We start from the raw sequence: 57,671 nt of genomic DNA, 5'->3' as shown, positions 1-57,671 counted from the left end.
TTTTAATTTTATTTTTTTGTCTCTATTTTTTTCTTCCAGACGAATGGAATCGTTATGTGAGAATGAAAAAAGCTCTCTTTTTAGGAGGGGTAGTATTGTCCGCTGTTGGGCTTATCGTTTTAGTGACGTATAGTCTGGGGGGGGGCAGTTCCGCCTCTGTTGTAGAAATGGAAACGAAAGGAAATCTTTCCTGGCATAGAATTCCTTCTAAGGCTTATGCAGAAGGAACAGAAACCGGAAAAAAAGTGTTCATCGATTTTTATGCTGATTGGTGTACGAACTGTAAAACGTTCGAGGAACTTACTCAAAATGATTCCGCTTTGAACTATGCTTTACAAAGTGCTGTTCTTTTGAAAATTAAAGACCAAGATCCTATTTTTGAAACGTACGCAAAAGATCCACGTTTTGAGGAACTGAAAATAGGTTTGCCGTTTTTTGTAATTTTGGACGCCAATGGAAATCTTTTATATAAGAATACGGATTATCAAGACACTTCTACGATGATCCAAATTTTAAAACAACTTTAAAGAATCCGAATTTATACAGATAGATTGAATTTTTAATTTAATGAAGTTCGTATAACTATGATTTTATACAGTTTTGCTTTTACTCTTACTGAATAGTGCTTATGTAATGGAATATCGCCATTTATCATAAAAGCTTGTTTCAGTAAAAACATTAATAATTTTTTATGTAGTTTTGAAAAATTTCTAAGTAATTAAGTATCTAAAATTTTGCGTCCAAATAAAAGTTCTATTAAAATTCAAATTATCTTATCGTATTACTCATTTCTATAAAATTGAATATCTTAAATTTTTATCGAGAATTCTACTATGTAGTTCTGGGTAAGAATTTGTAGATACATTTAACGTGAGCAGGACGTAAGAAAATCCGGCTTGCTACAAGCAGTATGTATGTTATTTAGATTTTATGAAGTGTTTTGTTTTTAACTTGTTTCGACAAAATGGATCTTGGTTTAAAAAGTTGAATTCTAAAAATCTGTAAGCTTTTTAGAATTCAATGAATCTACTTTACGTTATATGATCCACAGTCGTTTTTTAACAAGAAGTGCTTGCCTTTTGAAATTGTGGGAACTTTAACAAGTTCAAGATCTAACAGACTTACTTTACAAAACCAGAACAAAATAATTTGGTCGGAACTACACCTTAATTTTACGGAATATTTGATTTTCAGAGTGCGACTTAAAAAAAATACTGACAAACGATGGAAAAAGACGTCGTTTCCTTAGAAGACGCCCTGGAACACGGGCTTACCAAAGAAGAATTTCAAAAGATTCAGGAAATTTTAGGAAGAATTCCAAATTCTACCGAATTAGGAATTTTTTCCGCAATGTGGTCGGAACATTGTTCTTATAAAAACTCAATTTTAAAATTAAAAACTCTTCCGACAACTTCGGATAAACTACTTGCAAAAGCGGGAGAAGAAAACGCCGGGGCGATGGATATAGGCGACGGTTTAGCAGTTGTTTTCAAAATAGAAAGTCATAATCATCCTACGGCTGTAGAACCATATCAAGGAGCAGCGACTGGTGTAGGTGGAATTATGAGAGATATTTTTACGATGGGTGCTCGTCCAATTGTATCTCTAAATTCACTTCGTTTTGGAAATCCAGATGAACCTAGAAATAAATATCTACTTTCTCGTGCAGTAAAAGGAATCGGAGATTATGGAAATTCACTTGGAATTGCAGTGTCGGGCGGAGAACTATTTATAGATGAATGTTTTTCTAAAAATCCACTTGTAAACGCAATGACCGTAGGAATCGTTCGTCACGATCAGATGGCAAGTGCGACCACGGGTGGACAAGTTGGTAACTCTGTTTACATTGTAGGAGCTACGACCGGAAGAGACGGAATTCACGGAGCTTCTTTTGCATCTAAGGATCTTTCTAAAGAATCAGAATCTAAACGATCCGCGGTTCAAGTAGGTGATCCGTTTATGGAAAAACTATTGATGGAAGCAAGTTTAGAAGCGATTCAAAAAGGACTTCTTATCGGAATTCAAGACATGGGTGCCGCTGGAATTTCTTGCGCCACTTCCGAAATGAGTGCCAAAGGAAAAACTGGAATGAGGATCAATCTGGATCTTGTTCCTTTTCGAGAAACCGGAATGAACGCATACGAAGCGATGTTATCCGAATCGCAAGAAAGAATGTTGGTTGTACCTAAAAAAGGAAAAGAATCGGAACTCGTATCTATATTCGAAAAATGGAATTTAAACGCTGTTAAAATCGGAGAAGTTACAGCGGACGAAATGATTGAAATTTATATGGACGGGAAACTAAAAGCTAAAATTCCCGCCGAATCACTCGTGTTAGGTGGAGGAGCTCCTCGTTACGAAAGAGAAACCAAACGTCCTTCTTATCTGGATGTGGTTAAAACTTGGAAACCGGATGAAATTCCAGACGTGACCAATTCAAAAGAAATATTACTCAAAATTCTTTCTTCTTGGAATGTATGTTCCAGAAGACCGATCACGGAACAATACGATAGCGAAGTCGGTTTAGTAAAACTGATCGGTCCTGGTTTAGACGGAGGACTTTCCGCTATTCCTGGGACGAACAAGGCGCTTGCGACTGCAACTGATTGTAATTCTAGATATACGTATCTGGATCCTTATAAAGGTGCGGAGTTTGCAGTATGTGAAGCGGCTCGGAATGTATATGTGACCGGTGCAACTCCTTACGGAGTGACTAATAATCTTAATTTTGCAAATCCTTATATTCCGGAAAATTACTATATGTTTTCTGAATGTATCCGAGGAATGGGGGATGCTTGTCGTTTTTTGGGTCTTCCGGTAACTGGAGGTAACGTATCCTTTTACAATGAATCTCCGGAAGGACCGATTTTTCCCACTCCTACAATTGGTATGGTGGGAATTTTACAAGATAAGAAAAAACTTATATTCAATTTTCCGAAAGAGGTCGGAATTGAGCTTGCGGTTCTCGGAAATTTTCGTCCTTCTCTCGGAGGAAGTGAATACTTGAAAGAAATCTACGGTCAGGTCAACGGAAGTATTCCGGAGCTGGACATCAAAGAAGAATTAGAACTTTGTAAACTAATCCTTTTTTTAAATGAAAATGGAATTTTAAAATCCGCGAGAGATCTTTCTTTGGGAGGGATTGCGGTTGCACTTTCTAAAACGGTTCTTTTTTCGGGGTTAGGGATCGATTCAGACCTAACGGCTCTTAGACGGAATCGACAGGATTTAACCCTTTTTGGAGAAAGTTCGACGACGGTTTTGATAGGATTTGCTTCTTCTTCAAAAGAAGAGATTCTTAAACAAACCGAAGTTCGAGGATTAAAGTTTTATCCGATAGGAAAAACAAATTCTTCCGGAATTTTAGAAATCAAAGACACCGATATTAGAGTTTCTTTCCAAGAATTAAACGAATCTTATGAAAGAGGTTTGGAGACGGTTTTTGCATTATAAAAAAGGATCAAACCAATGAATTCCCTATCTTTAAAAAAAATCTTTAGGATCTATTTCTTTTTTTTAATTTCAATTTTTTGGATCGATTGTAAAAAAAGCGCGATAGAAATTTTAGAAGAAGCAAAAAGAAAATCTGAATCAGTTCAAATCTTAGATTTAGGAATGCAAAAATTAACCTCGATTCCAGAAGGAGTCTGTTCTTTTCCAAACTTGACTCAGTTGGATCTACGTTTGAACAGTTTAAATTTTCTTCCCGATTGGATCGGAACCTGTAAAAACTTGGAACAAGTTAATCTTTTTGGGAACGATTTGACTACGGTTCCATCTTCTTTTTCTAAATTAAAGAATTTGAAAGTATTACTTTTAGGAAATAACGATTTTACTTTTCTTCCTTCGGAACTTTTATTTTTACCTTTGATCAAAACTTTATACTTTGATCAGAATAAACTTACGTTGACCGAAACGGACATTGAAATTTTATCTTCCCTTTCCGGTTTGGAAGAATTGGATCTCAATTTGAATCCTGGGATCAAAATACTTCCTTCTAACTATAATAAATTGAAAAACTTGACTCATTTAAAAAGATTGAATATTAAAAAAACATTATTGAAGGGAGAGGACGCTGATAAACTACAAGCAATTCTCCCAAATACAAAAATAGATTATTGATACAACTATGAGCGAAACCCAAAAAGAAAATCCTTATTCTTCCACGATTCTTCTTCCGAAAACCGATTTCCCGATGAAAGCAGATCTGGCTAAAAGAGAACCGGCTCAGATACAATCTTGGAAGTCCGGACAAATCTTTCGTAAAATGAAAGAACAAAGAAAAGGAAAGAAAGAATTTGTACTTCACGATGGCCCTCCGTATGCGAACGGAAATTTTCACCTTGGACATTCACTCAATAAGATCGTGAAAGATATCATCGTTAAATCCAAATCTTTAGCCGGTTTTTATGCAGATATGATTCCTGGCTGGGACTGTCATGGTCTTCCGATCGAGGTTCAGGTTTTAAAAAATTTAGGTAAGAAGGCGCGTGAAACTGGACCGGAAGAACTGAGACGGCTTTGTAGAAACTATGCTGAAGAATTTGTAGGAAAACAAGGAGAGGATTTAAGTCGCTTTTTATGCTTTTGGGAAGAAGATAGAATTTATAAAACCATGTCCCCCGATTTTGAAGCGAAAATCGTGGAAGTATTCGGAGAACTTTTTCAAAAAGGTTATGTTTATCGAGGGAAAAAGCCTGTTTATTGGTCGATCGATTTGGCGACTGCTCACGCGGAGGCGGAAATAGAATATTATCCTCACGTTTCTCCTTCTATTTATGTAAAATTTCCGATTGTAGGAGAACAAAAAAAATTCTGTCTGATCTGGACTACAACTCCTTGGACACTTCCTGCAAATCTTGGAATTTGCTTTAACAAAAAAATTGAATATTCTATTTTTAAAATGGAATCTGGAGAAGAATTTATACTTGCGGATGGTCTTGTGGAAAACGTAACCTCTGCGACCGGAGTTTCGTTTAACAAGGTAAAGTCGATTTCTTCGGACGAACTTTCTGCTCTTAAATTTCAACATCCATTTATCGATCGTATATCTATTCCTTTGTTTGGAGATCACGTAACTCTGGACGCTGGAACGGGTTGTGTTCATACTGCTCCCGGACATGGCCAAGATGACTATAAAGTAGGTTTGGCGGCTGGGTTGGAGCCGTTTTCTCCTGTAGACGATTACGGAAGATATACCGATGAATTTCCTTTGATGCAGGGAAAAAAAGTTTTCGATGCAAATCCGGAAATCATTCAACTTTTAAAAGACAAAAATTTACTTTTGCATCACAGCGAGTTTGAACATTCTTATCCTCATAGTTGGAGAAGTAAAAAACCTCTAATTTTCCGCGCGACTCCTCAGTGGTTTTTTAAAATGGATTTTAACGAGTTACGAGAAAAATCACTTTCCGCAATAGACGATGTTAGGTGGATTCCTTCTTGGGGGATCACTCGAATTCGTTCTATGGTGGAGGCAAGACCGGATTGGTGTTTGTCCCGTCAGAGAAATTGGGGAGTTCCGATTCCTGCGTTTACTTGCGAATCCTGCGGGCAAACTCATATCGATGACGTTTCGATTCAATTTTTTACAAAGATGGTAAGAGAAAAAGGAATCGAAATTTGGTATTCCGAAAAGGCAACGGATCTTCTTCCTCCGGAAACCAAGTGTGGGAAATGTGGAAACGATTCCTTCAAAAAAGGAAATGATATTTTAGACGTTTGGTTCGATTCTGGTGTTTCCAGCTTTGCAGTGTTAGGTGAACGTAAAAACGAATCTCCCGCAGATCTTTATTTCGAAGGTTCGGATCAACATAGAGGTTGGTTCCAATCTTCCCTTTGGCCTTCTATGGCGCTTAGAGGAATTCCACCGTATAAAACAGTTTTAACCCACGGTTACGTTTTGGACGAAAAAGGTCATCCTATGTCCAAGTCTCTCGGAAACGGAATTGATCCTACTGCGGACGTCATTCAAATTTACGGAGCGGATATTCTTCGTTTATGGGTCAGTTCTCTGGATTTTAGAGATGATATTAAAGTAGGTAAAGAATCTTTAAAGATCGTTTCCGAACAGTATCGTAAGATCCGAAATACGTTTCGTTATCTTTTGGGAAATTTGGATGGTCATACTTCGGAGCAAAATCTTCCTTTTGAAGAATTGGAAGAATTGGATCGATTTTATCTTTCTAAACTTTCTCAATTTGTGGAAGACGTGGGTGCTAGTTACGAGACCTATCAGTTTCATCAGATTTATCAGAAATTAATTTTATTTTGTACAGTAACTTTATCCCAAGATTATTTTGATATGATCCGAGATAGAATGTACTGCGACGATAGAAATTCCAAAACTAGAAGATCTTCTGCAACGGCACTTCAGTATATTCTGGAAATATTATGTATTTTGACGGCGCCTATTCTTAGTTTTACCGCAGAAGAAGTATGGGCCTCTAATGGAAAAAAAGATTCCGTATTTTTACAAAATTTTCCAGATTTGAAACTTTGGAAGAATCAAAACTTAGAAGATAAGTTCGAATCTGTGTTACAAGCGAGAGAAGTTGTTCAGAAAGCTCTGGAAATTGCAAGACAAGAAAACAAGTTGGGTAAGTCTCTTGAGGCCGGTTTGGAAATTGTATCTAAAAACGGAATGAACTTAACCAAAATGTTACCGAAAGAAACTTTAGAAATTCTTTTTGTGGTTTCTCAAGTTCACGAAAAAAATCCTGGTTTGGACGTTTTATCCTTTTATGAAAACGAAAAATTTTCCGTAAAAGTTTTAAAACCGACTCAAACAGAATGTCCTCGTTGTTGGAGACACACGGAAGATATTTTTAAAGAAGGAGATCTTTGCAGTCGTTGTAAGTCGGTGGTTGGTTAATCTCTACACATTCAGGAACAGGCGTAAAAAAACAGATATTGCTTTTCTTTGAAATACATTAAAATTGTATTATGTTTTGTTATAGGTTTATAATTTCATTTTCAGTGTTTTAAACTCGGCTTAATTTTATTTGTGAGAGTTCCCACAGATTAAGTTGCATTACAAATTTTTAAACATTTATTTTTTATGGAAAAATTAAGTTTTTATAAAACGAATCTTTTACGTTAATTTATTTCATTTTTGTAAAAGTCATCCGTAAAACGAAGGTTTACTATAAAAATTTGATTGTATGACTATTTTTTAAGATTTTGTAGAAGAAACTTTCTCATTTGAATGAGACGCTATTTGGTTCTAACAGATTTCTATAAAATAGAATATGATGAATTTTGAAATAAATCTCAATAAGAGAACAAAATTTTAAGAAATCTAAAAACTTATTGTAGAGTTTTATAAAAAATGTAAGAATCGATGTCGTTTAACAAAAAGTTAACCGCCTGGGCGATCGTTTTCGTCTGTAAGTTTGCGTGTTTCGTTTCTTTTTCTAGGTTTAAATTTATATTGATCCAGTTGCTCCGAATTAAAAATTACCCATTTTCGGTTCAGAATATTTCGAACCGTTTGAAATTGTACAGTTCCGTTGTCTGCTATCTCAGTGCCATCGGATATGTGAGCGAGGCTGATTGCTTTTATATCAGTCCAGAGCGCAAAGTCCAATCCGACCGACTTATCTACAATTTCTCTTTTGATTTTACCAAAAACCAAATTGATCTTATCCTTTTCTCCCCAAATGAGTGCGGTGGTTCTTTCTTCTAAGGATATGACAGACTGAACGTCATCGTATTTTGAAATTAATACGAGTATTTTATTTTCTGGCAGAGATTTTAAAACATAAGGTAGATCTCTCGCTATGTTTTCTAATTCTCCATCCGAAAATGTGTAATCGGTAAAAAAACCAAGTGAGGATTTTTTAATATACTTTAAATTTCCTAAAAGATCCTTCCATTGCTCAGGAGTGAGTTGGGTAGGATGGGTGAAAGGTCCGGGTGCGATTAGGGTTTCGAATAGTTCCACTTTGGAAGGTGAAATGTGAAAATAGGCTATTTCTTCGGAATTATAAATTAGATTTCGATTGGTTGGCCAAAAGAAAGAATTTCTTTCCTGAACCCAGGAACACTGAACGAACCAAAAGATAAAAATTAAAAAGGAAAATTTGAATGTATGTTTCATCTGTAATTTTGATCCACAAACTCTTGAAAAATAGGATACTTACTTAGAAATTCTTCGCTGGTATAAAGGTTCACAATTTTGTCTAAACCGGATAACCGAAACACCGAATTTAGGGATTTATTCAGGCCGAAAATATTTACGATTCCGTTTTTTTCGCGGATTTGATTTCTTACTTTAATAATGGTGCCAATCCCTGAGGAATCTATGAATTTAACCTTTCCTAAAAAAAAGCTGATGATTTCAGGATTTCCGGCTTTCATAGATTCTTCAAATTCGGAATGAAAATCCCTAGAGTTATCCATGAGAATATCTTCAAGAACCGTAAGAACGATATGATTCTCTCGTATCTCGCTTCGGATTAGCATCAGATCGAAAAAACACCTGGAAGAAAGGTCTGTCAAGAAGTAAAATGAAGTAGTAACTTTCTTGATTTATTTCTTAGAACTGTAAATTTGAACTAAGACGCAAGGATTGAATATGGCAGAGTTTGATAAAACAAAACGTTCTATCGGTGTTAATAATCTGGATGATAAAGCCAGAAAAGAAATGTTTAATAAATTCCAATCTGCCGGTGGAAAAGTTGTCAGTGAAAAGGATCCTAAAAAAGAGGAATCTACGTCTGGTAGACAACCTAACATTCGACAAGGGCAGAGAAGTCAAGCAGGTGGAAAAGGTGGTGGATCTGGACGTTCCGGAGTTTCTTCTACAAAAGGTGGATCGGTTTCTAAAGGTTCAGGCCCTAAAGACAGAAAAGCGATCGAAGACGAAATGGGAAACTTTATCAATCGTCTTTCTGTTCGATTGAAATGTTGGATGGGTAGGGTTACAGGATTTTCTTCTTCTGATTTATTACCTTCCTTTTTATCCGAGTTTAATCTTTCCGGTAAAAAATCTCTCTTAGAATTGAATTTTGTTGGAAACGATATACTTGGAAATCCTGCTTATGCCGGTAAAATCGCTAAAGAACTAGATGCTCAGAACCCGATTTATATCGAACTTTTAGGAAGAATGCATAAGATTTACGACAACGAAGAAGTAAATCAAATAATAGAACCGCATAACGCTGCTCCTGATTTGCCTGTTTCGATTTCTAGAGTCAAAGATCCATTGTATTCCATTTTTAGAAAATTATACTATGTTTATCCGTTTCAGGGGAGTTATGTTAAGGCTATCAATTTAGGATATTCTGCTCTGGAAAAATTAGAAGGAAAACCTACCACCATTTATAACACTAAGAAAAAACGTGCTCTCCAAGAGTTCGATTATCTATTTGGCACTCTATTCGAAAAATTTTATCTTGTGGTTCTTAGAAACGAAAATAAAAATATTCCTCTCTTAAGTAATTCAATGGAAGCAGTTTTGGGAATTCTTCCAGAAGAAAAACCGGGTCATAGACAACAAGGAGAAGAATTAGATGAAATTTCCGGAGGTGCAACTCCAGAAGAAAATGTTCCCACAGAAGAAGAAGAAAAAAAAGAAGAAACTAATTCTGAGGATTCTCTCAGTAAAGAACTCAAATATGGTTTGAAATTGATGAGGATGCTTCCTTTGGACCAACTTCGTAAAAAACACGATCCAAGGGGAGAATATGAAGTAATTCCTTCCGCAGATAAGGCGTTTTTAACCTGGCTTTTCTTTAAAGAATTCGACACAGAATATTCTTTTGTGATGACTACTAAAAAGATAGATATAAAACCTACGATCGTAAACGGGGCCAAGGTGGATTATCGAGAGAAAATGATCGATCACTATGAAACTACCAGAGCTTCGATCGAACAGTTTCGAATTTATGATCAATATTATAAAGAACTAAAGAATCATCTTAAAAATCCAGGAGCCAATTATATCGAGGCTTCTAAAAAAACCACTGCTTTAGAGACAAAAAGAAGTCAGCAGTCTAGAAATGTTCGAGTTACCGTTAAAGAATTTGTGGAAAAGACCGCGGAAATTTTGGAAAAACTCATCGCGGATATGAAATCCAAAAAAGAAATCGTAACCAACATGGAAGATATTATAACCTTGGACATGATGGAATCTAAGAGAAGGTTAAATAAAAAACCGATCAAACAATGTATTATGGAATCGTATTGTTTTGCAATTGCGTTTGCTGGCCGTCTTGAAAACGGAGATTTGTTTGGAGGTGTGACTGAACTTTCTCCGGAAGAAATGGAAAAGGAATTTGGAATCAAAACGGAGCAACCTTCTTCTGGAGAATCGGACTTAGGAGTGGCCGGAACTGGGGGCGAGTCTATGGAAACTGCCGAAAAACTAGATTCGGATTCTTTAGGTATTGACCCTTCTATTTTAGAAGACTAAAAGGCGGATTTTATTTTGGTATCCGCAAAGGTCACACTTTTTCAAAAACATATCAATCGTCCCGTTTCGAACGAACAGAAGTCAAAACTTTCCAAGGAAAAGTCTGACTTTTTACTTTTACCGGAATTTTTTCCGTTTTACGATTTGCATTCTTCTCCCGAAAATCTTTCTGATCAATCCAAAATTCTATCCGACGAGATATTGCAAATTTCTGAATATTATAAAGGTATCATTATCGGCGGTTCCATGTTTAGGAAAGATTCTTCTGGAATTCTGAGAATCGGTGTTCCGATTGTTCAAGACTTGATGATCGTAGACTGGTATGATAAACGGGAACTTTTTTCGGAAGAAAATTTCGTCTCTGCTGGAGATTCGGAAACGATTTTTATTATGGGAGGTTTTCGTTTTGGGATCGTGGTTGGAAAAGAAATCCAGAATATGGATCGTTTGAAAGAATTAAAATCTCAAAACGTAAATTTACTTTTTCACGTTGATTTTACTTTAGAGGCCGATTCTACTCACGCTCAGGATTTGGAACACTATGTTAAACTTTCTTCCGAATACGATATTTTTATTGCTAGAATTGGCGGAGTGGGCTCCGCTCTAAATCGTAGTTGTGTTGGTAGAAGTCTTTTGTCCACTTCGTCTGGTATCAATTGGAAGGTGGCAGAATCCGAAAAAGACAAAGAAGTTATCAAAACCGTAACGATTAACGGTGTGAATGGGTTATTTTAGATTTTTATAATATCTAAATATAAGATTGATAGCTTTTTTGTTGTTGGATAGGTGGTAGAGAAGATTAGATGCAAATTTTTTATCGAATTGATTCTTTTTGGATTTGTTCGGTTTGGGTTTTATTTATGATTTTGAATGTATCTTGTTCTACAATGCATGATTCAATTTCCGTTGAAAACTCTGTATCTTTTTTTAAGTATGAATTGAATTCAAACAAGACTTCGATTAAATTTAAAATAAAAGTTTCGAATCAAAGTAAAAATCCGATTCCCGATTTAGGCGTTATGAACAGATCTAAGTTTGTAAATTTTTATTTCAATGGAAAGGTGGACAATCCTATGAAACTTTACAACGGTTTAGAAGCTATCAACCATGAACAGACGATTCCACCAATTCATCACGGGAATTTCAATGGCATGATTACTTGGAAACTATGAGGAAGAATTTACGGTTCAATGGGAATATATGAAAATAAAATCAAAAATTTTGAAAGTGAACGTTAAGAATCTAAGTGTTGAAACTTTAAAATAATTTGTATTTGTTCTGTTTAAAAAGTTAGAATCAATTTTTTATAAAATGTAATAGTTCCCACAGTTTCAAAGTTTAACTGGTAAATCCACGATTTGTAATAGTTCCCACAGTTTCAAAGTTTAACTGGTAAATCCACGATTTGTAATAGTTCCCACAGTTTCAAAGTTTAACTGGTAAATCCACGATTTGTAATAGTTCCCACAGTTTCAAAGTTTAACTGGTAAATCCACGATTTGTAATAGTTCCTACAGTTTCAAAGTTTAACTGGTAAATCCACGATTTGTAATAGTTCCTACAGTTTAGAATGGATTTTTTATTTTAAAATACCTTTTAGAAAATCTTTATCAAGAGCTGTCTCAAAAAACTCCCAAGTACAAATAGAGAGTGCTTTCATTTCACAAAATTGTGGGAACTATTACAAAAACTATAATGCTAAAGATTTGTTAAATCATAGAATGTGATGATTTCTGTGGAAACTGATTCATCTCTATCAAATTGAGACTTAAATGTTTATCTCAAGGTGTCAGTTTCAGGTAGATGCGGTATAATCCAATGCGAAAGCGATTATTATGCTGCGATCCATAGTGAGCAGCATTGAGTTTGAAAAATTCCGAAGGAATTGGAGCGAAAAGAACTCAGTAAAACGCTCTCTAAGGATCGCGTTTTAGGTCGTGAGCCATTTTAACTATGAAATTTGCGAGCTGCGACGACGACCCGTAGGGAGTCATAACCTTACCCACAAGTATTTGGATCTCAATATTAAATCTGTGGGAATTACGACAAATCCTCTGTAAAACTAAGTTCCCCCCCTTATTTTTGGGTGGGGACGGAGGTGGAGAAGTTCGGAAGACTTTTCTCTATCAGAAAAACATACTTTTTGCAAGTAAAAAGACTCATTCTTGTCGGAACACTTGAAAAATGTGTGTTTTTGAGCCTTCTGATTCTAAAATCCTATTCAACTTGTGGGTAAGGTTATGGTAGGGAGTTTCGTTGCATTGAGTTTATTATTCGCCCTAATTTTCTTACGGCGAACTCACGTTAAATGATATTAGGGTTTTATAAAAATTCTTTTTAAAAACTATTGAGAAGTTTTCTCGTTTATTCCAATTTTTTTCAGAATCAAGGTTTCTAAGTCGGTCAATTTTTGTTTTCTTACTTCTTCCAATGGAGTTCTTCCCTGAATGTCCGCAATACTCGGATCGGCTCCGAGCTCGAGTAATTTTTCGGATAAAGAAACTCTCTTTTTCAGTATGGACTTCAATAGAGGTGTAATCCCTTCCGCATTTCTATGATTTAAGTTCGTTCCACTTTTTATTAGAAGTTCCGGAATTCTTGGATCTATATTGGATTCTTCCGAAAGAAAATGAAGAGCATTGTCAACTCCCACTTGGATTTGTTTGCCGTCTTGGTTTTTATCCTGAAGACGACTTGTGTAATCTGGTTTCGCGTTGTTTTTTAAAAGAAATTCTACGATTGTAAAATTAGCCGCGGAAGAACCGGCTCCACATGCAAGAAAGAGTGGAAATTCTTCCGGACTTCCTTTGTCAAAGTTTACATCCGCGTGATTATCCACTAAAAACTGTACCAACACAAAATTTCCACGACGAATGGCCACGTTTAGAATCGATATTGAAACAGTTTTGGTCTCGCTGATTTTAGAAATGTATTCTAACTTGGCTCCGGATTCGATCAATCGTTTGGGAACAGCGAGATCGTCTATATCTAATACTTTTACGTCTAAAAGTCCGGATAAACTTTCCATCAATACGGAATTCCCGTCTTTATCCTGAGCGTTTACGTTTGCTCCGGCGCGGATAAGAACCTCGGCTACTTCTGGTTTATGATCTGCAAGCATCAAAGCGGTTTTTCCTCTGGAATCGGTTGCGTCTACAGATGCTCCCGCCTGGATTAAAAGTTGTGTTTTTTTAGGGTCTCCTTCTTGAACGGATCTTAGAAACTCGTTGTCCAAAATCGGATCAGCCAATAGAAAAAACGGAACCATTAAAAAAAAGTAGGGAATGTTATGAATTTTGGAAATCATCGTAAGATACTCGTATAACAATTGAATCGAATTTTTTGCGACGTATATATCCACATTTTGGGAACTTGTTTTTTACAGGAATCTTAAAACGCCCTTTTTATCTTGACCCTCTTTTCTTTTTGAGGTTCCTAAATTGTATTTGGAGTCTTCTATGCCTCAACCTATTTCGGAATATACATATTACGACGCTATGGGACTGGCTGCTTTGGTCCGCAAAAAATTAGTTCATCCTATTGAGCTCGTCGAATCTGCCATCCAAAGAATTGAATCCATAAATCCCAGGCTCAACGCTGTAATTACTCGTTTTTACGAAGAAGCAAAAAAAACTTCAAAGTCCAAACTTCCAGACGGTCCTTTTAGAGGAGTTCCTATTCTTGTAAAAAATATAATTCACGCAATTGAAGGCGCCCCTTTGACCTGCGGTTCTAAAGCGTTTCGAAATTATGTTTCGCCCCAAGATTCTGAATTTGTAAAAAGGCTTCGTAAATCAGGAACCATTTTTTTAGGACAAACGAACGTTCCTGAATTTGCTCTTATGGGAATCACAGAACCTAAGTTATACGGTCCGACCCGAAATCCTTGGAATTTAGATAGAACTCCGGGAGGATCTTCTGGAGGTTCTGCGGCCGCGGTTGCTTCTGGTATGGTTCCGGTTGCAACCGCTTCTGACGGTGGGGGATCGATCCGAATTCCTGCTGGTTACTGTGGTTTGTTCGGTTTGAAACCGACCCGAGGGCGAACTCCAGTTGGTCCTAATTTTGGTAGGTTTTGGCAGGGTGCTTCTGTGGATCACGTTCTTTCTAGATCTGTTAGAGATAGCGCAGCTTTTTTAGATACGTTATGCGGAATTGAAAAATCGGGAGCTTTTTCTTTTGAGGAAATGAAGATGAATTATCTTTCCGAGATTAAAAAACCTCCAGGAAAACTCAAGATTGCTTTTTCCACTCAGTCTCCGATCGGGACTTCAGTGCATCCGGATTGTGTGGAGTCTGTAATTCAAACCGCAAAACTATTACATTCTCTCGGTCATAAGGTAGAAGAAAAGGATGCACCTATTGATGGTAAGGCGATCGGAAGAGCTTTTATCACGATGTATTTCGGTGAGGTTGCTGCCCAGTTAAAGAACCTAGAAACGATACTTGGACGTAAGGTTAGGATGAGCGACGTTGAACCTGTTACTTGGATCTTAGGCCTTTTAGGTAGAACTATTTCTGCGGGTGAGTTTGTTCGTAATTTACAGGAATGGGACAAGGCCGCTCTTGCAATGGAAATCTTTCATGAAACCTACGACGTTTATTTAACTCCTACGACGGCAATGCCTCCTTCTAAAATTGGTGAACTAGAACCAAAGTTAGGCGAAAAGATTACGATGCAAATAGTTGGCCATTTAGGTTTAGGGAAAATTCTACTCGCTTCCGGGCTCGTGGATGAACTCGTCGAAAAAAGTCTTTCCAGAACTCCGTTTACTCAACTTGCAAATCTTACCGGACAACCTTCGGTTTCAATTCCTTTGGGTCAGACGAACGATCAACTTCCTTTGGGTATTTTGTTTACTGCGGCTAGAAGAAGAGAAGATATTTTATTTCGTCTCAGTTCTCAATTGGAAAAGGTTTCGCCTTGGTCGAATCATAAATGAATTAGAAAAAATAATTTTAATATAAGTTCAATGTATTTGTAATAGTTCCCACATTTTTAAAGTTGAACCGTGAAATCTTGATTTGTAATAGTTCCCACAGTTTCAAAGTTGAACCGTAAAATCTTGATTTGTAATAGTTCCCACATTTTCGAAGTTGAACCGTAAAATCTTGATTTGTAATAGTTCCCACATTTTTAAAGTTGAACCGTGAAATCTTGATTTGTAATAGTTCCCACAGTTTCGAAGTTGAACCGTGAAATCTTGATTTGTAATAGTTCCCACAGTTTCAAAGTTTAGATCTAAATTTTATATCCGTTTTTTAAAAAGGTTTCATTTGGAAATCGAACTCCAGGATAAGGCCCAAATATTTTAAAAATTTTGACTTTGCTTTGGATGGAGAAGGATCCATAGAAGAATGAAGATAATAAGTCCATTCTCGCAAAAAATATTTCAATAGAGTTGTTGAAAAATGAATCTCCATCTGTTTTGTTACATTGAAATGGATATGAAGCAGTTTTACTATGGAATTTTCAACAATTCTAATACATTGTAATTCTGGAAATACAGCCAGAGTTCCATAGATTGCTTTTTTTCTACAATATCTCTTGTAACGATTTCTATTACTACATTGATCCAATCTTGAACTTGAATTTCTTATAAATATAAAATCCGGTTGCATTCTTCTTCTAAAATTACGTCCATGGGAGATCAGATCTCTTGTTTTCCCGACGGATGTTTTTCCAAATATTTTTGAATGGTAAGAAAGAGTTTCCCTACAAGTCTTTGGGTGCTAGTGGGGCTGGAGTCACCGTGTGATGATTTCCCTCGATGTATCAAACATCATCCAAGGAATCGCTTTAAAATCCGGCCTGTTCAAGTCAAAATAACTCTTGATTCTGGATAGAATCCGGGAAATGGTTTGTTCAACTTATGATTCCAGTTTTACTCATAGGTCTCGGAAGAATCGCTTCTCTCCTCGAAAAAGATCCGCTTCGAAATCATCCCTGCACGCATGCTGGAACGATTTTTTCTCCTTGGGGAAGAAAAAAATTCTTCCTCTTAGGAGCGATTGACCCGTCAGAAGAACGACGAAACACATTCTGCAAAGATTGGAATATTCCAAAAAACAAATGTTTTTCCGACATTCAGGAATGGTCGTTCGGATTTGAATCGGAATTCCAAAGGGATTCTTCCAAAAAAGTCGGAACTTCGTCAAACCTGAGAACGAAAGTTTCACTCCACTCCGAGAAAAATACGTTGAATTCCGACAAGAATCTTTTTCGTTCTTTCGACGCAGCCCTCGATTCAAAAAGTAGGAACTCCCAGAGTTTAAATCGGGAAACATTTAAAATAGAATTCACAGGCAAAAATTCTTCTCTTACAAAAATCGACCTTGCTTCCTGTCTCGTCATTATCGCGACCCCGTCTGAAACACACTACGAACTTGCAAAGACGGCGATCGATTTTGGATTCAGGCGTTTGCTAGTAGAAAAACCGGTTTGTCATTCTCTTCCTCTTGCGCGCAAACTAGCAAAACTTTGTAAAAAAACAAAAACGGGTCTATGGGTAAATCATGAAAGAAGGTACCATCCACTTTATATCCAGGTCCGCAAATGGATCCAAGAAAAAACATTTGGTCCGGTACGAACCATACGGGCCTCCGTTCTTACATCTGCAAGAGATCCAGGCCGTGCGGTTTTAGATAAAACCGGTCCGCTTTTTCATGACGGAACTCACGCAGTAGATTTATTGATCTGGTATTTGGGAATGCCAGACAGAGTCGTTTCTGTTTTAAGATCTTACCGTCATTCTAACGTAGAAGAGCAGGCTTTGGCGTTTATGACTTATCCCCAAGGAGAAACAGTATTTTTAGAAGCAGGAGGAATGAGAAATTATTTTCAATTCGAACTAGATATTCAAACAGAAAACGCACGTTTTTTAGTTGGGAATGACGAGGTTCGTTTTTGGAAATCCAAACCTTCCCGAAAATACAAAGGATTTAAAAGTTTGACTCCGGTTTCAATTTCCGAAAAATCTTCCGCAGGCTCAAATCCGTTTCTTAATTTATATGATTCTATTTTCCGACATTTGTCTGGAAAACCTTCTTCAATTACAGGGGATATAGAAGAGAATCTTCAAATTCTCACCCTATTGGATACGATCCGGAGAAAAGCCGAAAAAAGAATCCTAGAGGTTTAGAAGTTTCACCATGCTCGTAACCGGAACCAGCAGCGAACCTCAGGAAACTCTATCCTACAAGTTACACAGTAGTTCCTGGAGATTTTGGAACGCTAATTCTTTTGTCTGGAAAAAAATTTGGAGTATATTCTGGTTTTTTAAATTAGGAAAAATTTTCTTTCCTTCTTATAGAGATACGGGTGCTCACGAAAAGTTCTTTCGTACGTTAGGCGAAGATTGTCGTCGTTTCTTTTTATCCATGGGTGGAGTTTATATTAAACTCGGTCAATACTTAGGGAACCTTTCTCATATTTTTCCGGACTCGTTTACAGAATCTCTGCAGGATCTTCAAGACAGAGTTCCTCCTCATCCGTTTTCGGAAATAGAAGAAAGGTTTCGCTCAGAATTTGGAAAAGAAATTACAAAAGTTTTTCCAAATATCTCCAACGTTCCAGAAGCAAGTGCTTCTACGGCTCAGGTTCATGTAGCTTCGATAGGTGGTCAAAAAGTTGCGGTAAAGGTTTTGTATCCAGGAATCGAAACGTTGATCGCAAACGATCTCAAAAACATTCGTTCTTTTTTAAAAAGGATCAATCGATATCTATTTCGTTTTGAATATAAGAAAATTCACGATGAGATTACTAGTCTGGTTACAAGGGAAACGGATCTGAAACTGGAAGCGGATTCTTACGATAGGATGAGACAATTTTTTATAGAAGAACCAGACTATATATTTCCAAAAGTCATTCGTCAATTTTCTGGGAAAAGTGTTTTAGTAACTGAATTTATAGAAGGGGTCAAGATTACAAGAGCGGCCCCGGTATTAAAAGGTCAGGCAAAGTCTAGGCCGGTAGAACTTTTGGTCCGCGCTTACGTTTTGATGATCTTTCAGTATCGTTTTTATCACGCGGATCCACATCCAGGAAATCTAATCTACACACCGGAAGAAAAACTTTGTTTCTTAGATTTCGGAGCAGTGGGAGAGATGAATTCTGGAGGAGTGTATGCTCTTAAAAAAATCTTTTTATGTGCGATTGCCAAAGATTACTTTGGGGTAGTAGACGGTCTGGAAGAAATGGGAGCTTTGTCTGCTTCTGCGGATAGAGATAAACTAGAAGAAGTGGTTCGTTATTCTTTGGAGAAATTAGGAAGGTTTGTAGCGGATACGGATTACTTTCGAAATCTTTCACTGGGCCAAATTCACACTCGAGAAGATCAACTTTTTTTAAAAGAGATCAATTCTAGTTTGAAAGAAATTTTTAGAATGATTCAGATTCCTGAAAATTTCATTTTCTTAGAACGCGTCCTGGGTTTATTGGTAGGCATTACCTCGATTTTGGATCCTTATCGAACCGTTTTAGACTACGGAGAAAAACCGTTCCGGAACGTCGCCTCCGGAAAAGAAGGCGGACTGGAGTTTCTTTTGTTAAACGAAGATAAAAATCTTTTAGGCAATACACTTTCCATTCCAGGAGAATTTTATAAAGTACTCCAGAACATCAATCGAGGAAAGCAGGGAATTCAACTCCGGGAAGTCGAAAGGCATACTCGGAAGATGTACATTTTGGGACATCAGATTTTATATTCTGGATTCTTAATTGCAGGAATTCATTTTGGAAATGATTATCTCGAAAAAGGAATGGAAATTCAAAGCTGGGGATTTTTTACATCTTCGGCGGTTTTTGGGCTGATACTTATCTATTCATTTTGGAAAAACAAACTTAAAAAGAAAGGAACCTCTTTGTGAAATATTTTGAAAAAAGATTTTTAGACGTTTATCGCCCTATTTACTTGGGAGTTATTTTTTTAGGAATCGTATTGGATCTTGTGACTAAGTTTTTAGTCATTCTTTACTTTCAACCTCACCGTTATCTGGAAGTGCTCGGAAGTTTTTTTAGAATGACTCTTACGTTTAACACCGGTTTTGTGTTCGGCGCGTTTCAGGATAACGCGATTCCTTCTTTGATTGCTACTGGAATTGCAATCGTGTTTCTGATTGGTTATAGATGGAAAAATCACGATTTAGGAAATCCTTGGGGATGGAATTTGGTGATGGCGGGAGCTTTTGGAAATTTCTTGGATAAATTTTTTGTAAAAATTCCAGGTACTGGATTTCGTTTTGGTTTTCAACCCAATATGGGAGAGTATATCGGAGTCGTAGACTTTTTAGATTTTGATTGGCCTGATTTTCTTTTGTTTTCTAGATGGCCCGCGTTTAACGTAGCCGATTCTTGTGTAACGATCGGTCTTACAATTTTGATCTTTACGATGAAACTAGAAGAGGAGAAATAATTTTTTGAAGGCTCTTGATCTTCCTATCTGGAAAAAATTATTTCTTCGTAAGGAAGCGAATAATCAGGAGATCATTCGATTTCTAAGGGAAACTTCTGTTTTTGGAAGGATGAAAAAGAGAACCTTGATCGAAATCGCCAGGATGATTCACGTTCGAGAATATCAAGAAGGGGACACCGTATTTAGACAAGGAGAAGTGGGAGCCGGTTTTTATCTAGTTTATGAAGGTTCGGTAGTAATTCGTTCCGTTCGGGATGGAATTGAATTGGATCTGGCTCATTTGGATAGACACGCTTTTTTTGGAGAACTTTCTCTTTTTACGGAAGAAAGAAGAACTGCGAGTGCGATCGCTCTTGAAAAGACGACTCTGCTTGGTTTTTTTCAACCGGATCTTAAAGAAATTATAGAAACAAAACCTAGGATCGGAATCGAAATTCTAATGAGCTTATCTACCGTGATCGTGGAAAGATTACATAGAACCAACGGACTTTTGGAAAAGGCGTATTTCCGGGGAAAACAAAAGAATGCGTGAGGGAGAAAGAAGAGAACTTTCCGAATATTTTATCCGGACTAGTTTTTTTCTGATCGTTATTTTTACGATTGTTGTTTCTCTTTGGGGGCTTCATTTACTTGCGGTTCCGATCGTAATGGCTCTTTTGATTTTTTATGCATTTAACGGAACAATCAATAACTTAGAAAGTTTAGGAATTCCTAGGATTCTTTCCATTGCGATTTTAATGTTTGCAATCAGTGTTCCGATTTATTTTTTCATCAACTCGATTGCCCCTCCGATTGTTTCTACTTTAAATCCTCTTTTGAAAAATTGGAAACAGGATCTGGACGACGCAAAGTTCAAGTATTTAACCGTAACCGTCAATTTACAGTTTAACGAATTCCCATCGAGTTGGAACGAAACGATTCGTCCTGACGAACTCATTAAAAAAATCGCAGAGTTGATGCACGAACAAGTGAAGGCATTTGTATCTTATATTCCGACTTTGATTGGTTATTTGATCATCACTCCTTTGTTTGCTTTTTTGTTCTTACTAAATGGAAATGGAATGTATAAAAGTATGATCTCTTTGATTCCGAATCGTTATTTTGAAATGACTTTGATGGTTACGTATAAGATCAATGAACAACTTACAAATTATCTCAAAAGTTTAATGATTCAAGGTGCGATCATTTGTGTAGTGTCCGGTATTGGATTTTATTTTATAGGGCTTCCGTATTTTTATATCTTCGGTTTGTTTTTAGGAGTCGCTAATTCGGTTCCGTATCTTGGTCCGATTATGGGAGCGATTCCTCCTTTGTTTTTTGCTCTTGTGATTGGTGGGGATGGAACTACGGAACTTTTGACCTCAATTTTGATCGTGGTAGCGATAGCTCAAGTAATAGATAATTTTCTGATTCAGCCGATCGTGATTTCTGGTTCCGTTTCTTTACATCCCATTGTGGTCGTAGGTGCGGTTACAGTGGGAGGGACTGCTTTAGGACTTGTAGGAATGTTGATTGCGGTTCCGATCGCAGCGATCTTAAAAGTAACGATTCAAACCTTATACAGTTCTATGAAAGATCACAATTTACTTTGAGCTTGTCCCAAAATTTACAAAATTATCTAGTTCTTAAGTAAACCCTGATTTTTGGTAGTTCCCACATTTTAAGTCACATTACAAATTTTTAAACAGTATGAGTTACTACAATTTAGGAATCGATCTGTAAAGTTCAGATTCCAACTTCAGAAAAAATGAATTATGGAACTCTTACACTTAACTCACGTTAAGCGGTAGTCTTGATTTTTAGATGATCAACAAGTCTAGCTGTTTTTCAAGTCCGTTTTTTTTCTACCGATCCAAAGGACTCCAATTAAGACGAGAATTGTACCAGCAATTCCTGAAGAAGTAATTGATTCTCCTAAAAAAAGCCACGCGAGTAAAATTGTAGAAATTGGTCCTGTTGAACCTATGATCGCCGCTCTTCCAGAACCTATCATTCGAATTCCTTCGGTAGTCAGATAAGCCGGAATTACAGTCGTTAAAATTCCTAATGCCAGACCGTATAAATACACGTTAGGCGGTTGGATCAGAGAACTTGGATTTCGAACAATGAAAAAATGGATCACTACAATCAAACCAGAAATAAGCATGAGATAGGAAGTAAATCGAACGGAACCGAGTTTAGGAATCAAAGATTCGCTTCCTACCAAATATAAGGAATAAGAAATTGCGGATGCAAGTACGAACAAAACTCCCTTGGTTGCGTTCGGTCCTTCGGTTTGGATATCTCCTATAAATGCGACTAAGATTCCGGAATACGTCAAAGAAATTGCGAACACTTCCGCTTTTTTAATTTTTCTTTTGAACAAAAACGAACCGATGATCAAAACGATCGTGGGATATACAAATAACGTAAGCCTTTCTAAACCCGCGGAGATATATTCCAAACCTATAAAGTCAAATAGACTTGCGAGATAAAATCCTAAAAAGAAAATGAATCCCCAATCTTTTTTTGTGAGACTTGTAGAGGTTTTTGTATTTTTAGAACGAAAGGCGATCCAGGCAAAAAACGGGATCGCAAATAACATTCTCAGCGTGAGCGCAGTAATCGAATCAATATCGTATCGATAAATCAATTTTACAAAGATCGCTTTTGCGGAAAAAAAAATCGCTCCCGTCAGTACGATACAGGTTCCTAAAAACGGTTTCCATTTGGATTCGGAGACTTCCATAAATCCATCTCTGATTCTTAAGGGATTTTTAGAAAGATTTTTCTTTTTTGGTCAATTGGTTTCCGATTTCCAGATTTTTTCTTTTACTTTTTGTATTTTTAAGTAACAGTTACTTAAAAAGAAGGAATGTTTACGGTTTAAAAAATGTCACTTGTATATTAAAAGTGTTTTTGGTCTCTTCCGATAACCAGTGTAAAACGGTTCTAATTTGACCTAAACTATACTCTCTGGTTTCGTTTGTGTTTTCACGGTTTCTAAAATCTAAAAAAACTAGAAATTCCGAATACGATTCCTACAAGTTTGGTGTCGCTTAACTTTCCTTTCACAAGAAGCCTATCACATTAATGGACGTAAAAAATCTGATCGTGACCGCAGTTTCGGTCCAATCTGTTTTTCCTAGTTGATAGGATTTGTTAATATAATTATTATTTTATAATATTCTAATTATTTTTTTATTCAAGGATGATCTTTTTGTCACGATCATAAAGTGACTGAAGTTATAAATTTAAAACTTTGGTTTTAACATAGCCCATTCTGATAGGTAGAAAAGACTTTGAGCTTGTCAAACCTGTCGAGCGACCATAGAAGTGAGACGCTGAGTTTTTTGAGCGACCATAGAAGTGAGACGCTGAGTTTTTTGAGCGACCATAGAAGTGAGACGCTGAGTTTTTTCGAATCGATCCCTTTCGTGTTAATTCAAATTAACAAAACTTCTTCAATCGACCGTTTCCATAAAACAGATGGAGATTCATTTTTCAAAAATTCTAATTTATTAAAAACTTCTAAAGAACTATCGCATAAAATTCTTTGAGGTTTTGGAATAAGCTCTTTTTAAAAATTTCAGTTAGAACTTTTATTTGTCCAAGCGGAAAAAATTGCTCCCGTGGCGAACATGATCAAACTGTAAATCGCTGATGGAATTGCCATTGTAGGGTTGTTCAAAATTGCACTTGCGATTGTGATCCCTAAGGTTCCGTTTTGAATTCCTACTTCTATCGTAATTGAAGTTCTTTGTGGATGAGTGACCTTCATCAAGGTTGCTCCCAGATAACCTAAGAACATAGTAATTAGGTTTAACGCCAAAGAAGCCGGACCAACTTGGATAAAATATGGAATTATATTTTGTCTTTCACGAACGATTGCACCTAAGATAATCATTATTAAAAAAATTCCTGAAAGAACTTTTACGACTTTTTCGAATTTGTGGGAGAGTTCCGGTTTTTTAGAGTTTAAAATCATCCCAATGGATACCGGTAATATGGTGATCATAAAAATTTGTAATATGGTTTGAGGAATATTCAGTTCGATCATTTGTCCAGACCCTAAAAAATGGTGCATAGACATATTGAGTAGAAAAGGAATTGAAAGAACCGTGATACAACTAGTAATTGCGGTTAATGTTATGGAAAGCGCCACGTCTCCTTTAGCTAAGTGAGTGATCAGATTGGAAGTAGCTCCTCCGGGACAAATTGCAAGTAACATAAGCCCTACCGATAGTTCGCTCGGAAGTTTAAAAACGTTTGCAATCAACCATCCGGCCAAAGGTAAAAGGAATAGCTGCAAAATAAGTCCGGTGATAACGGCCTTTGGTAGAACGAAAATTCTTTTGAAGTCTTCTATCGTAAGCCCCATTCCCATTCCGAGCATGATGATGCCTAACGCGATAGGAAGAAATACAGTTGTTAGTAAATTGGATTCCATTGTTTATGACCTATTTTTGTTTCGAACTTTGTAATCTAGTTCCAATGTTAAGTCTACAGAATTTTTGAATTCTTTCAATTTTACTTCTTATATTATAAGTGACAGATTTAAAAAACCGCATGTTACGGTTTTAATAATTAATATAGGTTATTTTTAAGATCGATTCTAAAAACTTGGCGGATAAAAAAAACGAATTTATAATGTGTCTCAAAACTGAGTTCTGTTTGGCGACATTTTCGGGACCCAAATAGAATATTTACCCGGAAATTATTTAGAGAATCACAGTTTTCTTTTGCCACCCTCTCTTTTTTTGTTAAAAAGAAAATGATTTAGAACCGAAATATAGATTTGTTTTTTACTTACAGTCTAAAAATTTTTTTAGTGTATAACCTTCGATAGTATTTAACTCTGAAAAAGAGATGATGAATTTTCGAATTTAAAAAATTCTCGTGCTTAACATGGAAGAAAATTCTGATTCTCATAAAGACGAAAAACGATCTTTTAAAAGAAAGTTCTTAATATGGCTGATTCCGTTTCTTGTGGTCAATTTACAAAAATTGATCGGGTTGACTTCTCGCAGAATCAATATCGGAGACGAAAGCCTTCGCAAAATTCGTAAAGAAAAAAAACCTTACATACTTTCTGGCTGGCATACAAACGTTTTATATTCTCCTTATCTCAATCGAAATGAGAAGATGGCAGTTCTCATTTCGGAATCTAAAGACGGAGACTTTATCAATCAAGTTGTTCATAGATTTGGTAACTGTAGTATTCGAGGAAGTTCTTCCAAAGGTGGTTCTAAGGCTTTAAAGGCAATGATTGTTCATCTTAAAAAAAATCTTCCTGCGGCGATTACTCCCGACGGCCCTAGAGGTCCTGCGCTTGTGGTGCAGCCAGGTTTGATTGCTGCTGCTCAGGTTTCCCAGGCTCCTATCGTTTCATTCCATTACGAGTGTACCCGCCAATGGATTGCCGAAAAAACCTGGGACAAACATAGAGTTCCAAAACCATTTACCACCTTTGTAGTGTCTTACGGAGAACCGATTTATATTCCTAGAAATTTGGATGAAAAAGGTTTTGAGGAAGCCAGATTGATGGTGGAAAAGGCCTTGTTGGAAAATCGCCAGAAAAGCATCGACAAAGCAGAAGAATTAAGAAAAAAATAATATTCTAAATAATAAATATTTAATTTTTCCGTTCTACGGATTTTTTTTTATGGATTTGTATTTTAAAATACGTTGTAGTTAACTAACGTGAATTCGACGTAAGGAAGTGTTTTTCAAAAAGTGAGTTTCTACAATTTTAGAATTGGTTCGTAAAATCGTTATTTACAGTAGCTCCTACAAATTAAGTTACATTACAAATTTTTACTTTTTGTATGAGTTCTCACAATTTAAAAATTGATCAATAAGGTTCAGATCTCAACTTTTTTCAAAAAAATGAATTCCTTATATCCTGTTTACGTTGTATTAGAGTTATTGAAAAATTAATTTTATTTTTCCATTAAAACGAATGAGTCAAATTGTTTGTAGATATAAATTTTTTCAACAATTCTATTAAAAATCATTTGGGTTTTAGTTAACGTGAGTTCGGCATAACAAATGCGAAAGCGATTATTATGCTGCGATCCGTCGAGAGCGTTCTGCTGAGTTTTCCCACGTTTTGGGTGGGGGGTAACTCAATGAATTGCTTCCCATGGGTCGCAATTCAGGTGGAGAAGTTCGGAAGATTTTTCTCTATCAGAAAAACATACTTTTTGCAAGTAAAAAGACTCATTCTTGTCGGAACACTTGAAAAATGTGTGTTTTTGAGCCTAAAACGCGATTCATAGAGAGCGTTGTGTTGAGTTTCAAACGCGACCCTTAGGAAAGCGTTTTGCTGAGTTCGATTTTGATTCTAAAATCCTATTCAACTTGTGGGTAAAGGTTATGGCTTTCCTATGGGTCGCGTTAACTCTTCTATTGGCGCTCGACAGGTCGTGAGCCATTTTAACTATGAAATTTGCGAGCTGCGACGACGACCCGGGAAACTCAGTGAACGGGTCGGCGTTCAGGGAGTCGTTGCACCTGAGTTTATTATTCGCCCCAATTTTCTTACGTCGAACTCACGTTAGTTAGAATGATTTGTAAAACTCAGTAGTTCCCACGGATTCGACTTTTTTAATGTAAAACATGTTCCTTTAAAATTCTTTTTACTTCTAAAAAAGTAGGAAGATGGGTTTGGACTGAATGTTCGGATTGAATCAACATTTCCGATTCCGGATTTTCTAAATGGGAACTTTCATACGGTACCACTGTATCGCTGATCCAATCCAAGTCTACTAACTTGGAATTTCCTATGATAGAGTGAAATTTTACTTCTGGTTTATAATGGCCGGTTACTTTCATAAAGAGACTTTTAGGAGCCAGTCCATCCACTCCATACACTTTTGGAACTATATCTTTTTTCTTGTAGTCTGCACTTAAATACTTATAACCTTCCTCGAATTTTTTAGTTACTTCTTTGGGGATGATAAAAAGAAACCTGGCGATTGACCCTAAGATTCCTTCTGCCAAGTTAGAACCCTTGTGTGGGGTCGCTATAAAAATGACTCTTTTTACAAATGGGACTGGTTCAAAATCGAAAAGTCTTCTAATTTCCTTTTTAATTTCTTCGCTCATCGTATCAAATACCGAATTTGGAATTTCGGCTGCATTTAACCATTGTTCTTTATTACTTCGTGTTACTGAGAGTTTTGCGATCAATCCTCCCATACTATGGCCTATCAAAACGGTTTGGTCAAAACTTTTATGTTCGTTTTTAGGATCGTAAATCTTTCTCAAATCATATAACGTATCTCTAAAGTCTGCTGCGTTCAGAGGGATTGGATTTATGGTAGGATACCAATAGACCCAGAATTGGTATTTTGACTTAATTTCGGGATCGGAAAGAAGTTCGTTGATCATGGGAAACCAAATAAAAGGAGAAGAGGCAAGACCGTGAATAAATATAACCGGTATTTTATCCTTGTGATAAGGATATACGAGATAAAGTCCCTTTCTGGACATACTCGTCTCTCCATCAAAAATTGCTAATAAACTGTCCCTTTGCTGCGCTATCTTTAGCATATAAGCAAGAGGGGTAGTAGTATCACTTTCCATCGGAAGACTAATTCCGTCTAACGTAATACGATCTCGAAAAACAGGATCATAGACGTGAATTTTTGCCGGCAAGTTTAGAAGATCCTTATTTTCAAGATACGATTCTTCTAAACTTACAAAGGCGGTGGCGGGATAGGCTTGTCCGACTCCGTTGATAAATTCGTATTTGGTTCTTTCTTGAGGTTCGTTTTCCGGAAATTTACGGTTGAGTATTACGGGGGTTCCGATTCCATACTTGCTGATCTGATTGGAAAATCCTTTGACGCGATAGTCGTAAGCGACTTCTATCTGTAGAAAATTTTGAGGTCTCCAAGCGGTTTCCACTTCAGCACCTAACATCTGTAAGGTTCCTCGAATTAGAGGAAGACTTAGGTCTGTGACGTTAGTTAGTTTGCGATTTTTTTTTGCAAATCGGACAAGTTGAGCAAGAGAACGATTATAGGTAAACAAAGCGAATCTAAATTCTGCGGAAAAAGGATCAGGCGAAGGAGTCGCCTTTTTATCGAACAAATAGGTATATGAATAGACCAAAGCGGAAGCATACATCTTTGCAAACTGTGGGTCCTCCATATCCAATGAATTTCCGGTAAAATAACAAAGTTCGGAAAGATAGTATGTAAGATTTCTGGATTTGTTTGCCATCAATTCATAATCTAAGTCGTAGATAACAACTAACGGAGATTCTTTGAACTTATCATATAGATCATTACTTTTTAAATATCGTGCGGTCAAAAGACTGAGTTTGTTGGAAGACACACCGCTTAGATTTACGAGTTTTTCTTGTTCGAATTGAGAGTAATTGGATGTGGAGTAAGTGGCGCATCTTAGAATGGAAATCAGAATGGGAAGAAGCCAAAAATAGAATTTCATCGTTTGAAAAACAGATTTCGATCGATTTGCGCGAATTGACAAGCAAAAAGAGAAATTAGTTTGAGAATTTAAACAGTCCATTTTCGAATTGGACGGTTGTGTACGTTTTGGTTTACATAGGTTTCTAAAACAAAAAAGATGGATTTATATATTTTATAATATTTAAATTTTATAATATTTAATATATAAAATATTTTTTAAAAACTTAAGCTTAATATTTGAGATCGAACGATTCAAATACGACCTACACTTTGGTTTATTAAAACCCAATAAAATCCGATTTTACCGGCTACTTCTCCAAATTTGTCAAATTCAAACGGTTTAACTACGTAACTATTTACCCCTAACTTATAACTTTCTATAATATCCTTTTCTTCGGCGGAAGAAGTGAGTATAACTACCGGAAGCATCTTTGTATTTTCTTCGTTTCTTACTCTTCTTAATACTTCGATACCGTCCACTTTAGGCATTTTTAAATCCAAAAGAATAAGGGAAGGTACTCGTGTTTTATCTCGATCTGCGTAACGTCCGGTTGCGTATAAATATTCCAAAGCCTCTTCTCCGTCCCGTACGTGTTTGACTTGATCTGTAAGATTATGTTTTTTTAAACTTCTTAGAGTCAGTTCGGAATCCTGAGGGTTGTCTTCCGCATATAAAATTTCTATCAATTCATCCCGAGGATTATACATTTTTATCATTTACTCCTAACGTAAAATAAAAACAAGCGCCTTCGTTCAGATTACTTTTTCCCCAAACCCTACCGTTGTGTCTTTCTATTACCCTTTTGACGATGGCGAGTCCGACTCCGGTTCCTTCAAATTGGTCCGCGTGATGTAATCTTTGAAATATATTGAATAATTTATGCTGATACTTCATATCGAATCCTGCTCCATTGTCTTTTACAAAGAAGACGGTTTCTTCTCCGTTTTGATACGATCCGACTTCGATTTTAGGAATTTCTTTTTTTTGTGAATATTTAAAAGCGTTGGAAATTAGATTGAATAAAAGTTGTTTGAGAAGATTTGTATCTGCATTAGCGTAAGGAAGTTCTGCCACGGAAACTTCTGCTTTCATATCCGGATAATAGTTTGTCACCTCCTCGATCACTTTTTCCACCAAAACTTTCATGTTTACGATGGAGAACATGGGTTCTCTTCTTCCCAGCCTTGAATATTCCAAAAGATCGTCTATGAGTTTCCCCATGTTTTCGGAGTTTCGAATGATGATGTTTACAATTCTACGACTGTCTTCTCCGAGTTCCGCTTCGTGATCTTCAAGTAGTATTTTAGAAAATCCTAATATTCCTCGAATAGGAGAACGAAGGTCGTGAGAAACCGAATAAGAAAAAGCTTCTAAATCTCTATTCGATCTTTCTAATTGTTCCAAATAGAGTTTGAGGTTTTGATTGGATTTTTCCAATGCTTCTTCCATTTTTAGCCTACGCTGACTTTCTTTATAGATGAGCCAGTTCTGTAAAAGAATGAAGGAAAGATTCAGTGCAATTCCGGAAAAAAGAAGAGTGACCGATATGGTCATGTTAATTTTAGAATTGTGTTTTCGTATATTTAGAAGTCTAAGTTCTTCATCTTTGATTTCTTGAAGTAGAAATTTGATTTTTTCGGATAAAGTGTATCCATTAGGAGAACGATACGATTTAATATAATCCTGAAGAGATTTGTATTTTTTGATTAAAAGTATGTTTTCCATAAAAGAAAACTTTTCGCTCAAGTTGGATTCTACAACCAAAATCCTTTGTTGCTCAACGGGGTTATCGGTCGTTTTTTCTTTCAGTTCTTGAATCTTTTCTAAAACTATCCTTTTGTTTTTGAAATAAGAATCTATTAGTTCTTTATCTCGATATAAAATATAAGCCCTTAAAGCGGAATGAGTTTCCCTAAAAGAAGAAAGGGTTTCTTCCAAATTTAAAAGTACTTCTTGAGTATGTGTTTCCCATTTTCTAAGTTCTAAAGATTGTTGTAGGGTATAATATGCAGATCCGGTCATGATGAGGTTTAGAAAAAGAATTACGATTAATCCGTAGACGATATTCTTTTCAATTTTATTTTTCAAAGGAAATACCCCAAATGTCTAATATTGGAAATTTTTTCATTCAAGGAAATCTAAACCCTAAAATGCGAGTTTAAAGAATATGCCGATCTGCATCCATTCTTTTCTGTGCGAAAAATCGGATTCTAATTTCTTGATATACTTGAAACTACTTTCCTTTTTTTGAATCTTTTTTTCTTAAAAATAAGGAATTGTAAGAAAAAATTCTATTTATTTCAAAGCCCAAATTTTTCCAACAAACGAGCCGTTAAAGTTGACTCTGTATACTTATTGATTGATAAGGCTCAAATTTACGGTTTGTTCTAAGATTTAAATTTTACTCTACGAAAAAATTCAAAGTGGCCATTTTTGATTTATTGTATTTTTTGAAGGCTTACACTTTAGGTTTTTCTGAAATAATTGGACGAAACTTTATCTGGAAAAAATTTCTTTTATATTCGCTTGAATTCGTAATTTTTTTACGGCTTTATTAAAATTTATCGATGATTTGTAAAGTAGAGTTATACCGGTTTGATTTTATTTTTTGAAAGATGGACCCGGGAAATTTTGATCTTGTTATGGATATGCCACGAATGATTTCGTTTTGCAGAACGTATTTTAGAAAAACCGATTTTTATGAAATCTAAATTCTATTCGATCAGAAAGATCAAACTGATCATCCTAAGCGCCTAATTTTTTGTGTTAGGGTTTGTTCTACTGAACTCTATAAAATTGAATACTGTTAATTTTTATCGCAAAACACCGCTTCAATGTCAAATTTTATTATATAACCTTGAGTAAATCTTGGAGCACAACCTTTTTTATTTTTAAAAAAACGAAAAACGTTTTTGATTTGTTATCCAGAATTTAAGTTATTTAAAAAAACAAATAGCCATCATATCACCTTGGTCTAAAAATTTTACAGTAGGATCTGCAAAATACTTAAAGATTTTATAAAATAGAGAAGAATTCTTTTTTGAGGTAAGTCCGCTTCCGTAAGTGACGTGTTTTTTCTTTTGGAAACCGAGAGAACGGCAGAGTTTTACAATTCCGGGAAGAGAATAGTAGTATAGATGTTCTGGAACGTTTAGATATCTCCACAACGGTCCTTGTAGTTTTGCTAAAATTCCCCATCTACAAGTGGAAAGAATCACTCTGCCTCCCGGTTTAAGATGTGTATAAATTTTTTCTAATGTTTCTTTTGGTTTGTGAAGATGTTCAATCGAAGCCCAAAGTGTAATTAGGTCAAATTGATCTGCGTTAGTTGGTTTCCATTCTAAAAAGTCTACTTGTTCCACTTTGAGTTTGAGTCGTTCTCGGGCAAATTTTACGGGGGTTTGGGCAATGTCTATTCCGTAGGAATCCCATCCTCTACTTTGCATATAGTCTACAAAATAGCCGGCGGCACAACCTACGTCTAAACAGCGTTTGGCGGAAGGGAGAGATTTTTCCCAAGTTTGGAAATCTAAATCTTTTAAGTTAAGGCCGAATACTCTGGAAATTTCGTTTCTGATTCCTTCCGAAAAATAATTATCATAACCTCTATCACTTCTTTTTAAAAAATATTCTTCCGAATAATAAGAAGCTACTTCTTTTGGAGAAGGTTGAGGGCTCACTTGAACAAGAGAGCAATGTACACATTGAACGATGTGAAATAGTTCGTTCTTATGATTGGATTTGGAAAAGAGAGGTTTGAATTCTGATGAGCCACAAGTGTTACAAGGGATTTTTTCCATTCTATTATTTTATCGGGTAGGGTTGAAATTCTTTTGATAGAAATTCTGCTTTACGGTCGGCATTCGATTGAAACTCATGAAATGGCATGAGACAAATATTCATTTTATCCGTTTTATTTCTTTCTTCATTTGGGCTTTTAGGAGACTCTAAGACGATTAAAATCAAAGCAGTGGGTGATATGGTTCCTGGAACGAATTTTCCACAACCTTTGAACATACAAGACCCTAGATCGTTTTTATTTGGAAAGGTGGAAAGTTATTTAAAGGGTGCGGATATACTTTTCGGAAATTTTGAAAGTACCCTCACCAATTATCCGAGTACTTCCAAGGATACTTCTAGAAAAATGATTTTTGCTTTTAGAACACCTCCTTCTTACGCTAAGGTTTTAAAGGAAGTAGGATTTGATATATTAAGTATCGCTAATAATCATTCTTTGGATTTTCACGAACAAGGGTTTGTGGATACTCAAAAAAATCTTTCAGACGTGGGAATTCATTATACCGGAAAGAAGGGAATGATTACATATATGAATGTGAAAGATATTTCCGTAGCTTGGATTGGGTTTTCGCATTTAAAATCGCATAACAACGTAAATGAAATCGGAGAAGGAGTAGCACTGGTCAAAGAAGCGAAGAAAAAGGCGCAACTCGTTTTTATATCCTTTCACGGAGGTGCGGAAGGGGGCCCCGCTCTTCACGTAAAAAATCAGATGGAACGTTTTTACGGAGAATATAGAGGCAACTTAGTCGAGTTCAGTCACTCATTGATAGATGCAGGTGCCGACTTAGTGATCGGTCACGGTCCTCATTTAGTGCGCGCAATGGAATTATATAAGGGAAGATTGATCGCTTATTCACTTGGAAACTTTATGGGTTATAGAGCCTTATCTTCGAGAGGGATCGTAGGTTATTCTCTTGTTCTTGAAGTAGAAGTAGATTCTCAAGGAAAGTTTGTAAAAGGAAAGATCATACCGTTACAACTGGATTCCGCTTCGATTCCAGAATACGATCCAGAAAAGAAAACAATCGATTTGATGAAAAAACTTACCAAGGAAGATTTTCCGGGCAAGGGTCCAAAGATCTCGGGCGATGGTACGATTCTTCCGGGCGTCTGATGGACTTTTATGCAAAATTAATTCGTTTAAAAAAAGTTGGAATGTATCTTTTACTTTTTTGTATTTTCTACAGGGACGTCGAACCGCAAAATGAAAAGATCGAAGAGAAAGTTTATACAAATTTAGCGGAAGCTCTTCAAAATCCTTCCGATGTTCATGTTTTAAATTTAAACGATCAGATGATCAAAAATCTTCCGAGACAAATCGCAAATTTAAAAAATTTAACGACGTTGTATCTGTTTGCAAACTCGCTTACAACTCTTCCAAACGAAATCGGGCAGCTGCATAATTTACAAAGTCTTTTCTTGTATAGAAATCATCTTTCCACTCTTCCTGAAGAAATCGGTCAACTTCAGAATTTAAAGGAATTAAGTTTAGAGGCAAATCTTCTGATAACGCTTCCAAAAAATATTGGCCGGTTACAAAATTTGAAAGCGCTGAATTTGTCTTATAATCATGGCACTTTTATTTTTCTTCCGGAATGGATCGGCGATCTTCAAAATTTAGAGGAACTGGATTTGAAGTATAATTCGCTTACAACTCTACCGAAAGAAATCGGTCAACTTCAGAATTTAAAAGTGCTCGATCTAGAAGGTAATAAACTTACAACACTTCCCAAAGAGATAGGAAAGCTTCAAAATATGAAGGATTTGAATTTGATTTCTAATCCTCTTTCTGTTTATGAGAAAAAGCGAATTCGAAAGTTGCTTCCGAAATGTTTGGTTCATTTTTGAATGAATATATTTTACGGGAATTTTCTTAAACAATCAGAAATTATAAATCTTGCAATATGCAAATTCATGGCATATTGCCCGTAAATCTTTGATACCGTTTCGCAGAATTCTCTTGCTCCTCCAACCAGTCTTCGAAAACCTGGAACGGAAACTTGTTCGTCCTCTTTACGAGAGGAAGGGAATCCGGTTCGAGTCCGGAGCTGAACCCGCAGCTGTAATCGTCGTAAGAGGCTTTGCAACAATACCACTGTGATTTTCACGGGAAGGTGCAAAGTCGACGAAAGCCAGAAGACCTAACGAGTTAAAATACAAACTTATGGGACTTTCGGGAGTTAAGGTCGGGTTTGAAAAATAGGCCCACGTTTACTATATTCCCAATGGGAATTACCGATTTTTCGATCCCTTGCCCCAAATAAAATGGGATCAAATCAATATATTCAAATTTTAAAATATTCTGTAACTCTATTTTTCCTCGTATTAGGTAGAAATTTAGCCGCTCAGGATCGTACTCCAAATATAGTTCCTGTTACAAAAACGGGGACGGTTCAAAAGGCCGAAACCGTCAATGTGGTCGGAAAACCGGTCGATGCCGGTTCCCAAAATTTCCGTTCCAATCCGAGCGGATTTCAGACCGCAATTCAGTTAGACGAAACCTCTGCGCGTTATACGTCATTACCAGAGGTATTGGAGAGAGAGGCAGGACTTAGGGTTCGGTCTTTCGGAGGATTAGGATCGTATTCTACACTTTCTATTCGTGGTACAAATCCAAATCAGTCTAGGATTTATTTAGACGGAATTCCTTTGAACAATTCACAAGGAGGAGAAGTAAATCTCGCGGATCTTCCCTTTGATAGTTTAGAAAGTGTGGAAGTATATAGATCCGGAAATCCGATCGGTTTTTCCGGATCTGCGATCGGAGGTTCTGTCAATCTGGTGACCAAAAAGGATTCGGGGAAACCTAAAACTAGAATCAATTTAGGCGGAGGATCATTTAACACTGGAAAGGCGAGTGTTTCTCATGCTGGAAACTATAAAGGAATAGGAACCAGTTTTTTAGTGTTAGGTGAAAAATCTGACCAGAATTTTTCTTATAAAAACGATCACGGAACCGTCGTTTTGAACACGTTAGACGATACAATTGATAGAAGAAAAAATGCGGCCTTTGAAAGAGCTGCTTTATTTGGATCTTTAAAATACCAAATCGGAAAAACAGAGCTGAAATTTTTAAACGATTTCAATCATAGAATTCATGGACTTCCCGGACCTGGATCTAATCAAGCCGATCGTGTGCATAGAAAATACGATCGAAATACGGGCTCTTTTGCCACAGACACTAAAGGGTTGTTTGTCGATTCCTTTCGATTAGAAACCAGAAGTTTTTATACGGCGGCTAGAGATGATCTTTACGATCCTCTTTCTGAATTTTCTAAAGGAACTCCGAATTCCAGAGCGGAAATTAGACAAGCCGGTTTTCAGATCATGCCTACTTTGTATTTAACTGACTATCATCAGATCTTGAGAGGGTTTGTGTCCTTGGAAAAAGAATCCTTCGATCGGGAGAGGTTAACCTCTTCTAACGTAGTAGGAAGGGTAGAACCTAAAAAAGAAAGAACTTATTCTTCTTTTCGTCTGGAAGACGAAATCCGTTTTTGGAACTCGAAAATACTTTTGATACCCTCAGTGACCTGGGATCACTATAAGGATCGTTTTCCTTCCGAAGAACCCTGGTATCGAAGACAGGATCCGTTTGCGAGTGATCTAAAAAAAACTACATTCACAAATCCTAAATTAGGTTTTGTTTGGAAGATATTTGAAAAAGAAAGTTGGGATGTTCAGTTTCAAGCGAACGTATCCAAACAATATAGAATTCCTTCTTTTTTAGAAATGTTTGGAGAACAGGGAAGTATTGTTGCAAATCCTAATTTGAAACCAGAACAAAGCGAAAACGGAGACGGGGGTTTTATATATAAAACAAATCATTCATTTCTAAAAACAAAAACGAGTATCTCTTATTTTACAAAGGACATGAGAGATATGATTTTGTTTCTTCCCAATTCCCAGTTTACACTTAGACCGGAAAATGTGGATTCCGCTAAAATTAGAGGATTAGAATTTTCTCATAGAGAAGATTGGAAATACGGAATTAAATTTTTATTCAACTATACGTATCAGGAAGCGATTAATACTTCTTCTTCTCCATATTTACATGGAAAAATACTTCCTTTAAGACCCAGACACGAATTTTCCAGCACGTTTTCTTGGAAAGGAAAAAAACTGGAAACCGGAATAGAATTGTTGTATATAGGAGCCGTGTTCAGAGATAGAACCAACGAGTACATCAATTATATTCCGGAAAGACAGATCTGGAATTATTTTTTCACTTGGGTGATTGATTCTGAATTGAAAGATTCTGATGTGAACGCAAATTCAAAGGAGATAACGAGAGAGATTCTTTTAACCTTTGAAGTCAAAAATTTTACGGATAAAAGAATATCCGATTTGATTGGTTATCCTTTGCCTGGAAGAAGTTGGTACACAACGCTGAGTATGAGATTTTAAAATGAGGACAAAATTTAAGGTTTTTATTTTATTCTTTTTTTTGAATGTATTTTGCAGAGATATTGAAAGGCCTTCTTTTTTAAGTCTGCTTCTGATTCAAAATTTACCTGGAAACATAGGAGTGGTTACCACCGACTTTGGAGGAGGAGGGCGATTTAAAGTGATCAATCCGACTTTTTTTTACGCTTATCCCGGATTAACTCCTATCCATTCGGATGCGGTCGCCCGATTTGGAAATGGTAAAGTATATGTATTAAATCGATTGAATCGGGATAGTATTCAGGTATTGGACCCGAATTACGGATTTATCACCACTTCTGAACTTTCACTAGGTTCCAAAGTCAATCCTGTGGATATGGAATTTGCAAGTGCGTCCAAAGCTTATGTGAGTTTATACGGATCTAATCGATTGATGATCGTAGATCCGACCTATATGACAATCACTGGTTTTATCGATTTAGTAAGTTATGCGGAATCTTTTTCTTTAGGAGCTTCTCCGGACGGAATTCCCGAAATGAGCGGATTAAAAATAGTAGGGGATTCGCTTTTTGTATGTTTACAAAGATTAGATCGAAATGATCCATCCGGATATTTTCCGCCTAACACGAATTCTATTTTGTTGGAACTAAATATTTCTACTGATCAAGTGGTCGGAACTTATACTTTCCCAAGTTCTAATCCGGTCGGAAAACCGCAACTTGTGGAACTTTTCGGAGAACCTCATCTTGTAATTGCAACTCCAGCTAGAATGGGTTTTCAAAGTCAGATTGACGGAGGAGTGAGTGCGTTTCAGTTATCAACTCGAACGTTTATTTCTAGATTTTTATATTCGGAGACGGTTGCAGGAGGAGATATACTTTCTGTTCAGATCAAATCGGACACGATGGGTTATGTAGCCGTATTGGATTCCGGTTTTACTAAAACCTTACAAGTATTCAATCCGAATACGGGAGAAAAAATTTCCACCTTACTTACGATTCCTACAAGTTACGACGCGAGTCTTTCCAGTGTTCTATTGGCGTCGGATCAAATTTTATATGTGGGAAATACTCAGTTTCAGCAACCTGGAGTGACTATGTTCGATACCGAAAAAGGGAACCAGTTGTTGACTCCCACTCCGATTTCGGTCGATCTTCAACCCTATGATATTATAGAATTAAAATAGATTGAAAATCTAAAGTAGTATAGTTTTAAAAAATCTACGTCTACTATTTATAAGAGGTTTACTCATCTCTATAGAATTAACGTGAACAGGACGTAATAGGTCAATTTTTTCGTAAAAAATAGATGTGGGAACTCTCACAAATCGTGGATCTACAGTTAAACTTTGAAAATTGTGGGAACTAATACAAAAAGAATTATTGTCCAATCAGATTTCTGCACAAAACCGCTGTTTTGCGGCCATCATCAAAATTTAAATCCCATTTTAAAGTGAGTTCGGCGCGAGTAAAAATTTTTTAAAAGTATGAGTTCCTACACTTTTGAAATTTTTTCGTAAAATTGTAATTTGGTGTTAGTTCTCACATCATTTTACAGACAAACCTACGTTGTGTTAGTTCCCACATTTTAAGAATCAATCCTATAAACTTGAGATCCAACTTTTTTTTCAGAATTATGGCCGAACGTACATTCATTATGAGATTTGTCTTACTGATCCAATAAAATTGAGTGTCGTAAGTTCTCATTATAAAACCTTATTTTAAATCAAAATACGGGTACTTTATGATAAGTCCTTGAGTAAATTGGAAAGTGTGAGAATTCTGCAATGCAAAAATTTTTTGTGGGAACTCTTACAAATCATGGATTTATGGTTAAACTCTGAAAATTGTGGGAACTACTACAAATCATGGATTTACGGTTAAACTTTGAAAATTGTGGGAACTATTACAATTGATCGAAGATTCAAAAAATTACATTATATACTTTCAATTGAATGGAATACGAATTAGGCGAAATCGAACCGTTTTATTTTTCTCGAAAATTAAATTTTATAAAAACAAATTCGATTCTTTTAGAAAAGGTAATCGTAGATATTCGAAATAAATTTTTTCCACAGTTTTTTAGCCACGTTGAATGTAAGTTGTAAGAATTCACTTGAATTTTTTCCAAAAACGAATCTAATCCTCTTTCAAAAAAGAAAGGGTGATCTATGCAGGAAATTTTTCAGGCAATAGCAAGCGGCCAAAAAGCGAAAGTGATCGGACTATTAAAAAGAGATCCTAACCTTTTTCAAAGTTTAACCGAAGAGGGGATCACCCCCGTTCTATTTTCTCTTTATTACGGAAAATTAGATATTTCTAAACAGATCTATGAAATCAGTCCTAGTAGAAATCTTTTCGAAGCCGTAGCCTTGGGTGATTTAGAAGAGACAAAAAAAATAATTTCCAAATCAACGGATGTGGTCAATTCCCTATCTACAGACGGATGGTCCGCGTTACATCTCGCCTCTTACTTCGGTCATTTAGAAATTGCAAAATTCTTAATATTCTCAGGGGCTGATCTTAGTCTTACTTCTAAAAGTAAGTTGTCTTATGGAAATACTGCATTACATTCCGCGGTAGCGACCGGAAAAAAAGAAATCGTGGAACTTCTTTTAGAAAAAGGAGCAGATCCGAACTCGTTTCAAAATCCGGGAGAAATTACACCTTTGCACATCGCCGCAAGTCGATCCGGAAGCGAGGATATTATACGGTTACTTTTAAAAAAAGGAGCGGATAAAAAATTGATCAGTTCCGAAGGACAAACACCGTATACAATCGCATTTGAAAAAGGAAATATAACAGAAGCGAAATTATTAGAGGTTTGAAAGTCAAACTCTGAGAACTTAACTATAAGATCTGAAAACAATCAAAGTTGTAATACATTGTTGATCTTATAAAATTAAGTCTTCTGAACTTAGATTAGAGTTATTGAAAAATTAATTTTCTTTTGCTTTTTCATTAAAACAAATGGATAAAAACGTTTGTAAATATGGATTTTTTCAACAACTCAATTACTGATTCCTATAAAAATTGAGTAATGAAGATTTTGCAAATACAGAATGTTTATGGGTTTTTAGAAAGTATAAATTTATAATATTCTTATAAAAAAATACAGTAATTGATTTTAAAATTAATTTTTATTCAATGTATCTGTTGTGGTGAAAGTCTTATATAAAAATTTGATTTTAAGATTGTCATTTATAAGTTTATAAAAGTCCTATGAGATACTAAAAAATTTTTTGAATCTATGGAGTGATGTATGGAAACCATTCGTTTTTCGATTTTAATCGACGCAGACGTAAAAGTCGTTTGGCATAAAATGTTGGAAGATTCGAGTTATAGAATTTGGACCAAAGAGTTTCATGAAGGTTCTTATTTCGAAGGAAGTTGGGAAAAAGGAAGTGAAATGCGCTTTTTATCTCAGGATGATGATGGAAAGTTACAAGGAATGTATGCTATCATTCGGGAAAACGTACCATATCGATTTATTTCCATAGAACACATAGGTTTCATATCTGGTGGAGTTGTAGATACGGAAAGCGAGGAAGTAAAAAAATGGACCCCCGCTTTTGAAAATTATACGTTTCAGGACGAATCCAATGGAAAAATAAAGCTGATTGTAGAAATGCAAACGATCGAAGAATATAAAACCATGTTCGAAGAGATGTGGCCTAAGGCTTTGAAGTCTCTCAAAGAATTGTGTGAAAAGTAGTTTATTTTTTAATAAACTTTCAATCCGATTTTTTAGAATGGATAATACTTTAGAACTTTATAAATTTTATATATACTTTTAGGAGATATTACTCATCCTTACGGAACAATTTTGAATTTACGTGTAAGCGAATTTTTATAAAAGGTATTCTTCCTAATTAAAAATGTACTTTATCGAAATAAAATGCATTGAGTTTTGGACATTCGTGATTCAGAATCAAAATGAAATTAGAATTGATCGAAATTTTAGACAACTTTCAAAAAAATGTATTAAAGCCCTGCGGTGTTTTAATAGAAAATCTGGTTTTAGAAAAGGAAGGTTCCGATTATGGGGCTTGTAGTTTTGAATTGGGGGAATGGAAAATCATTTTTCGTGTGGCAAAAATCACACCTAAAAAAGTAGGGCAATTTGTAACTCTATGGAAGCGGAACAGTCAAGGCCAAATCCAGCCTTATGATATTCAAGACGAGACCGATTACTTTATCATATATGTTTACAATCAAAATCGTACAGGACAGTTTATATTTACAAAAGATGTTTTACTTCAGCAGGGAATTTTAAATGGAAATAAAGAAGGGAAGTTAGGATTTAGGGTTTACCCTTCTTGGGATGTTACTTACAATCAGCAGGCCAAAAAGACTCAGAAGTGGCAGTTGGAATATTTTTTAGAAAATACTAAAAAGGATTCCAACAAAGTGGATCAAGTGAAACGTTTTTTGAAGTTGTAAATCTGCTTACTTTTACTTTTTAAACCTGAATAAAACTTTAAAAAATCAGATCGCATTGTTTAAAAAACAATTTTGATTTTTGAAGACAACCCAAATCGATTTGTTAGAATCTAGAATTGTAATCGACGTGATGATTTTTGAAACGAAAGACAAACTAAAATAACCGTTTGACAGACGGGTTTTGCAGATTGGAATGGAATCGGGGCGCAAGTTTGGAATCTAAAGAATCTGCAAAAAAAAAATCTGGTTGGTTGCTTTATATAGCAGCCGGAATTCTATTATTTTCAGCTCTTATTTTTTTAATCGGTAAATTCAATCGAACCGGACTGGAAGAAAAAATTGCAGCTGGTAAACCGATCTATTTTTTATTTCATGCGGTGAACGATTCTGGGGAATATGAGTTTGGTCTTTTGGCGACTCTCTTTCCGTCTAACAATCGTTGTGCGTTATACTTCATTCACCCGATCACGTCGTTTGACGATCCGGATGATTCTTTGGATCTTCTCAAATCTGGAGCCAAGTCTTCGGTCAAAAGTGCGATCACAGATTTGATCGACACAAAGCCTAATTATACGATTTCCATTTCTTCTTCTCAATGGATTCGAATCGTGGATCTTTTAGGCGGTTTAGACGTTTATACGGATAATAAAACTGTTCGTAGTTCTTCGGAGTACAATCGAGAGCCCGGGGTTTATACTATGTCCGGACAGGATGTATACGATTATACGAGTAAGATAGATAAAAAAGAAACCTTGGATTATTTAGAAAGAATCAGTCGCCAAGAAAGTGTGGTGCTTACTCTTTATGAAACTCTTTCTCAAAAAAAAGAATTTTTAACTACAACCCTTCTGGTTTTTGCACATAGCTTGATTGAATCCGATCTTTCTAAAGAAGATTTTTTGAGTTTGATTAAGTTTATCAATTCCAGAAGAATTCAATTCGGAATTTCGGAACTTCCGGGTGAACCGATGAACGATCCTAAGACGAAAAAACTCTATCTAAAAACTGATATTGCAAGAGCCAGGGTTGCTTTTCGTAAATTTTCAAAGGATATGAACTCTGATGTTTTTACGGATGCAGAATTTGCAAGGACAGAAGTGTTAAACGGAACCGAAGTAGCCGGACTTGCAAAAGACGTTCGTGGAATTCTTTCCGATAAAAGGATCAAAGTGCTTGCGGCGGATAACGCTTGGAAAAAAGGATTTCCTAAAACTGTGGTAATTGATCGTTCTGGTAATACAGCGATCATGGATCGTATTTCAACCGTATTAGAAAAAGCTGAAGTTCATCACGTGCTCAGAAAAGATTTGGGTTTAGATACTACGGTTGTAGTAGGCTCAGATTACGAACCTAGAAAATAAAAATTCATGAATTCTACTCATAAACAAAACCCTACTACCGAAGAAATTCTTCGGATCATACGAGATATAATGGCGGATAAAAAATGCGAAGAAGTAAGCATTTTAAATCTTGAAAGTGTAAACAGTTATCTGAGTTATTTTGTCATTTGTACGGTCAACTCTGCAGTTCAAGCCAATGCGGTTGCAAGAGAAATCAGAAAAACATTAAAAGAATATAAACTTTCGCATAAAGAAGCAGATAAAACCGGAACGTCTGCTACTTCCGGTTGGACTCTTTTAGATTTTGGAGAAATTATCGTTCATATTATGACTCCGGAAAAAAGAGAATATTATAATTTAGATAGGCTCTGGCGGGACGCCAAGAGAATCGAACTCTAAAAGGAGTGCCGTTTTTTTAAATCGGTCTATCAAAGATGATTTTCAACTCGGCTGTTTTTATTTATTTCTTTTTAATTGTATTAGCAGTTTGTTATTTTTTTGCCGTTAGAAAAATTTCTAGAAAGATTCAGAATTTATTTTTACTCATTGCTTCTTATGCATTTTACGGATGGTGGGATTGGATCTTTTTGATCCTAATTGTATTTGTATCCGTTTCCAACTTTTACATCGCTCTTCTTATGGAACAAAAAGAGTCGATCAGTGGTCGTCTTTTGTTTTTGGCTGTTGTAATTGATATGGGAATGTTAGGTTTTTTCAAATATTATAATTTTTTTATAGAAAATTTAAGTTCGATTCTAAAAACCTCGGCGTTGTTTTTAGGTGCACAGGATTCTACACTTTTTAGAGACGATATATTTCTTCAAATTATACTTCCAGTGGGAATCAGTTTTTTTACATTCCAAACTCTTTCTTACGTGATCGACGTATATTTCCGTAAACTCAAGGCAGAAACCAATCTGATGGACTTTTGTCTTTTTGTTTGTTTTTTTCCGCAATTAGTCGCGGGACCGATCGAAAGGGCGGGGGACCTTCTTCCTCAAATCAAAAAGGATAGAAAGATAGATTTGGATCTTTTTTACAAGGGTTGTCTTTTGATTCTAGTGGGTTATTATATGAAAACCTACGTGGCGGATAATCTCGCGGAACTTGCGGATTTAGTTTTGCTCGAAAACTCCGGACTTTATAAATCCAATCCGGAACTTGCGGGAGGACATTCCGCAATTCACACAGTTCTTGCGTTATGCGCGTTTATCTTTCAGATTTATTGCGACTTTGCCGGATATTCTTATATCGCAAGAGGTTGTGCTTTTCTTTTAGGCTTTCATCTCAGTGAGAATTTTATCACTCCGGAATTTAGCGTAAATTTTAGAGAACTTTTCCGAAGGTGGCACATTACTCTCAATCGTTGGTTTACGGACTACGTCTATATACCGTTAGGCGGAAGTAAGGTCAGTAAATTTTATAACTATAGAAATTTGTTTTTAATATTTGGACTTTCCGGAATTTGGCACGGCGCCAGTTGGAATTTTGCACTTTGGGGTCTTTGTTGTGGGCTTTATATCGTGCTTTATATGATTTTTAGAGAACCTTTTGAAAAGCTTAAGATTTTCGTAAAATTTAGATTTCCTTTTTTAAATAACTCTTTTTTCACAAAGGGATTTTTCTTTTGGTCTTGTTTTTTTACCATGTTCATGTTTGCCATGTCTTCTATATTTTTTAGAAGTTATGATGGAAATCACGTAAAGATATTATTTACTAACATCGTGGAAAATTTTTTCGTTCTAAAAGGTCCGAACGATCAAATCAGCGTTTCCAATTATCTTACGGAGATTTTAAAGTTAATCGGACCACTTTTGGTATGGGACTATTTTCATTATAAAAATAATTCAGCTTTTTTTATATTCGAAAAACCTGTAGTAGTACGAGTTCTTACGTATTTATTTTTCTTTTATTGTATAGTTTTAAAAGGTGTGTTTGGTAAAAATGTCATTTACTTCGCTTTTTAAAAATAAGGTAGTAATAATCTTATTAGTAATTTTGGTTTTGGTGGAACTCATCGCCAGATTTACGGAGATTTACTTTTATGAACATACGGAAGTTTTTTTAGTCAATAACGTACGAAAAAAGATGGAATCCGGAGTTTTGGACTACAAAGGGCTTGTATTTGGAGATTCCAGAAGTATGTCTCTGGTGCCTTCCCAAGAATCAAAAGTTTATAATTTTAGCTTACCTGCAATGGGAGCAAGGTATTATTCTTATTATTTAAAGAAGTATCTAGACGCGGGAAATCGAAAACCGGAATTTATACTATTCGCTTCCAGTCCTGGGTTGATCTCCGCAGGTTACGGAGATCCGATTGTGGACTCAAGTCTCGTAAAATACGTTCAGCCGAATATAAGTCTTTTAGAATATTTGAAAAATCGATTTTTTGCTGGTTTGACGTATAAAAATTTTGTAATGGATGGAGTTTCGGGAAATATTAGAAAAACTGCATCCGAAATCAACTGGAAATTTTTCTCTCATAGGATTCTTCATTTGTTTTCTATAGGGGAAATGTTCCAACAATATAAAGGGCCTGAATTGGTTTACGTATTGTCCTCTTCGGTTCCGAACTTATTTTCTACATATCGGTATCGTAAAGCGCTTTTGAATGTGTTTTCTTATGAAAATTATAAAACCGCAGAAGCGACCATGAAATTAAATTGTGGATGTGAAGAACTGTATATTCCCAGTTGTATGCCGCCTGAAAGTAATTTTAGGGACAATCGATGGATTGCGGAAAAACTGAATTTTCAAAACGGAGGATTGAATATCTCCGATAGAATTAAACCTCAACACGCAATACTTTATCAGATGAGTCGGGAAAAACTGAAAGACGAAACTCTCGCTCCTTACGAGACGGAGCCTGTTTTTGATTTTAGCGCGTTTGAGGATTTTCTTAAATACGCCGAAACTCAAAACATAGACGTTTATTATATTGTAATGCCTTTTCCGGAATATATCGAACCGACTGGATATTTTTCGAAATTTTGGAGTGCCTTTGAACCCCTCAAAATAAAATATCCACGTTTAAAAGTATTGAAGTTTGAAAAACAGTTTATGAAACCTGAATATTATTCGGATCAGATTCATCTCAATTGCCAGGGCGCGAAGATAGTAAACGAAATGTTTCATAAATTGGGTTATTGATTTAACGTGAGCAGGACGTCGGTCAATTTTTTCGTAAAAAAATAGAGATGTGAAACTACTACAAAAAGAATCATTGTCCTCTGCACAAAACTGTTGTTTTGCGGTCATCATCAAAATTTAAATCTCATTTTAACGTGAGTTCACTGAAAAAAAATTCTAAAAGTAATAGTTCCCACAGTTTCAAAGTTTTACGGTAAAATCTGGAATTTGTAATAGTTCCCACAATTTCAAAGTTTTACGGTAAAAAACTATAAAAACCTAATAGGAAATTATCATTAGAACATTAAAAAGTTTTTATACAACATAATTGCAGGAACTACCACAACTATAAAAGTGCGGAAAACTATTATTTTAAAAAAATCCTAGACTTATTTCGCGAATTTACATTCGAAAAGTGACCTAAGAGTAGGAACTGAATAACCCAAAATGTAAATAAGGGATTTGCGAAAAAACAAGTCCAAAAACAACTTACAATTACTTTAGACAACGAACTCCGGCGTAATTGCTAAGATGATCCCAACGGATTTCACCTTTAAATACATCCAAGTTATAGGCGCCGTTTTCACCGACAGAAATTGTGGAAGACCAATACCTTTTGTCGGAATTATTTTCAATCCAGGATTCTGTTTCGCCACTTTCATACGAGTCTTCTAATTCTTCAATGGTCGGAAGTCTAAGATCTCTGGAATTACAAATTTGGTTTGCTTGATACCAATTATAACTGCCGCTTGAAGATTCCCAAAAAATTTCTTTTTGAGATAAAGATTTTTTAATCTTTTTTTTATCTGAATTAAATTTTTGAATATTAGAAATTTCTTTTTTAGAATCTTTTAATTGAATCGTTTCGTTTTCGAAATGAATAGTGAAAAGTTTTTTTAATTCTCGATTTGAATTTCCGGCTTGAACCGTACTTTCTAAAATTTCTTTGAGTTTAGATTTAGCGGAACCCCAAAAAAGACCTGTTTTACTTTCCCAGTCCGCTCCGAGTAGATGACTATTTACAATTTGAGTAGGATTTTTAGTTTCTAAACCTTCGTGCAAAAGTGAATTCAATTGAACTTGAAAAGAAATAGGAACTTTTAGTTTTTGATTCACTCGTTTGATTTCTTTTTTGATCCTATCGATTTGAGTTAGGCTGGTAAATTCAGATTTTGCAAGAGTTAAGATCCCTTCCCGAAATGTTTCGTGAATTTTATTTTGATGAGATTCTTTTTCATCTTCCGTATCTGCCAAGGCTTCCGCTGTAAACTCTCTTTCGATGATAAGATAGGTCGTTTCCAAACGATTGGATAAATGAGAACGCCCTGTTTTTTCAGAAGTTTCAGCTTTTTTTTCGATCGTTTCTCTAAACGATTTATAAGCTCCGTCTGTTTTTTCTGTAAGTTCTTTTAGAATATTTGAATATAATTTAGAAGAAAGAGAAAAATCAAACTGAGAATAAGCCTTATCTGCTTCTTTTTCCATTAAAGAAAATAGAGCAAGTTCTACTTTTTCTTTTCTTTCCTGAATACTTTGTAGAATTTGGAGTTGTCTGTATTTTTCAGGGACCTGAGAAGAGTATTCCTTTAAAAGAGAATGATAGTCGGAAAGACGTTTTTCCAAATCTTCCGGGTTCGAATCGAAAAGGTTACGATCCAGATTGTTTATCTTTTCCTTATATTCTAAATTATAATTATTTGTAATACTTGTTTGAATTTCTCGAACAAACGGTTCTAACTTTTTCAAAGACTCGGACGAAAGTCGTTCGTTAAACGCGTTTAAGATACGATTGTAGATCTCGGTAGATTCAGCATATTCTTTGGAACGACTGTGTTGGGCCGCCTTATCTAGTTCTTCTTTGATTTCTTCTAAAACTCCAGCTAAAATTTTATCGGAGGTCTTAAATTCCATAGAATTAAGATTGGTTCCGGGAACTGGTTTGATTTTTAAAAATGTTACGCTTAAATTTCCGTTGGTAGAAGTGGGAACTTTATGAGGATCGAAATTGTATTGGAGGTCTAAAAGTTTTTTACCAGATTCTCCAGCGTAGTAGTCTAAAAGAAATTCTGGAAATTCCATTTGAAACGTGGACTTGATAGAGTAGTTTAGATTTTTTGAATCTCTAATTTGATTTCGTAAAGATACGTAGACAAGACCGTTTTGGGAAGAGATTATACCAGAAATTACTTCGTTGGCATCTATGGCATCCGCAATCTGTTTCATACAAATTTCATCCGAACAATCCATCTTTTGAAGAGTTTCCACTTGTTTCAAAAGAATTGATAGAGAATCGTCATCTACAATTGTATATTTACCTTCAAAGTTTCTAAGAATAGAATTGATAATTCCATTTCGAAATCTGTTTTCCAAACCGGAGTTTAGATTACCTTCCATTGACAATTTATGAATATAAATTTTAGAATGTATGCTCTGTGCAAAAACTCTGATAGGAAACCAGAGTAAAAAAAGAAGTAAAAGGTAACCGAATCGCATCAAAATGATCCTAACGAGTATATATCAAAACGCCGTTTGATTCCTTTCAAAAATTTTTAATATCAATACAATATAAGAGCTGAAGTAAACCGAAAAGTAAACAATTATTTAAAGTTTTAAAAATAGTATTTACAATCTTTTCCAATGGAAGGATTAGAATTTGGGAAACTAAAACGAATGAACAAAAATCAAGAAAAAGAAAGTGGTAACGTAATTTTTTGTAAAATTTTCTATAAGCAATATCTCTTCTTAATTTTTATTTTACCATTAGGTGCAACTCTTTCAGAATCTTTGGATAATTTTGCGTTTTATAATCTTATGGAAGAAAGGATTGTTCTTTCCGATTTTTTAAAAAACTTTTCTGAAAAAGACATTTTGATACTTAATTTTACTGGCTCTCAATGTAAACCTTGTAAAGAACAAGTTCCGATTCTATTAGATCTTGTAAAAAAAACAAACATAGAGGCGACCGGGAAATGGAAAGTATTTTTTTGGATCGTATTTGTAGGAGATGATTTTCAAATCGGAAAAGAATATTCAAATTTACTAAATCTATCAAATAACGCGGAAACGTTCGTAGATCCATTATCGTCTAGCTATAAACAAATTAAAATTGTAGGCTTACCTGCAGTTTTCATTTTAAATTCGAAACGGGAAATTCTTTTAAAAATAGAAGGATATAATCAATCCGGAACAAACAAATTGAAAAATTTTTTATCTTCTTGGAGAAAGTAAAATCAAAATTTAATATTATTTTCTCGAATGTAGGAATGCCAAAGCAACATAGTGGCGATTGAGCGAAAAGGTTTCCAAGATTTAGAAAGAGACAGGATTTTATCATGAGAAGTATCTGCAGATAATTTTTTGATTTTTTTTAGGGATTGAACTGCCGCCAAATCTCCGAGTGGGAAAATATCTGCACGATGCAAAGCCATAATTAGAAAAATATCTGCGGTCCAATTTCCGATTCCCTTTACGGCCGTCAAATCTTCTCGGATCTTCTGGTCTGATTGAGAGGGCAAATTGCGGAGTATTAGTCGTTTGGAAAGTACGAACTTTGCAAGGTCTCGAACATAACTGGTTTTTTGTCTACTGAAATAACATTCTCTTAATTCGATGTCGCTTAACAAAAGAATCTTTGGGGCGGTTACGGAGCCAATTTTATTTTTCAGTTTTGCTAAGGCCGCCTTTGCGGATGCAAGAGAAACTTGTTGTTCTAAGATGATATGGACTAAAGTTTCAAAGTTCGGTTTGCGACTCCAAAAAGGAGGATAACCATGCTTTATAAAAATTGAATGTAACCCTCGGTCTTTTTGGAAAAGCTGATTGCAGATAGAATGGAATTCTTTCTTTTCGAATTTTAAAATTTTATCTTTCAAATTTAATATCTTCTTTTAGGACATACGATGAGATTTGTCTTTGGTATTACAAGACGATCTAAACGAGGCTTTTTGGATAATCAAAATTTTAGCAGAGATATTGTTCTGTGTTCGATTTGACTGTTCGATGAAATTTCTTAGGATTACTCAAGAAATAATTTTTTCGTTGTCAAAAGACTTAGAATTCATTGGGTGGAGTTATGAATCATAGACGACCCGCAGCTTTGGGTTTTATTTTTGTAACCGTTTTGATCGATGTGATTGGTTTTGGAATTATCATCCCAGTTTTACCGAAACTCATTCAGGAATTGACCCATGGAACTTTGAGCGAAGCCGCGTGGTATGGCGGGCTTTTGATGTTTGCGTATTCATTTGTACAATTTGTTTGTGCACCGTTTGTAGGCGGATTGAGTGATCGATATGGAAGAAGACCTGTATTACTCGCGTCTCTTTTTGGTTTTACGTTGGATTATTTATTTTTAGCCTTTGCACCTTCCATCTTTTGGTTGTTTGTCGGAAGGGTTTTGGCGGGAATTATGGGTGCAAGTTTTACAACTGGCTACGCTTATATTGCCGATATTAGTCCTCCCGAAAAAAGGGCGCAAAATTTTGGAATTTTAGGAGCGGCGTTTGGATTTGGGTTTATCATAGGACCAGTGATCGGGGGTGTTCTAGGGCAATATGGTTCGAGAGCTCCGTTTTTAGCCGCGGCTGTACTAACACTTATAAATTGGTTGTTCGGTTTTTTTATTCTGCCTGAGTCATTGACTCCGGAAAATAGAAGAAAATTGGAGTGGCAAAAGGCAAATCCGATCGGATCTCTTATCAATTTGAAACGTTATCCAATGATCATAGGATTAGTAGTTGCATTTTTTCTAATGAACGTGGCGGCTCACTCCGTGCAGGGGACTTGGAACTATTATACGATGGAAAAATTTCAATGGAACGAGGCGATGGTGGGTTATTCTCTAGGAGTTGTAGGTCTCGTTTATGCAATCACACAAGGGGGATTGATCAGGATTATTCTTCCGGCGCTGGGACAAAATAGAAGTATTTATCTGGGTTTGGCTTTAAGTGGTTTGGGATATGCGTTATTCGCTCTTGCAACACAAAGTTGGATGATGTTTGTATTTTTAATACCTTATTGTTTGGGGGGAATTGCAATGCCTCCCCTCCAGGGAATCATGTCTTCTCAGGTTCCGCCAAACGAACAAGGAGAACTACAAGGGGCACTTACTAGTTTGATGAGCGTGACCGCGATCCTAGGACCAATTTTGATGGCAGGTTTATTTTCTTATTTTACAGATAAAGGAGCCCCTGTTTATTCTCCGGAGGCGCCTTTATGGATGGGAACTGTTTTAACGGCGGCGAGCCTTTGGATTACGGTCGGGTCACTTAGAAAACATCATTCGGAATGATGTTGAGATCGATAGAAAAACTCGATTGTTTTTTAAAATCGAATTCTAATTTATTTTTTTATTGTGTCTAATTCATATGAAGTCTTTTTAAAATTAAAACTTCTATAAAACCCAAAAAGAATTATAGCTCAAACAAATTTTTATTGCAAAAACTAGTTTGAGTGTAAAAAATTAGGTGTTTTTAATATAATTTTTAATAAAAAATAATTATTTTAGTTTTTTATAATAAACTTATGAAAATAATTTCAGGAATAATCAAAGATTTAGGAGAAAATTTCCGGGTTCGAAGAATACTTCCTTCCATAGAGGCACGTCACGTAGGACCATTTGTATTTGTGGATCATATGGGACCTGTCCCCATTCAAACCGGAAAAGAACTAACGGTTCGTTCTCATCCTCATATCGGATTGGCTACAATCACCTATCTTTATGACGGAGTTATACTTCACCGAGATAGTATCGGTTCCGAAATGAAAATTCGTCCCTATGAAGTCAATTGGATGACAGCAGGTTCTGGAATTGCACACAGCGAACGATCTCAACTGGATCAACAATATCCTATCTTAGAAGGGATACAAACTTGGGTAGCTCTGCCTAAAGAATCGGAAGAAGTAGAACCTGAATTTTTTCATCTAGATAGAAATGAAATTCCTGTGATTTCGGAAAAAGGTTGGGAGTTACGATTGGCCGCAGGAGAATTTTTAGGTAAACGTTCTCCTGTAAAAGTATATTCAACACTTTTTTATGCAGACTTAGAAGTCTGGGCGGGAGGAAAAGGAAAATGGAATATACCTAACGATCAAGAATCCGCTTTGTATGTGGCACGAGGAAGTTTAGAAGTTCAAGGCCAAAAAATTCAAAAAGGAAATATGGCAGTGTTCAATTTAGGAGAAACGATTTCTTTTTCTTCCGAGGAAGGAAGTCGTTCGATTCTTTTGGGAGGGGTTCCATTTCGGGAACGTAGACATCTTTGGTGGAATTTTGTATCCACTTCTTTGGAAAGGATCGAAAAAGCAAAGTTGGAATGGAAGCAAGAACGTTTTCCGGCGGTTCCTGGTGAGACGGAAAAAATTCTTCTTCCAGAATAGTAAATTATAATATTAGAATATTTTTTAAACTTTAATTCTGTCTTTACGGATCTTTATAAAAAAGAGTGTCTAGAATTTATCTCAAAAATATTTCATCTTTGCTTAAAATAGAGATTTAGATTATTTTAATCAAGAACTACATAATAAACGTGGGAGATTCGTTTTATGAAAACCTGATTTTTTCATAAGAAATAAATGTTTAAAAATTTGTAATGCGACTTAATCTGTGGGAACTCTTACAAATCGTGGATTTACAGTTAAATCTTGAAAATTGATGGAGTTACTATAAAATACAAAAGAATCATTGCCCATTCGATTTTTGCACAAAATTGTTGTTTTGCAGTCATTATCAAAATTTAAATCCCATTTTAACGTGAGCAGGACGTAAGAAAAAATTTTCTAAAAGTATGAGTTCCTACAATTTTAGACAAAATGTTGCCCCCCCCTTCTGGACTTGAAAATCGTGGTAGTTCTCACGTCATTTTACAGACAAACCTAAGTTTTGTAATAGTTTTCACATTTAAGGAATCGATCTACAAAGTTCAGATTTCAACTTTTTTAAAAATCATGGGTTCCTTACGTTGAACTCACATTAACATAAGAATCGCTTTTACATTGGACTTTAGCGAACTTATGTGAAACGGCACTTTACAATAAAGATTTGAAATACTCTATTCTATAATTCTAAAGTATAACAAGCCGTTTTTGTAAGAAACAAACGGCTTGTTTGTTTTTTAAGGAGTTGAAAAATATCCGTCTAACGTCGTATCCGGAGCCCAATTATTTTCATTGTCTTTGGTCAGATTGATCCAGACTGTTTGGTTATTACCGCTCGATTTTAGTACATCTTGTAATTTTTTATTTTCATAAGGAGTTGCTGGAGCTGCAAATTGATAACGACCTAAATTGGATGGAGAATACAGTAGACATGCGCTGCTTGCATCTCTCCAGGGGCCTTGGCGATTGGAAGTTACAATCCAATTTCCGGTATCTCTTTCCTTACATGCAAATCTAAGGTTCATATTACAATCATGAGTAGACCATCTTCCGTTTTCAGCGATCCGTGCGCAATGTTCTTGGTCTTCTCGATTGAGAGGTTGGTTGGTAGAAGGGTCCCAGGACCAAGCTGCTTGTTTTGCAAAATTGGCGTTAAATTGATCGAATCCAAATAAGTTTACTTCACAAGAGAGCATAGATTGAATATTACTATTTGTGAATGAACCGCCTCTATCACTCGGATTACTTGCGATCGAATCGTTGTAAACTCGAATTAAAGTACTTTTATAGGTTTCTCTTGGGAAGTTACAATCCGGGTATCCTTTAAAACCACTTGGTTTGAATGATGAAAAAGGATCTTTTCTAAAGTAATATCCCCATGAATCTGAAACTTCCTGATTGTAGCAGGTATTGCTTGTTAAAAAAATTCGTCCATTGGCTTTCACCATGTCTCCCAAATTTGGTATGACACTGGGAGATTGATTGAGGCAGTTTCTCGATTGATGACGATACAACAAAGAGCCCAGTTTGCTAGAAACTTTACTCATAAATTCAGAAACGTGTCCGTCAAAACGATCTTTGATATAAAGAATCAGTACCTCTTTTTGGTTTTCAGGTTTTTGAATCCATTGACTGATTTCATTCAATCCAGCCTCAAGGGTAAGATCGTAGGTATAACAACCAGAATGATTGTTTGGATTACTACCTCGGCAAAGAAGAAGTTCTTTATTTCCACTTCTACCGTTTGTCCAATGAACTTCCAATTCTAGATAACGAGCTCCTAAACGAAGTTGATCTGTAATTGTATAAGTCTGATTGGATGGGTTTCTTCGATAAGCGCTACTATTGTAAGAGTTGTGAGTTCCAAAAAAAAGAGCTCGATTTAACGGAAGATTCATACCGACTTGAACCTTTCTTTGTGCAGAAATGGCTTTATTTTCTGGGGATCTTTCTAAGACGTCTATAGGATTTTCTGTTACTCTTCCTCGATTTGCATATAGATTTTCTCCGAGTAAGAGAAAACTGATAAAGATCATTAGAATTATTTTCATTACCTTCCACCTGTAATAATATTTTTTTGCTTTTCTTTCAAAAAATTGATAGAGAGTTAAAATGATAAGGGTGGAAGTTTATAATTTACTGATTTTTGACTTATAAAAATGACAAAATTAGAAATATTTTGTAGATTGAATATCTGTAAGAACTTACGATTCGTTAAACGGTGAAAAGATGATTTTATTCTAAAAATTCATAAAAAAGGAAGATCTTAATATTTTAATTTTTTAAATAAGCTCAATTGTGTTATTTTTTGCTAAAAATTCTAGAATAGATTCCTTGAATTTAAGTGCAAATATATCGCTTTGAAGCAGAATGTACATTATCGATATTTAAAGTTTTTATAATTCATTGATAAAGTTTTGAAAATTCTAAAAATAGAATTGTTGAAAATAAATTCTCCGTCTGTTTTATGGAAATGGTCGATTGAAGTAGTTTTGTTAATCTGTACTATGGAGTTTTTCAACAACTCTAATAAATAAGATTTTGGTTTTAGAATGTTTTTCACAGAATCCAGGTTCTTTGATTCTTTTTTTCGCAGAAAAGGTTATTCTGTTCTGGAATTTAAGGATTCTTTAAAGTTCTCTGGGGAATGAATTTTCACTTGATTGTTAAATAATAGAGTTGTTGAAAAATGAATCGCCACTTAGTTTCTGTTTCATGGAAACGGTCCATTGAAGCAGTTTTATTGATCGTCACTATGGAATTTTTCAACAACTCTATTATTTAACATGAGTTGGGAGTTTTTCTAAAAGTAGTAGTTCCTACATTTTATTTAAACTTTGTCCAGAGTAATGACAGAATTTTTCAAAATTTTACTGTGAAATCTTAATCTGTGTTAGTTCCCACAGATTAAGTCGCATTACAAATTTTTAAACATTCATTTTTTGTATGAGTTCCCACATTTTATTTTTACATAAAAATCAGATTCGAGTTATTGAAAAAAAATCCATCTGCGACTAACAAAACGGCTTTATAGATTCGTTTTAATGGAAAAAACGAAAGAAAGACTAATTTTTCAACAACTCAATTTTATAAAACCCAATTCTTTTATATAAGATCCCGTTAAACGAATAGAATTAAAAATAAATTTTTCCTTTGTAATAGTTCCTACGTTTTCAAAGTGAATCGGTAAAATTCACGTTTGTTATATCTTTGGAACAAGATTAAAATAAGTATTTACACCAAAAGGCTTCCGAAATTTTTGGTTTTAGAATGGAAATCCGCAATATAGCAATCATCGCCCACGTAGACCACGGTAAAACCACACTTCTAGATGGAATTCTCCGACAGACAGGCGCAGTCACAGCCAAAGAAGACGGAGAACGAATCATGGATTCCAATGATTTGGAAAAGGAAAAAGGAATCACGATCAAAGCAAAGAACACTGCGGTGGTTTACAAAGGAACCAGAATTAACGTAGTAGATACTCCCGGTCACGCGGATTTTGGCGGGGAAGTGGAACGGGTTCTTGCAACTGCGGATTCCTGCCTATTGCTTGTGGATGCATTTGATGGGCCGATGCCTCAAACTCGTTTTGTATTAGGAAAGTCCCTACAACTTGGACATAGACCCATTCTGGTAATCAATAAAATCGATCGTCCGGGCGCAAGGCCGGAGGCGGTTGTAGATATGGCTTTTGATCTTTTCTCCGACCTTGGAGCCACAGACGAACAGCTCGATTTTCCTATCGTTTACGCTTCTGCAAAACAGGGTTGGGCGGTTCACAATTTAAGCGATTCTCCCGGAACGAACTTAGATCCACTTTTAGACACCGTCCTTAAACATGTTCCGCCCGTTCAAGCGGACACAGAAGCTCCGCTTCAATTCCAAGTCACTTCCTTGGATTACAACGACTATGTAGGAAGAATTGCAGTCGGAAAAATTTATGCGGGAAAGATGGCCCTCGGAATGAACGTGATCCAACTCGCGGCAAAAAAATCTGACACAGCGACTCCTACTGACACGGCTCTTTTTAGAATCACAAAATTATACAACTTCGAAGGTCTGAAACGAAACGAAGTTAACAACGCGGAAGCGGGAGACATCGTAGCGATTGCGGGACTTCCCGACGTGTTTATCGGAGATACAATTTGTGAACCTGGAAAACCAGCCCCAAGACCGGCGATTGAGGTAGAAGAACCGACGGTTTCTATGTTCTTCATGGTAAACAATTCTCCGTTCGCAGGAAAAGAAGGTAAATTTGTAACCACTCGAAATATCCGTGAACGTTTGGACAGAGAACTTGAAACCAACGTGGCGATGAGACTGGAAGAAACCGAAGACAAGGACCGTTTTAAGGTTCTAGGACGCGGGGAACTCCATTTGTCGGTTCTCATCGAAACCATGAGAAGGGAAGGATTCGAGATCCAAGTTTCTCGTCCAGAAGTGATTTTAAAAAGCAATGAACAAGGCCAAAAACTAGAACCGTATGAATATTTAGTAATGGATATCCCGGATCAGTTTACGGGTCAGATCATAGCCGAACTCAACCGCAGAAAGGGAGAACTTCAATTGATGGATGCACATCCGTCCGGAATGACTCGAGTAGAATTTGTAATTCCGACAAGGGGAATTATAGGGTTTAGAGGATTTTTTATTTCAGAAACTCGAGGGGAAGGAGTGATGTCTTCTCGTTTTCTTAGATTTGATGTATATAAAGGAGAGATTCCTGGTCGTAAGAACGGCGCATTGATTTCAATGGACTCAGGAGAATCAACAGCGTATGCTCTTTGGAAGATTCAAGAAAGAGGGGAATTGGTGATCGGACCAAATACCGCCGTTTATCCTGGAATGATCATCGGAATCCATTCTCGTGATAACGATCTAGAAGTGAATCCTGTAAAAGAAAAAAAATTAAGCAACGTTCGTTCTTCTGGAGCGGATGAGGCAATTCGTTTGGTTCCTCCTAGAAAATTTTCCTTAGAACAAAACATAGAATTTTTAGACGATGATGAACTTTTAGAAGTAACTCCTACGAGTTTACGTCTTCGTAAAAAGTTTTTAGACGCAAACATGCGTAAACGTAACAAATAAAACGAATATTAAGTTCTTATTATTTTAAGATTTTTGGGCCGATTTTAAACTCTTTCCAAAAATTGGAAAGATAAGTTTTGTATCAATTCAAGAATTGATTTTGTTTAAAGCAAATAGTATTCCTATTTTTTCTTAAATTGGATCTAGATTTTGTCCATGTATCAGACTTTGCGTTTATAATAAAAAGTCTTAATACAGAATTTAACAGAGAAAATACGATTCAAAAGAAGTTATTCAAAAAGTTAGAACACTAAAAGTAAAGTTGTCGAGCGCTCTAAAACGCGATTCATAGATTGTTTCGCTGAGTTTAAGAAGCGATTGTTTAGTTGTAAAACTCAAGTAAATGCTTTTCTTAACTCAGTAAGTTACGTCTCAACGTAGGCGGCAGTTTGTGGGAACTCATCATACAGAAACTATAATACTAAGTCGTCAATCAAACGATTCTTGTGTGGAATGAAACTTCTCATTTTGGTTTTATTTCATAAGTTCGAAAAAAACTTTAGGTCTACTTCTTTTTTAAATTTATTTTAATATTCTCAAATTTATTTTTATTTTATCGATTTATAAATTCATAGGTTTGATTTAAAAAAAATGGGAACCCTTTGCGATAATCCTTTATCTCATCCTTATATTCAAAAATTAAAATGTATTTTTGTATTTAAACAAATGGTTATTAAATCGGTATAAGGAATATAAACCTTTGTGATTATTTTATAAGAACGCAGAAATTTTAAAATGAAATAGATTGTAGTCTGGTAGATTCATTTCTAATTGGATATTTAAAATCGTTTTGTAAAATTATGTTCTGCATTTTAGATTTAATTCCGGTTTAAAAAGGAATCAATTGAAACAATTT

At 35.7% G+C, this 57,671-nt stretch carries 40 protein-coding genes, 1 pseudogene and 1 riboswitch (1 of these 42 only partly in view); of the genes and pseudogenes, 29 read left to right on the top strand and 12 right to left on the bottom strand.

From position 1 onward, the window contains the following. The 4 genes from LEP1GSC059_RS11225 to ileS form a co-directional block, all read left to right on the top strand. Window positions 1-527 carry the end of a protein-disulfide reductase DsbD family protein gene (locus tag LEP1GSC059_RS11225; RefSeq protein ID WP_020980792.1) on the top strand. Its footprint begins 844 nt before the window's first position, so the window shows 527 of its 1,371 coding nt (coding positions 845-1,371); its start codon lies off the left edge, out of view; it ends in the stop codon at window positions 525-527. Between the two features lie 697 nt (window positions 528-1,224). Next, window positions 1,225-3,453, top strand: coding sequence for a phosphoribosylformylglycinamidine synthase subunit PurL (purL, locus tag LEP1GSC059_RS11220; protein WP_020980832.1), 2,229 nt, complete (start codon window positions 1,225-1,227; stop codon window positions 3,451-3,453). Between the two features lie 15 nt (window positions 3,454-3,468). Further along, window positions 3,469-4,122, top strand: a complete 654-nt coding sequence (locus tag LEP1GSC059_RS11215; protein WP_002177142.1) for a leucine-rich repeat domain-containing protein — start codon at window positions 3,469-3,471, stop codon at window positions 4,120-4,122. 7 nt (window positions 4,123-4,129) lie between these two features. Then, a complete protein-coding gene (ileS, locus tag LEP1GSC059_RS11210; RefSeq protein ID WP_017215765.1) occupies window positions 4,130-6,874 on the top strand; it encodes an isoleucine--tRNA ligase in 2,745 nt (914 codons plus the stop codon). A gap of 486 nt (window positions 6,875-7,360) precedes the next feature. On the opposite strand, the gene LEP1GSC059_RS11205 is transcribed toward ileS, so the two are convergent. Then, entirely contained in the window at window positions 7,361-8,101 is a 741-nt protein-coding gene (locus LEP1GSC059_RS11205) for an LA_1326/LA_4305 family lipoprotein (RefSeq protein ID WP_017215764.1), read from the bottom strand. After that, entirely contained in the window at window positions 8,098-8,466 is a 369-nt protein-coding gene (locus LEP1GSC059_RS11200) for an STAS domain-containing protein (protein ID WP_002177154.1), read from the bottom strand. The genes LEP1GSC059_RS11205 and LEP1GSC059_RS11200 overlap by 4 nt, the downstream gene beginning before the upstream one ends. A 112-nt stretch (window positions 8,467-8,578) precedes the next feature. On the opposite strand from LEP1GSC059_RS11200, the gene LEP1GSC059_RS11195 reads away from it, so the two are divergent. From LEP1GSC059_RS11195 to LEP1GSC059_RS21905, 3 genes and pseudogenes are all read left to right on the top strand, one after another. After that, window positions 8,579-10,417, top strand: coding sequence for a hypothetical protein (locus LEP1GSC059_RS11195; protein ID WP_002177232.1), 1,839 nt, complete (start codon window positions 8,579-8,581; stop codon window positions 10,415-10,417). A gap of 15 nt (window positions 10,418-10,432) precedes the next feature. Next, on the top strand, window positions 10,433-11,152 hold the full coding sequence (locus LEP1GSC059_RS11190; RefSeq protein WP_017215762.1) for a carbon-nitrogen hydrolase family protein: 720 nt from the start codon (window positions 10,433-10,435) through the stop codon (window positions 11,150-11,152). Between the two features lie 152 nt (window positions 11,153-11,304). Further along, window positions 11,305-11,683, top strand: a pseudogene (locus tag LEP1GSC059_RS21905) (hypothetical protein). A 1,078-nt stretch (window positions 11,684-12,761) separates the two neighbouring features. On the opposite strand, the gene LEP1GSC059_RS11180 reads toward LEP1GSC059_RS21905, so the two are convergent. Continuing rightward, on the bottom strand, window positions 12,762-13,724 hold the full coding sequence (locus tag LEP1GSC059_RS11180) for an ankyrin repeat domain-containing protein (protein WP_020980796.1): 963 nt from the start codon (window positions 13,722-13,724) through the stop codon (window positions 12,762-12,764). Between the two features lie 151 nt (window positions 13,725-13,875). Here LEP1GSC059_RS11180 and LEP1GSC059_RS11175 point away from each other — a divergent pair, with 151 nt between their 5' ends. The 6 genes from LEP1GSC059_RS11175 (at window position 13,876) to LEP1GSC059_RS11145 (ending at window position 21,422) form a co-directional block, all read left to right on the top strand. Beyond that, window positions 13,876-15,360 (top strand): amidase, encoded by a 1,485-nt coding sequence (locus tag LEP1GSC059_RS11175; protein WP_017215759.1) that lies wholly within the window; start codon window positions 13,876-13,878, stop codon window positions 15,358-15,360. A 930-nt stretch (window positions 15,361-16,290) separates the two neighbouring features. After that, complete coding sequence (locus LEP1GSC059_RS11165; protein WP_017215756.1) at window positions 16,291-17,559, top strand: Gfo/Idh/MocA family protein; 1,269 nt, start codon at window positions 16,291-16,293, stop codon at window positions 17,557-17,559. 10 nt (window positions 17,560-17,569) lie between these two features. After that, complete coding sequence (locus LEP1GSC059_RS11160) at window positions 17,570-19,285, top strand: ABC1 kinase family protein (protein WP_017215755.1); 1,716 nt, start codon at window positions 17,570-17,572, stop codon at window positions 19,283-19,285. Next, complete coding sequence (locus LEP1GSC059_RS11155; protein WP_002177136.1) at window positions 19,282-19,830, top strand: lipoprotein signal peptidase; 549 nt, start codon at window positions 19,282-19,284, stop codon at window positions 19,828-19,830. Before LEP1GSC059_RS11160 ends, LEP1GSC059_RS11155 begins: the two co-directional genes overlap by 4 nt. A 4-nt stretch (window positions 19,831-19,834) precedes the next feature. After that, entirely contained in the window at window positions 19,835-20,362 is a 528-nt protein-coding gene (locus tag LEP1GSC059_RS11150) for a cyclic nucleotide-binding domain-containing protein (RefSeq protein WP_002177153.1), read from the top strand. Further along, a complete protein-coding gene (locus LEP1GSC059_RS11145) occupies window positions 20,355-21,422 on the top strand; it encodes an AI-2E family transporter (RefSeq protein WP_002177135.1) in 1,068 nt (355 codons plus the stop codon). The genes LEP1GSC059_RS11150 and LEP1GSC059_RS11145 overlap by 8 nt, the downstream gene beginning before the upstream one ends. A gap of 224 nt (window positions 21,423-21,646) precedes the next feature. Here LEP1GSC059_RS11145 and LEP1GSC059_RS11140 read toward each other — a convergent pair whose 3' ends face one another. Both LEP1GSC059_RS11140 and LEP1GSC059_RS11135 read right to left on the bottom strand, forming a co-directional pair. Then, window positions 21,647-22,558 (bottom strand): DMT family transporter, encoded by a 912-nt coding sequence (locus LEP1GSC059_RS11140; RefSeq protein WP_020980774.1) that lies wholly within the window; start codon window positions 22,556-22,558, stop codon window positions 21,647-21,649. 840 nt (window positions 22,559-23,398) lie between these two features. Beyond that, window positions 23,399-24,259, bottom strand: a complete 861-nt coding sequence (locus LEP1GSC059_RS11135; protein WP_017215752.1) for a bile acid:sodium symporter family protein — start codon at window positions 24,257-24,259, stop codon at window positions 23,399-23,401. Between the two features lie 458 nt (window positions 24,260-24,717). Here LEP1GSC059_RS11135 and LEP1GSC059_RS11130 point away from each other — a divergent pair, with 458 nt between their 5' ends. Next, the gene (locus tag LEP1GSC059_RS11130) at window positions 24,718-25,425 is read left to right on the top strand and encodes a lysophospholipid acyltransferase family protein (protein WP_020980818.1); all 708 of its coding nucleotides are present in this window, start codon (window positions 24,718-24,720) and stop codon (window positions 25,423-25,425) included. Between the two features lie 993 nt (window positions 25,426-26,418). Here LEP1GSC059_RS11130 and LEP1GSC059_RS11125 read toward each other — a convergent pair. From LEP1GSC059_RS11125 to LEP1GSC059_RS11110, 4 genes are all read right to left on the bottom strand, one after another. Further along, entirely contained in the window at window positions 26,419-28,269 is a 1,851-nt protein-coding gene (locus tag LEP1GSC059_RS11125; protein ID WP_036057509.1) for an esterase/lipase family protein, read from the bottom strand. Between the two features lie 233 nt (window positions 28,270-28,502). Further along, on the bottom strand, window positions 28,503-28,958 hold the full coding sequence (locus LEP1GSC059_RS11120; RefSeq protein ID WP_002177202.1) for a response regulator: 456 nt from the start codon (window positions 28,956-28,958) through the stop codon (window positions 28,503-28,505). Then, on the bottom strand, window positions 28,951-30,339 hold the full coding sequence (locus LEP1GSC059_RS11115) for a sensor histidine kinase (protein WP_002177144.1): 1,389 nt from the start codon (window positions 30,337-30,339) through the stop codon (window positions 28,951-28,953). Before LEP1GSC059_RS11115 ends, LEP1GSC059_RS11120 begins: the two co-directional genes overlap by 8 nt. An 848-nt stretch (window positions 30,340-31,187) precedes the next feature. Continuing rightward, window positions 31,188-32,051: a class I SAM-dependent methyltransferase gene (locus LEP1GSC059_RS11110; RefSeq protein WP_002177219.1), complete on the bottom strand. Its 864-nt coding sequence runs from the start codon at window positions 32,049-32,051 to the stop codon at window positions 31,188-31,190. Between the two features lie 86 nt (window positions 32,052-32,137). Here LEP1GSC059_RS11110 and LEP1GSC059_RS11105 point away from each other — a divergent pair, with 86 nt between their 5' ends. The 11 genes from LEP1GSC059_RS11105 to LEP1GSC059_RS11055 all read left to right on the top strand — a co-directional run bounded on the left by LEP1GSC059_RS11105 (window position 32,138) and on the right by LEP1GSC059_RS11055 (window position 45,370). After that, on the top strand, window positions 32,138-33,166 hold the full coding sequence (locus LEP1GSC059_RS11105) for a CapA family protein (protein WP_002177231.1): 1,029 nt from the start codon (window positions 32,138-32,140) through the stop codon (window positions 33,164-33,166). After that, on the top strand, window positions 33,166-33,900 hold the full coding sequence (locus LEP1GSC059_RS11100) for a leucine-rich repeat domain-containing protein (protein WP_017215745.1): 735 nt from the start codon (window positions 33,166-33,168) through the stop codon (window positions 33,898-33,900). Before LEP1GSC059_RS11105 ends, LEP1GSC059_RS11100 begins: the two co-directional genes overlap by 1 nt. A 136-nt stretch (window positions 33,901-34,036) precedes the next feature. Beyond that, a riboswitch (cobalamin riboswitch) is annotated at window positions 34,037-34,215 on the top strand. Window positions 34,216-34,317: 102 nt separating this feature from the next. After that, window positions 34,318-36,459, top strand: a complete 2,142-nt coding sequence (locus tag LEP1GSC059_RS11095) for a TonB-dependent receptor plug domain-containing protein (RefSeq protein WP_020980763.1) — start codon at window positions 34,318-34,320, stop codon at window positions 36,457-36,459. Window position 36,460: 1 nt separating this feature from the next. Then, window positions 36,461-37,624, top strand: coding sequence for a YncE family protein (locus LEP1GSC059_RS11090; protein WP_002177214.1), 1,164 nt, complete (start codon window positions 36,461-36,463; stop codon window positions 37,622-37,624). A 984-nt stretch (window positions 37,625-38,608) separates the two neighbouring features. Continuing rightward, window positions 38,609-39,265, top strand: a complete 657-nt coding sequence (locus LEP1GSC059_RS11085) for an ankyrin repeat domain-containing protein (protein ID WP_002177177.1) — start codon at window positions 38,609-38,611, stop codon at window positions 39,263-39,265. A 434-nt stretch (window positions 39,266-39,699) separates the two neighbouring features. Continuing rightward, complete coding sequence (locus LEP1GSC059_RS11080) at window positions 39,700-40,152, top strand: SRPBCC domain-containing protein (RefSeq protein ID WP_020980757.1); 453 nt, start codon at window positions 39,700-39,702, stop codon at window positions 40,150-40,152. 221 nt (window positions 40,153-40,373) lie between these two features. Next, window positions 40,374-40,880: a MepB family protein gene (locus LEP1GSC059_RS11075; RefSeq protein ID WP_017215743.1), complete on the top strand. Its 507-nt coding sequence runs from the start codon at window positions 40,374-40,376 to the stop codon at window positions 40,878-40,880. Window positions 40,881-41,068: 188 nt separating this feature from the next. Beyond that, window positions 41,069-42,241 (top strand): LCP family protein, encoded by a 1,173-nt coding sequence (locus tag LEP1GSC059_RS11070; protein WP_002177230.1) that lies wholly within the window; start codon window positions 41,069-41,071, stop codon window positions 42,239-42,241. A gap of 6 nt (window positions 42,242-42,247) precedes the next feature. Next, complete coding sequence (gene rsfS / locus LEP1GSC059_RS11065; RefSeq protein ID WP_002149230.1) at window positions 42,248-42,619, top strand: ribosome silencing factor; 372 nt, start codon at window positions 42,248-42,250, stop codon at window positions 42,617-42,619. A 35-nt stretch (window positions 42,620-42,654) separates the two neighbouring features. Then, the gene (locus LEP1GSC059_RS11060) at window positions 42,655-44,187 is read left to right on the top strand and encodes an MBOAT family O-acyltransferase (RefSeq protein ID WP_017215741.1); all 1,533 of its coding nucleotides are present in this window, start codon (window positions 42,655-42,657) and stop codon (window positions 44,185-44,187) included. Continuing rightward, window positions 44,165-45,370 (top strand): hypothetical protein, encoded by a 1,206-nt coding sequence (locus tag LEP1GSC059_RS11055; protein WP_002177205.1) that lies wholly within the window; start codon window positions 44,165-44,167, stop codon window positions 45,368-45,370. The genes LEP1GSC059_RS11060 and LEP1GSC059_RS11055 overlap by 23 nt, the downstream gene beginning before the upstream one ends. Window positions 45,371-45,844: 474 nt before the next feature. Here LEP1GSC059_RS11055 and LEP1GSC059_RS11050 read toward each other — a convergent pair whose 3' ends face one another. Continuing rightward, a complete protein-coding gene (locus tag LEP1GSC059_RS11050) occupies window positions 45,845-47,842 on the bottom strand; it encodes a hypothetical protein (protein WP_020980837.1) in 1,998 nt (665 codons plus the stop codon). 177 nt (window positions 47,843-48,019) lie between these two features. Here LEP1GSC059_RS11050 and LEP1GSC059_RS11045 point away from each other — a divergent pair, with 177 nt between their 5' ends. Beyond that, on the top strand, window positions 48,020-48,577 hold the full coding sequence (locus LEP1GSC059_RS11045; RefSeq protein ID WP_002177218.1) for a TlpA family protein disulfide reductase: 558 nt from the start codon (window positions 48,020-48,022) through the stop codon (window positions 48,575-48,577). A gap of 2 nt (window positions 48,578-48,579) precedes the next feature. On the opposite strand, the gene LEP1GSC059_RS11040 is transcribed toward LEP1GSC059_RS11045, so the two are convergent. Further along, window positions 48,580-49,221 (bottom strand): DNA-3-methyladenine glycosylase family protein, encoded by a 642-nt coding sequence (locus tag LEP1GSC059_RS11040; protein ID WP_017215737.1) that lies wholly within the window; start codon window positions 49,219-49,221, stop codon window positions 48,580-48,582. A gap of 200 nt (window positions 49,222-49,421) precedes the next feature. Between LEP1GSC059_RS11040 and LEP1GSC059_RS11035 the strand changes: the two genes are divergently transcribed. Continuing rightward, the gene (locus tag LEP1GSC059_RS11035; RefSeq protein WP_017215736.1) at window positions 49,422-50,639 is read left to right on the top strand and encodes a TCR/Tet family MFS transporter; all 1,218 of its coding nucleotides are present in this window, start codon (window positions 49,422-49,424) and stop codon (window positions 50,637-50,639) included. 233 nt (window positions 50,640-50,872) lie between these two features. Further along, window positions 50,873-51,727, top strand: a complete 855-nt coding sequence (locus LEP1GSC059_RS11030) for a pirin family protein (protein WP_017215735.1) — start codon at window positions 50,873-50,875, stop codon at window positions 51,725-51,727. Between the two features lie 734 nt (window positions 51,728-52,461). Here LEP1GSC059_RS11030 and LEP1GSC059_RS11025 read toward each other — a convergent pair. Then, window positions 52,462-53,775, bottom strand: a complete 1,314-nt coding sequence (locus tag LEP1GSC059_RS11025) for a phosphoinositide-specific phospholipase C-related protein (RefSeq protein ID WP_017215734.1) — start codon at window positions 53,773-53,775, stop codon at window positions 52,462-52,464. A gap of 1,219 nt (window positions 53,776-54,994) precedes the next feature. Here LEP1GSC059_RS11025 and typA point away from each other — a divergent pair. Next, window positions 54,995-56,815, top strand: a complete 1,821-nt coding sequence (typA, locus tag LEP1GSC059_RS11015) for a translational GTPase TypA (protein ID WP_017215731.1) — start codon at window positions 54,995-54,997, stop codon at window positions 56,813-56,815. The last annotated feature ends 856 nt before the right edge of the window (window positions 56,816-57,671 follow it).

Source organism: Leptospira noguchii serovar Panama str. CZ214, from assembly GCF_000306255.2.
Taxonomy (GTDB): domain Bacteria; phylum Spirochaetota; class Leptospiria; order Leptospirales; family Leptospiraceae; genus Leptospira; species Leptospira noguchii.
The sequence above is the reverse complement of the archived record's forward strand: the minus strand, read 5'-3'. Positions and strand labels throughout refer to the sequence as shown.

Coding starts and splice junctions, on each gene's coding strand:
- LEP1GSC059_RS11090 (WP_002177214.1), top strand. CDS start 36,461: ATGAGGACAAAATTTAAGGTTTTTATTTTATTCTTTTTTTTGAATGTA.
- LEP1GSC059_RS11035 (WP_017215736.1), top strand. CDS start 49,422: ATGAATCATAGACGACCCGCAGCTTTGGGTTTTATTTTTGTAACCGTT.
- purL (WP_020980832.1), top strand. CDS start 1,225: ATGGAAAAAGACGTCGTTTCCTTAGAAGACGCCCTGGAACACGGGCTT.
- LEP1GSC059_RS11095 (WP_020980763.1), top strand. CDS start 34,318: ATGGGATCAAATCAATATATTCAAATTTTAAAATATTCTGTAACTCTA.
- LEP1GSC059_RS11215 (WP_002177142.1), top strand. CDS start 3,469: ATGAATTCCCTATCTTTAAAAAAAATCTTTAGGATCTATTTCTTTTTT.
- LEP1GSC059_RS11160 (WP_017215755.1), top strand. CDS start 17,570: ATGCTCGTAACCGGAACCAGCAGCGAACCTCAGGAAACTCTATCCTAC.
- LEP1GSC059_RS11055 (WP_002177205.1), top strand. CDS start 44,165: ATGTCATTTACTTCGCTTTTTAAAAATAAGGTAGTAATAATCTTATTA.
- LEP1GSC059_RS11200 (WP_002177154.1), bottom strand. CDS start 8,466: ATGCTAATCCGAAGCGAGATACGAGAGAATCATATCGTTCTTACGGTT.
- LEP1GSC059_RS11060 (WP_017215741.1), top strand. CDS start 42,655: ATGATTTTCAACTCGGCTGTTTTTATTTATTTCTTTTTAATTGTATTA.
- LEP1GSC059_RS11205 (WP_017215764.1), bottom strand. CDS start 8,101: ATGAAACATACATTCAAATTTTCCTTTTTAATTTTTATCTTTTGGTTC.
- LEP1GSC059_RS11165 (WP_017215756.1), top strand. CDS start 16,291: ATGATTCCAGTTTTACTCATAGGTCTCGGAAGAATCGCTTCTCTCCTC.
- LEP1GSC059_RS11105 (WP_002177231.1), top strand. CDS start 32,138: ATGAGACAAATATTCATTTTATCCGTTTTATTTCTTTCTTCATTTGGG.
- LEP1GSC059_RS11080 (WP_020980757.1), top strand. CDS start 39,700: ATGGAAACCATTCGTTTTTCGATTTTAATCGACGCAGACGTAAAAGTC.
- LEP1GSC059_RS11180 (WP_020980796.1), bottom strand. CDS start 13,724: ATGATTTCCAAAATTCATAACATTCCCTACTTTTTTTTAATGGTTCCG.
- LEP1GSC059_RS11125 (WP_036057509.1), bottom strand. CDS start 28,269: ATGAAATTCTATTTTTGGCTTCTTCCCATTCTGATTTCCATTCTAAGA.
- LEP1GSC059_RS11030 (WP_017215735.1), top strand. CDS start 50,873: ATGAAAATAATTTCAGGAATAATCAAAGATTTAGGAGAAAATTTCCGG.
- LEP1GSC059_RS11085 (WP_002177177.1), top strand. CDS start 38,609: ATGCAGGAAATTTTTCAGGCAATAGCAAGCGGCCAAAAAGCGAAAGTG.
- LEP1GSC059_RS11075 (WP_017215743.1), top strand. CDS start 40,374: ATGAAATTAGAATTGATCGAAATTTTAGACAACTTTCAAAAAAATGTA.
- LEP1GSC059_RS11110 (WP_002177219.1), bottom strand. CDS start 32,051: ATGGAAAAAATCCCTTGTAACACTTGTGGCTCATCAGAATTCAAACCT.
- LEP1GSC059_RS11145 (WP_002177135.1), top strand. CDS start 20,355: ATGCGTGAGGGAGAAAGAAGAGAACTTTCCGAATATTTTATCCGGACT.
- LEP1GSC059_RS11100 (WP_017215745.1), top strand. CDS start 33,166: ATGGACTTTTATGCAAAATTAATTCGTTTAAAAAAAGTTGGAATGTAT.
- LEP1GSC059_RS11130 (WP_020980818.1), top strand. CDS start 24,718: ATGGAAGAAAATTCTGATTCTCATAAAGACGAAAAACGATCTTTTAAA.
- LEP1GSC059_RS11050 (WP_020980837.1), bottom strand. CDS start 47,842: ATGCGATTCGGTTACCTTTTACTTCTTTTTTTACTCTGGTTTCCTATC.
- typA (WP_017215731.1), top strand. CDS start 54,995: ATGGAAATCCGCAATATAGCAATCATCGCCCACGTAGACCACGGTAAA.
- LEP1GSC059_RS11045 (WP_002177218.1), top strand. CDS start 48,020: ATGAACAAAAATCAAGAAAAAGAAAGTGGTAACGTAATTTTTTGTAAA.
- LEP1GSC059_RS11135 (WP_017215752.1), bottom strand. CDS start 24,259: ATGGAATCCAATTTACTAACAACTGTATTTCTTCCTATCGCGTTAGGC.
- LEP1GSC059_RS11025 (WP_017215734.1), bottom strand. CDS start 53,775: ATGAAAATAATTCTAATGATCTTTATCAGTTTTCTCTTACTCGGAGAA.
- LEP1GSC059_RS11175 (WP_017215759.1), top strand. CDS start 13,876: ATGCCTCAACCTATTTCGGAATATACATATTACGACGCTATGGGACTG.
- rsfS (WP_002149230.1), top strand. CDS start 42,248: ATGAATTCTACTCATAAACAAAACCCTACTACCGAAGAAATTCTTCGG.
- LEP1GSC059_RS11195 (WP_002177232.1), top strand. CDS start 8,579: ATGGCAGAGTTTGATAAAACAAAACGTTCTATCGGTGTTAATAATCTG.
- LEP1GSC059_RS11140 (WP_020980774.1), bottom strand. CDS start 22,558: ATGGAAGTCTCCGAATCCAAATGGAAACCGTTTTTAGGAACCTGTATC.
- LEP1GSC059_RS11120 (WP_002177202.1), bottom strand. CDS start 28,958: ATGTATAATCCTCGGGATGAATTGATAGAAATTTTATATGCGGAAGAC.
- ileS (WP_017215765.1), top strand. CDS start 4,130: ATGAGCGAAACCCAAAAAGAAAATCCTTATTCTTCCACGATTCTTCTT.